The 57671-nt window shown below is 39.5% G+C and carries 31 protein-coding genes (1 of these 31 running past the window's edge); all 31 read left to right on the top strand.

The window, feature by feature from the left end; translation table 11 throughout:
* On the top strand, nucleotides 1-2788 hold the 3' portion of the coding sequence (locus DXC10_RS09275; RefSeq protein WP_117737720.1) for a glycosyl hydrolase family 28-related protein. Its footprint begins 32 nt before the window's first position; only the last 2788 of its 2820 coding nucleotides appear in the window; the start codon falls outside the window, past its left edge; the stop codon is at nucleotides 2786-2788.
* A gap of 11 nt (nucleotides 2789-2799) precedes the next feature.
* The gene (locus DXC10_RS09270) at nucleotides 2800-4467 is read left to right on the top strand and encodes a putative Ig domain-containing protein (protein ID WP_101545059.1); all 1668 of its coding nucleotides are present in this window, start codon (nucleotides 2800-2802) and stop codon (nucleotides 4465-4467) included.
* Between the two features lie 7 nt (nucleotides 4468-4474).
* Nucleotides 4475-6049, top strand: coding sequence for a DUF362 domain-containing protein (locus DXC10_RS09265; protein ID WP_117737719.1), 1575 nt, complete (start codon nucleotides 4475-4477; stop codon nucleotides 6047-6049).
* A gap of 112 nt (nucleotides 6050-6161) precedes the next feature.
* The gene (locus DXC10_RS09260; protein ID WP_101545062.1) at nucleotides 6162-8342 is read left to right on the top strand and encodes a DUF362 domain-containing protein; all 2181 of its coding nucleotides are present in this window, start codon (nucleotides 6162-6164) and stop codon (nucleotides 8340-8342) included.
* Between the two features lie 84 nt (nucleotides 8343-8426).
* Nucleotides 8427-9746, top strand: coding sequence for a glycoside hydrolase family 28 protein (locus DXC10_RS09255; protein WP_370448214.1), 1320 nt, complete (start codon nucleotides 8427-8429; stop codon nucleotides 9744-9746).
* Nucleotides 9747-9752: 6 nt separating this feature from the next.
* Entirely contained in the window at nucleotides 9753-11642 is a 1890-nt protein-coding gene (locus DXC10_RS09250) for a glycoside hydrolase family 97 protein (protein WP_101545064.1), read from the top strand.
* Between the two features lie 23 nt (nucleotides 11643-11665).
* Nucleotides 11666-13612 carry a glycoside hydrolase family 97 protein gene (locus DXC10_RS09245; RefSeq protein WP_101545146.1) on the top strand — a complete coding sequence of 649 codons (1947 nt, stop codon included), beginning with the start codon at nucleotides 11666-11668 and terminating at the stop codon, nucleotides 13610-13612.
* A 391-nt stretch (nucleotides 13613-14003) separates the two neighbouring features.
* A complete protein-coding gene (locus DXC10_RS09240; RefSeq protein ID WP_101545066.1) occupies nucleotides 14004-16148 on the top strand; it encodes a TIM-barrel domain-containing protein in 2145 nt (714 codons plus the stop codon).
* Nucleotides 16149-16284: 136 nt separating this feature from the next.
* Nucleotides 16285-18450 (top strand): alpha-galactosidase, encoded by a 2166-nt coding sequence (locus DXC10_RS09235; RefSeq protein ID WP_101545068.1) that lies wholly within the window; start codon nucleotides 16285-16287, stop codon nucleotides 18448-18450.
* An 11-nt stretch (nucleotides 18451-18461) separates the two neighbouring features.
* Nucleotides 18462-20495, top strand: a complete 2034-nt coding sequence (locus DXC10_RS09230) for a hypothetical protein (RefSeq protein WP_117737718.1) — start codon at nucleotides 18462-18464, stop codon at nucleotides 20493-20495.
* Between the two features lie 141 nt (nucleotides 20496-20636).
* Complete coding sequence (locus tag DXC10_RS09225; protein WP_117737717.1) at nucleotides 20637-24722, top strand: hybrid sensor histidine kinase/response regulator transcription factor; 4086 nt, start codon at nucleotides 20637-20639, stop codon at nucleotides 24720-24722.
* A gap of 237 nt (nucleotides 24723-24959) precedes the next feature.
* The gene (locus tag DXC10_RS09220; protein ID WP_233519909.1) at nucleotides 24960-26669 is read left to right on the top strand and encodes a YVTN family beta-propeller repeat-containing protein; all 1710 of its coding nucleotides are present in this window, start codon (nucleotides 24960-24962) and stop codon (nucleotides 26667-26669) included.
* 29 nt (nucleotides 26670-26698) lie between these two features.
* Entirely contained in the window at nucleotides 26699-27853 is a 1155-nt protein-coding gene (locus tag DXC10_RS09215; RefSeq protein ID WP_233519901.1) for a hypothetical protein, read from the top strand.
* A gap of 25 nt (nucleotides 27854-27878) precedes the next feature.
* Complete coding sequence (locus DXC10_RS09210; protein ID WP_101545077.1) at nucleotides 27879-28559, top strand: hypothetical protein; 681 nt, start codon at nucleotides 27879-27881, stop codon at nucleotides 28557-28559.
* A gap of 18 nt (nucleotides 28560-28577) precedes the next feature.
* A complete protein-coding gene (locus DXC10_RS09205; protein WP_101545079.1) occupies nucleotides 28578-28892 on the top strand; it encodes a VOC family protein in 315 nt (104 codons plus the stop codon).
* A gap of 11 nt (nucleotides 28893-28903) precedes the next feature.
* Nucleotides 28904-29911: a dihydroxyacetone kinase subunit DhaK gene (locus DXC10_RS09200; RefSeq protein WP_101545081.1), complete on the top strand. Its 1008-nt coding sequence runs from the start codon at nucleotides 28904-28906 to the stop codon at nucleotides 29909-29911.
* Between the two features lie 2 nt (nucleotides 29912-29913).
* Nucleotides 29914-30528 (top strand): DAK2 domain-containing protein, encoded by a 615-nt coding sequence (locus tag DXC10_RS09195; protein ID WP_101545082.1) that lies wholly within the window; start codon nucleotides 29914-29916, stop codon nucleotides 30526-30528.
* A gap of 34 nt (nucleotides 30529-30562) precedes the next feature.
* Nucleotides 30563-31438: a 3-hydroxy-5-phosphonooxypentane-2,4-dione thiolase gene (lsrF, locus tag DXC10_RS09190; protein ID WP_101545084.1), complete on the top strand. Its 876-nt coding sequence runs from the start codon at nucleotides 30563-30565 to the stop codon at nucleotides 31436-31438.
* Between the two features lie 20 nt (nucleotides 31439-31458).
* Nucleotides 31459-32358 (top strand): hypothetical protein, encoded by a 900-nt coding sequence (locus tag DXC10_RS09185; RefSeq protein WP_370448209.1) that lies wholly within the window; start codon nucleotides 31459-31461, stop codon nucleotides 32356-32358.
* Nucleotides 32359-32382: 24 nt separating this feature from the next.
* Entirely contained in the window at nucleotides 32383-36369 is a 3987-nt protein-coding gene (locus tag DXC10_RS09180; RefSeq protein WP_101545086.1) for an SUMF1/EgtB/PvdO family nonheme iron enzyme, read from the top strand.
* A 70-nt stretch (nucleotides 36370-36439) separates the two neighbouring features.
* Nucleotides 36440-37198, top strand: a complete 759-nt coding sequence (locus DXC10_RS09175) for a phospho-2-dehydro-3-deoxyheptonate aldolase (RefSeq protein ID WP_101545088.1) — start codon at nucleotides 36440-36442, stop codon at nucleotides 37196-37198.
* Between the two features lies 1 nt (nucleotide 37199).
* Complete coding sequence (ccsA, locus tag DXC10_RS09170; RefSeq protein WP_101545090.1) at nucleotides 37200-39599, top strand: cytochrome c biogenesis protein CcsA; 2400 nt, start codon at nucleotides 37200-37202, stop codon at nucleotides 39597-39599.
* A gap of 140 nt (nucleotides 39600-39739) precedes the next feature.
* Nucleotides 39740-40876, top strand: coding sequence for a glycoside hydrolase family 105 protein (locus tag DXC10_RS09165; RefSeq protein ID WP_101545091.1), 1137 nt, complete (start codon nucleotides 39740-39742; stop codon nucleotides 40874-40876).
* A 100-nt stretch (nucleotides 40877-40976) separates the two neighbouring features.
* Nucleotides 40977-45074 (top strand): hybrid sensor histidine kinase/response regulator transcription factor, encoded by a 4098-nt coding sequence (locus tag DXC10_RS09160; RefSeq protein ID WP_101545093.1) that lies wholly within the window; start codon nucleotides 40977-40979, stop codon nucleotides 45072-45074.
* Between the two features lie 123 nt (nucleotides 45075-45197).
* Nucleotides 45198-46421: a glycoside hydrolase family 88 protein gene (locus DXC10_RS09155; RefSeq protein WP_101545152.1), complete on the top strand. Its 1224-nt coding sequence runs from the start codon at nucleotides 45198-45200 to the stop codon at nucleotides 46419-46421.
* Nucleotides 46422-46439: 18 nt separating this feature from the next.
* Nucleotides 46440-48887: a glycoside hydrolase family 2 TIM barrel-domain containing protein gene (locus DXC10_RS09150; protein ID WP_101545094.1), complete on the top strand. Its 2448-nt coding sequence runs from the start codon at nucleotides 46440-46442 to the stop codon at nucleotides 48885-48887.
* Between the two features lies 1 nt (nucleotide 48888).
* The gene (locus DXC10_RS09145; protein ID WP_117737716.1) at nucleotides 48889-50049 is read left to right on the top strand and encodes an alginate lyase family protein; all 1161 of its coding nucleotides are present in this window, start codon (nucleotides 48889-48891) and stop codon (nucleotides 50047-50049) included.
* 30 nt (nucleotides 50050-50079) lie between these two features.
* Nucleotides 50080-51378 carry a glycoside hydrolase family 105 protein gene (locus DXC10_RS09140; RefSeq protein WP_101545097.1) on the top strand — a complete coding sequence of 433 codons (1299 nt, stop codon included), beginning with the start codon at nucleotides 50080-50082 and terminating at the stop codon, nucleotides 51376-51378.
* Nucleotides 51379-51385: 7 nt separating this feature from the next.
* Nucleotides 51386-53548 (top strand): polysaccharide lyase 8 family protein, encoded by a 2163-nt coding sequence (locus DXC10_RS09135; protein ID WP_101545099.1) that lies wholly within the window; start codon nucleotides 51386-51388, stop codon nucleotides 53546-53548.
* A 111-nt stretch (nucleotides 53549-53659) separates the two neighbouring features.
* A complete protein-coding gene (locus DXC10_RS09130) occupies nucleotides 53660-55936 on the top strand; it encodes a trehalose hydrolase (RefSeq protein WP_117737715.1) in 2277 nt (758 codons plus the stop codon).
* 10 nt (nucleotides 55937-55946) lie between these two features.
* Complete coding sequence (locus tag DXC10_RS09125; protein WP_101545102.1) at nucleotides 55947-57500, top strand: hypothetical protein; 1554 nt, start codon at nucleotides 55947-55949, stop codon at nucleotides 57498-57500.
* Nucleotides 57501-57671 lie beyond the last annotated feature (171 nt).

The following is a 57671-nucleotide window of genomic DNA, read 5'->3' as shown; positions in this document are numbered from 1 at the left end:
ATGTTTACTTTTAGGAGTAACAAATATAAATGGGCGTGCGGAGGAAATATATCCTTGGCAGTTGACATCGGATTCTTTACTATTATTTGAAGGGACAACCTATCGGTATACAGTAGATACACCGGAAAATGAAGGTTTGGTTTCAACTCTTCCTACTGTGATGGAGTTGAAAAAAAAATTGGTTGATGCAGGTGTCGGTACTTTTAATCTATTGGCTGTTGATGGGAAGGAAAAGACATTGGGAATGCCTGAAAACGGTGATTGTTTACTTTCCTATTCAGGAAAGCGTTTACCGATAGGAGTACGTAAAGGGGCGTTGCCTTCTGTTTTGAAAATAGATCGTGACGAGTTCACCATAAAAACTGCAGGTAAGTTGACTTTGGATTTTTATGCAGGTCAACGTAGCCCTATGACTACAGTTATAATCTCTGTACCGGAAGGTATTGATGTCACTCTTGATAACACAAAAGTAAATGTAATAGGGCGTGGTGAGGTACTTTTACGTGATCTTTCCAAACAATCTATAGGACGTACAGGAACTAATTATTCTTATAATAGAGTAGGAGAAGTCGAATTACAAAAGATAGATAAGAAAGGTACTTTGTTGATTTTCAAAGAACTGGATTTTCGCCCATCTAATGGTCCTGATATTCGTCTTTGTATCAATGGAGTTGTTTTACCCTCAAAGGGAACATATACTTTTGGAGCAGAGTACAAGACGTCGAAGCCTGAAATCTTACGTAGTCCGGTTACTACTGTAACATTGAAAGGGGTTACTACGGTGACCGATTTTACACGGAATACTTTGAGAGCCTTTACATATAAAAAGAATTGGGACTTGTCATTCACTTCTTTTCATTGGACTGCTCCTAAAGATGCTAAGTCCGTCAGACTCTTACAATCCGAGGATATGGGGAAAACTTGGGTGCCTGTTAAAACAGAAATATTGCCTGATGATGATTTTGGCGCTGCCTATCGTTTAAAACCTAATCAATTGTATGCTTTTAAACTTAGTGTGGAGGGTGGAGATAATCAGGGTGATTCGAATATAGCCTGGTATTATTCCGGATTATGGGATGTCAAAACCTTAGGAGTAAAGGGTGATGCCATAGCCGATGATACGGATGCGTTGAATAAAGCAATTGAGAAGTTGAACGGTATAGGTGGTGGTATTTTATATTTTCCAGCCGGTACCTATAATGTACGTACCGTACATTTACAGAGTAATGTATGGTTAAGCCTTAGTACGGATGCAGTTATTCAGGCGCTTCCCGGTGCTGATGCACCTGAAGTGACTTGGTTTAGCGATCGTGCCTATCGTTCTGGTCTTTCGCCTACTGATCCTCGTCCTTATGCCGATCCTGAAAATTATTTGACTAAACAGGATGTCGGTCATACCTTTTTTCGTAATGCCATGTTCTCCGGTGAACGTATAGATAATGTTAAAATTGTAGGTACAGGGCGTATTACCGGTAATGGTAATCTTGTAACCACAGACAAGGTTATGAATAATTCTCCGGAAAAACGTGCTGATAAGATGTTTTCTTTGAAACTTTGTACGAATATAGAAATTGGTGGGTGGAATATCAATAAAGATATGTGGTACGATCCTCAGAGAGACGAACCCTGTTATATAGAAAAAGACGGGCAAAAGAATTTTGACGTTAGTAATATGCTGCATATCGATCAGGCCGGTCATTTCGTTCTTTTGGCAACTGGTACGGATGGTATTCATGTGCACGATACTTATTTCGCCAAACACAGTTCAAAAAATGCCCGGGATATCTATGATTTTATGGCATGTAATGATGTAACGGCTATTAATATTTATTCTCGCGTCAGTTCGGATGATATCATAAAACCGGGGTCTGACTGTTCTTTAGGCTTTACTCGTCCTGCGCACGATTACAAGGTTCGTAATATAGTAGGAGATACAAATTGTAACCTGTTCCAGATCGGGTCTGAAACGGCAGATGACATTCAGGACTTATATATTGATAATATTTATGTGTTGGGTGCCAATAAAGCAGGATTTTCTATCTCTACCAATGATGGTGGACATATTAAGAACGTGTATCTTAATAGTGGTAAGACAGGACCGATACATTCTCGTTCCGTGATGCGTCGTACTCGTGCTCCTTTCTTTATTTCTATATCCAACCGTGGCAGAGTATTGGGAGCAAATGTTGCCCCGTTTGTGTTTAAAGAAAATGGAACTATACGTAAAGAATTGTTAGTTACCAATTCCAATATCGGTGAAGTAGAGAACATTATTGTAAAAGGGGTAGATATTGAGGAAGTTTATGGAGGAAGTTCATTTCGCGGTGATCGTTGGAAGGCATACAATGGTTCGCAAAATAAAGCAACTCCTATTATTGCGGGTTTTAAATTACCGGACTCAGAAAATATAGAAGGTGGCTTGACTTTCCGTTTACCCAATGGATTACATACGGGATATATTGAGAATGTACAATTTCATGATGTAAATCTGTTGGTGAAAGGTGGACATCCATCGGAAGATGCTGAGGCTTGCCCTCCTGAAATCGGAGTAGGGCGTTATAATGTCGGTGATTTGAAGATACAACCGGCTTTTGGTTTCTGGGCACGCCATGTCAAAGGATTTGTGTTGGATAATTGTAAGATAAACGCAGAAAATAAAGATGGTCGTTATGCAATAGTTCTGGATGATGTGATAGGCGCTGAAATAAAAAATCTGCAAGTAGAAAAAAATGTTACAGACAAGGAGAACGTGAAAGCTATTCGTAGCCATAACGTAGTTGTCGAATAAAATTAAATATTATGAATAAGTTAATGATTAACGTGGGAGTACTACTCTTTTGTGGAATAGTATCGCTCTCAGCGCAAGTACAGTTTACTGAGAATAATGCATGTCAGGATGATCTCTCTTTGGCTCCTCCTAAGTTTACGGAAACAACTTCTCCGTTAGATACCCTAAGGAAATATATTCTGACTCCTAAAGCTCCTGATACTCCCCGTATCAATGGAGCAAAGATTTTCGGTGTTCGTCCGGGCTCTAAATTCCTCTATACTATTCCGGCTACTGGTATCCGCCCAATGACTTTTGCGGTAGAAAATCTTCCTAAAGGGTTGAAGGTAGATATGGTGACTGGACAAATTACCGGAAGTGTGAAGAAGGCTGGTGAATATATAGTGACCTTTATAGCCCGTAATTCTTTGGGTGAAGCAAGGCGTGATTTCAAAATAGTCGTGGGAGATAAGATAGCGCTTACTCCTCCTATGGGTTGGAACAGTTGGAATTGCTGGGGTAACGCTGTTAGTCAGGAGAAGGTACTTAGTTCAGCTAAAGCGATGGTCGAAAAAGGTCTGATAAACCATGGTTGGCAGTATATCAATATTGATGACGGTTGGCAGGGACTTCGCGGTGGAAAGCATCAGGGTGTAATGACTAACAGTAAATTTCCCGACATGAAAGCTCTTTCCGATGAAATCCATTCTATGGGTTTGAAGATTGGTATTTATTCCGGTCCGTGGGTGGGTACCTATGCAGGGCATTTAGGTTCTTACAGCGACAATTCTGACGGAACTTACGACTGGGTGGAAAAGTATGCCAACGAGCATTACCGTTATGTGGATCCTACCAAACAAACCAAACATGGGGTAAACTATCATCATGGAAAGTTTTCTTTTGTAAAGAACGATGTTCAACAATGGATGGATTGGGAAATGGACTATTTGAAATATGATTGGAATCCGAATGATGTGTATCACGTGAAAGAGATGCATGACGCTTTACGCTCTCATAACCGTGATGTTGTGTTCAGTCTTTCAAATAGTGCTCCTTGGGGAGATGCCGTGCAATGGGAGAAGATGGCAAACTGTTGGCGTACTACCGGTGATATCCGTGATACTTGGGAAAGAATGAGCAGTTTGGGATTTAATCAGACTAAATGGGCTGCTTATACGGGTCCCGGACATTGGCCCGATCCGGATATGTTGGTAGTAGGTATGGTTGGTTGGGGACCAAAACTCCATTATACTCGTCTTACTCCCGATGAACAATATACTCATATCAGCTTGTGGGCATTGTTGTCTTCTCCTTTATTGATAGGTTGTGATATGGCGCAGTTAGATGATTTCACACTGAGTCTTCTGACGAATGATGAGGTCATTGAAGTAAACCAAGACCCTCTTGGTAAACAGGGTACGTTAATTAGTGAGAAAGGTTCTGTTGTAATTTATGCCAAACCTTTGGAAGATGGTTCTATGGCTATAGGCTTTTTTAATCGTGGTAATTCTGTTGCTAAAGCTACACTTACCTGGAAGTCTGTCGGTATTCGTGGAGAACAAACTGTACGTGATTTGTGGCGACAGAAAGACGTGGCAAAATCCGATACGGAATTTGTTACGGATATTGCATCTCATGGTGTGCGGTTAGTGAAATTATATCCCGGAAACAGTAGAGAACAAGCTACCAGCGGTAAATGAGAAGATTATGAAACGGATTTATTTATACTTCAAAGAAAAGACGGAAAGAGGTGAGTTTTCTTCAAGACATATGCGGATGTTTCTCTTTTGGGGATTAGGACTCTCATCAACTTTGTGGTTTCTTATTCGTGTAATTCCCAAACCGTCACGTGCTTATTATCCTTGTATGCAAACTGCTGCTCCAATGATGTCGGCGTTTGTTACCTATTTGCTCTCTTTTACTGTTACATGGTGGAGTGGGCGTAAACTATATAATGCTATTCGTCAACGTAAAGTAGTTGTAGGTATATTTTCTTTTATGTGCCTTTGTCTGTTTGGTACCATGACATTGGTAGAGAATAGTACAGATTTATTGGCACAAGCCATTTTACCGGTTACAGAACCGCGTATGGCATGGGGTAAGAATAATCCGGTAGGAACTCCACGGGGCATATATCCGGGACGTGTGACTTGGGCTCATGCTCCGGGAGCTGCTACCTGGGAGAAAGGAACCGGTTTCTGGTATGAAGATCGCTGGAATAATCAGGAAGATGCTGATTGGTTGATCAATCAATCGTTATTTATGCTGACGGGTGAGAAAAAAGAAAAGGCGGCATGGAATGCTTTGTTTGTTTCTTTCAATCAGCAACATAAAAGAGGGAAGAAAGGTTATAAGAAAGGTGAAAAGATTGCTATTAAAATCAACCAGAACAATACTTTTTCCCATGAAGATTGTGAACAATTGAATGCTTCTCCTCATCTCACACTCGCTTTATTGCGAAGTCTTGTAAATGAGGGGGGAATTCCGCAAGAACAAATTACGGTATTTGATGCAAGTCGTTTTATAACCAATACATTATTCAATAAGTGCCATTCCGAATTTCCTGATATCATCTATTTGGATAATGAGGGTGGAGCAGGCCGTACGAAATCAACTTATACGGCAGATGCTATTCCTTATTCGGAAGATAATGGACGTTTAGCACGTGGGTTGGCTGATTGTGTAATAGAAGCCGATTATTTAATAAATATGTCCTTATTGAAAGGGCATGGCGGACAAGGGGTGACGCTCTGTGCCAAGAATTGGTATGGAGTGACGGATATAGACCGGAATTTCCGAAAGAACCAACATAATAATTTTAACCAGGATCGTGGAGGAAAGCCCCGTTATATGACTTTTACAGATTTTATAGCTCACAAGGATTTGGGACAAAAAACAATGCTTTTCTTGATTGATGGATTATATGGTTCGGAAAAGGTGAATGGGGCACCTTCCGGAAAGTGGAAAATGGTTCCATTTAATAATGATTGGCCTTGTTCGCTTTTTGCATCCCAAGATCCTGTTGCTATTGACGCTGTTGGTATCGATTTTCTAAGTTCAGAGTTCCCGCGTATGGCAGATGTAGATTATTGTGATATGTATTTGGTAGAGGCTGCAATGGCCAATTCTCCATTATCCAATACTTTTTATGATCCGGAACAAGATGGTACCGGAGTTGGAAGTTTGGGAGTATTGGAACACTGGAATAATCCCATTGAAAAAAAATACAGTAGAAATATGGGAAAAGATATAGGAATAGAGTTGGTTTATTCACATAAATGATTTCCTATTTGTACTATGAGACGATTTTTCAAGGATTTGAATGAATTCTTAAAATCGTCTCATTTTTATATCCTTATTTTTGTCTCAGGTTATTAATGTTTAATCTAATGGTATGAAGAATAAAATAAAACAGTGGTTCTTTAAAACATGTCCCAAAAGTGGGCGTATCGTTGGCATTAATAAAAAGAATGTTGCATTGAAGATATGCTTTCCTCTGTTGGGGATAGTGGCTTTGGTATGGTTCTTGATTCGTGTGGTACCCAAGCCCAGTCGCATTGAATATCCTTGCCAACAAATAGCAGCTCCCATAGCTTTTTCTTTTGTGGCATTTATCAGTAGTACACTTGTGGGAGTGGAAACATGGAAGCGCTTCCGTAGTTTATGGTATTCCCGCCGTTTTTATTTAGGATTGTCGGTACTATCGATAGGCGTCCTATTATCAGGAACTTTATATGTGATGTCAGTAGACAACTCTCTGATGGGACAGGTTATTAGGAAACAGATAGATAATGGTACGGACATGGGACATTTTACTCCTATTGATTCTCCTAACACGCCGATGGGGGTTGCAAAAGGTATCCATCCGGGGCGTGTGGCTTGGGCATACGATCCTAAAGCGGCTGCTTGGGATGGTGAGCGGGGGCTTTATTCGGATGCAAATAATAATAGCCAGACGCGTGTCAATGATATGATGGAAGGAGTAATAATTTCATTAACTCGTCAAAATACCATCGATAAGGCATGGGAAGAGCTGTTTCGTACTTTTAATTATAAAAAAGGTAAAGGAGCGGCTCTTTATAAAAAGGGAGAAAAAATAGCTGTTAAAGTCAATCTGAATGATAATGGTGGTTCTAATATAATAGATGCTACTCCGCAATCGGTATATGCCTTATTGCATCAATTGGTAGATATCATGAAGGTCCCGCAGAATTGTATTACGATTTATGATGCACAGCGACGGGGTATTTCTGCTATATACGATTATGTACAGCCGATTTATCCTGATGTAAATTATCAGAACTGGGGTGGTTTTGTTAAAGATGTTATTCATTATTCCAGCGAAATAACAGATACAGGCGCCATGAGTTTGGCACGTGCTGCCTATGAAGCGGATTATATGATTAATATGGCTTTGATGAAACGCCATTCTGAACCGACGGATAAATGGCGCGACAGCGCTGGACAGACAGGTATCACTTCTACTGGTAAGAACCAATTTGGTTCGGTAGGAAATGTACCGCCTCTTCATCTTTCCATTCGTGATTGGTCCTCTTTCCGAGGGATGGGTACTTATAATTGCATAGTCGATTTGATGGCTCATGAACGTATTGGAGGGAATACATTAGTATATATCGTAGACGCAATGTATGTCAATCCCAAACATAATGGTAAAGCTATACGTTTCAAGCGTGCTCCTTTCAATAATGGTTGGACATCCAGCTTTCTGGCATCTAACGACCAAGTAGCCATTGAATCGGTAGTTCTTGACTTTATTTATTCCGAACTCCCTCTTCCAGCAAATGCTGATAATTTTTTGCATGAAGCTGCCAATATAGGCAATCCGCCTTCCGGTATTGCTTATATGGGTAAGGCACAAGGGAGTCTTGGGGTACATGAACACTGGAACAATCCTGACCAGAGATTGTATAGTCGTAATTTAGGAACGGGTAAAGGCATAGAACTGTATAGGGTACCCATGAATGAACAGCGCCCGGCCATTGAATATTTTTATGCTGATGGAACAAACTTATATTATAAGATCTCCAATGCTGATGAGGTAAGATTGAATGGTAAAAGATTAGATAACCTCGAAGGAGTGTTGCCGCTTGATTTGAGAAAAACTACTGGTTATTGCCTGGAAGCTTTGAATAATCATAAAGTTGCTGCTTCACAAAGATTGGTACAACGCTGTTTGAAACCACTTATTACTTGTCAACCTAAGGAAATGGTTTTAAGTGGATCGGCAACACTGAATGAAGACGGCTCTGTAGAATTTAAAGGTGAAAAAGGAAGTTCTAACGGTACCATAGCTTGGAAGGCTGAGGTTCCCCATCAGGGTAAATATTATCTGATGGTTTCTTATACCGGTGGAAATCCTGTACCTTCTTATTTATATAATAATGGAAAGTTGGTTAGTGAAAATATAGGTTATCTGGCAACAATTGGAAATAAGCGTGGACAGTTCGTATTTCCTGTTATGTTGGAAAGAGGAGTAAACGAATTGAGTTTGCAACATCCCGGGCGCCGTAGTAATAAGATATATTCGATTTCTATTGCAAAAGAGATAAGATGAAGACAAACATAAATTAATACTAATATTATGAGAAAAAGAAATTATTGGGGATTATTGCTTTTATTACTGATTGTTCCGTTGGCTATGCAAGCGGGCGAAACTTTCAATGTGAAGAAATATGGCGCTCGGGGAAATGGCAAGAAGATGGATTCTCCTGCCATTCAGAAAGCTATTGATGCCTGTTATCGGGCTGGAGGGGGAACCGTGGTAGTTCCTGCAGGAACTTATCTTTCAGCTACGATTGTCTTGAAAGATAATGTTACTTTACATTTGGAGAAAGATGCACTGATTTTAGGTACTACAGATTATAAAGCGTATGATAACCTGGATCCTTTTACAGAGGGGTTGGGTATAGATGTCGGTTGGGCATTAATGGTTGCGGTAGATGCAAAGAACGTTACGTTGGAAGGAGAAGGTACCATTGACGGGCAAGGTTCTGCATTGAAAGAACGTCATATCAAAACCGATACACGTCCCGAAGGTAAACGTTGGGGATTGCGTCCTTTCCTGCTTCGTTGGGTACGTTGCGAGAATGTGAAGGTAGAAGATGTGACTTTAAAATACGCCGGAGCTTGGACATCCCATTATTTTCAGTGCCGGAATGTCAATATAAATAATGTGACTATCCGTAGTTTTGGAGTGGCACATAACGACGGTATCAATATTGACGGTTGCCAGCATGTACGTATCAGCAATTGTGATATCATTAGTGGTGACGATGCACTCTGTTTCAAAACGACCTCCAGTAAGATGGGATGTGACGATATTATTGTTACTAACATGAAGCTGAAGAGTAATCAGGCAGGCATTAAGATGGGAACGGAATCAATGGCGGGATTTGAGAATATCAAAATCAGTAATTGCCATATCTATGACACTAAAAATGGAGGTATCAAACTCTTTTCTGTCGATGGTGCATGTTTGCGTAATGTAGAAATATCAGATATAACGATGGATGAAGTCCGCACTCCTATGTTGTTCCGTCTAGGTGCCCGTTTGAGCGTTTTCCGTAAGACTCAGGATACGCAGCAGCCCATTGGAGTTTTTGAGAACGTTACTATTCGTAATGTGAAAGCTATTGCTGCCGACAAAGCACAGTTGGATCCACCTTCCGGTATTTTGATTACCGGTATTCCCGGACACTATATCACCAACTTGACATTGGAGAATATTCATATCCGTCTGTTGGGAACAGGTACCAGTGAAGATGCATTGTCTGAGGTTCCCGAGGCTGTTGATAAATATCCCGAAGTGAAAACATTCGGTCCTAAAATCCCGGCTTATGGGGTATGGGCACGTCACGTAAAAGGTTTGAAATTGAAGAATGTTACATTCGAATTGAAGAATTCGGATGCTCGTCCGGAAATAATCTGTGAGGATGGAGATATGCAAATCTACAAATAAATAGTCATGAGAAAGATTATATGTACATTGTTCATGGCATACTGTACTTTTATAAGTATGAATGCCCAGACGTTATCGTCAGTCGCCAGTCCGGATGGTTCCATTGTATTACGAATTGGATTGAAAGATAATGATCTGACTTATGACGTACGTAAATCGGGAAAAACTGTTTTGATGGAAGCTCCTATTCGTATGACGGTAGATGGAGCTGAAATCTGTAATTCTCCCCGATTATTATCTTCCGATAGTTATAAGACGGATGATACCTATCCTATACGTGGTTCTCATTCTATGGCTGTAGATAAAAGTAATGGTTTGTTGCTTAAACTGAAGAACGAACAACTGAAAACAGATTTTATTTTAGAAGCCAGAGCGTATAATGACGGAATAGCTTTTCGCCTGATACTTCCCGGAAAAAATAAGCAAGCAAGAACACCGGATGAACATACGGTGTTTACTCTTCCTGCCGGCAGTCAGGTTTGGTATCATGACATGTATTGCCATTATGAAGGTTTGCACCAAAAGAAAGAAATTTCTGAGATAACGAAAGGAGAGTGGGCTGCTCCTCCTGTAACCGTACAACTTCCCGGAAACTCCGGTTATCTTTGTCTTACAGAATCTGCTTTGATGAATTATGCCGGTATGTCCTTTCAAGCGAATGGAAACAATGGTTTTGAAACCCGATTGGGGCATGCCCAACCTTCAAGTTATGCTTTTGCGCACGATTATAGCTTTGAAGATGCCCGGCGTCTCTCTTTGCCAGCTACAATAATAGGTACCATTACAACACCTTGGCGGGCTGTTGTCATCGTTGATGATTTGAATGGATTGGTTAATACCGATTTGATTACTAATCTGGCACCTGCTCCCGACAAGAAACTTTTTCCTAAAGGTGTAAATACCGAATGGGTGAAACCTGGGCGTTCTGTATGGTGTTGGCTTGATGGTGGCGCCCGTACCGTGGAGGGTATGAAGGAATTCTCCAAGTTAGCGGGAGAATTGGGTTATGAATACAATACGGTCGATGCTTTTTGGTATCGTTGGACGGATGAACAATTGAAAGATCTGGTTGATTATTCGGCCAAATGTGGCGTAAAAGTTTGGTTATGGCGTCATGGACGTGACGTTCGTGATCCGGAGAAGCGCAAAGCATTGTTTGAGAGATGTCATCGTTTGGGTATTGTCGGCTTGAAGCTGGATGCCTTTTCCCACGAATCGAAAGAATTTATTGATTTGTATCAGGCTTGCCTGAAAGAAGCAGCAGAATATAAACTGATGCTCAATATACATGGCAGTAATAAACCGGCGGGAGAAGTACGTACGTGGCCTAATGAGATGAGCCGTGAAGGTATCCGTGGACTGGAATATGGTAAGAAACAGTATGAGTGGTCTACCCATAATACGACTCTTCCTTTTACACGTTTGGTGGTAGGTGCGGGTGATTATACTCCAGTTGTTTTTGGAGAACGTCGTTTGGAAACTTCTTGGACCCATCAGATTGCCACCTCTTTGGTCTTTAATTCTTCGGTGACATTCTTTGGCTCTCATCCTCAGAAGATGCTGGATAGCCCTGCTGTCAAAGTATTGAAGGAAATACCGGCTACTTGGGATGAAACAATCGTTCTGCCGTCCAGTAAGATTGGTGAGGTAGCTGCTTTTGCCCGTAGGAGTGGAAAGATCTGGTTTCTGGCTGTGCTGAATGGTCAGCAGGAACGTATGATACAGTTCCCGTTATCTTTCTTGGGTGATGGATGGTATGAAGGGACTGTACTCAATGACAATCCGTCGAACGCGGCGGCAGTTGCCGTACAACGTGTATTTTGTCGTAATGCAGACTCGCTTACCGGTCACATGCGTTTAGGCGGTGGATATGTAGTTATGTTTACTCCGAAATGAAACAACACTTAAAAACAAATATCATGAATAAACTATGGAATGCAGCAATTCTGCTGGGAGCGGCTTTGATGACCGCCTGTACACCCCCTGACTCATGGGAATTAACTTCAAAGGATAATAATGTCCGTTTTGTATTGGAAAACAAAGAAACGGATGGAGTGAAAGATTTATCTTATTCGGTCTATTACAATGATACGGTAGCTATCGAAAATTCTCTTTTGGGTTTGGTGATGGACACTCAGGAGTGTGGTAAAGACGCTAAATTTGTATCTGTTACTCCGGTGAAAGATATTACCGAAACCTATCAGTTGAAATCCGGTAAAAAGATGAATACGGTGAACGATTGTCGTGAACAAATATTCACATTCCGTACGGAGAAAGGTCTTGACTTCGATTTGATTGTTCGTGTTTATGATAATGGAGTCGCTTTTCGCTACGGATTTCCTGATGCGGATAATAAAACTCATACCATTCAAGCTGAACATACAGAGTTTGCCGTACCGGTAAACGGCAAGGCGTGGATACATCCATACGACTGGAACAGTCGTAAGAAACCCAGTTATGAACAGTATTGTGAAAATGGGATAGATATCCGTTCAGACTGTAAGCATGGCAGAGGCTGGGCTTTTCCCATGTTGTTTCAGACCAACGGTTTGTGGATGATGATAACGGAAGCCCAATTGGATGGTACATATCCGGCTACCCATATCGATAATTCAGGTACTCAAGGTGCCTATAAAATTCGTTTCCCCGAATTGGATGAACCTATTGTGCCGGATGCCGTAGAACCTGTTTCACAGATGCCTTGGTATACTCCATGGCGTGCCATTATCGTAGGGAATAATTTGAATACGATTTTCCAGAACCAGATGGTATCTCATCTGAACCCTTCTTCCGTGGTGGAAGACGAGTCTTGGATAAAGGCCGGACGTGCTTGCTGGAGTTGGTGGTATAATGGTGCTTCCGTACGCGACTTCAAGGAACAGTTGAAGTATGTGGATCTTAGTGCGGAAATGGGTTGGGAATATATGTTGATAGATGCCAGTTGGCAACGTATGGGTAATGGCGGCACTATGGAAGATGTTGTGAAATATGCGCAACCCAAAGGAGTAGGCGTATGGTTGTGGTATCATTCCGGCGCCGGACATGAGAATGACACGATAGCGGCTCGCCGTATTATGTGTGATCCGGAGTTGCGTCGTGCTGAAATGAAACGTATTAGTGATATTGGTGTTAAAGGTATCAAAGTCGACTTTTTCGATTCCGACAAGCAACGTGTTATCCAGTTGTATCCCGCTATTTTGAAAGACGCGGCCGATAATCATCTGTTGGTTGACCTGCATGGTGCTACATTGCCACGTGGCTATGAGCGTACCTATCCGAACTTGATGACTACGGAAGCTATTCGTGGAGGAGAAACGCTTGGACAACAACCCCGTTGTGACCGTGCGGCCGAACATAATGCGACGGTTCCTTTCACCCGTAATGTAGTAGGTTCCATGGACTATACTCCGGTGACTTTCTCCAATAAGATACGTCAGGGAGTACCTGCCATCCGTAAGACTACCGTAGCGCATCAGTTGGCCTTGGCAGTCGTATTTGAGTCGGGGTTCCAGTGCTTTGCCGATAGGGCGGAAGCCTATCTTGCATTGCCGGAACAACCTAAGCAATTTTTGAAAGATGTGCCTGCTGCTTGGGATGAAAGTTGTTTGTTGGCCGGTTATCCGTCGGATTATGTGATTATAGCCCGCCGTTCGGGTAATGATTGGTATATTGGTGGAATTAATGGCAAGAATGAGGACCGCGAACTGGAGTTTACGCTTCCCGCAGCTTGCAAAGATAAATCATTTAAGATGATTACAGATGGAGCGGATAAGGATACGTTCGATTATAGGACAGTAGAAAATACAAATGGAATGGTGAAAGTAAAGCTTCTTCCCAACGGAGGTTTTGCCGGTGTTATCCGGTAGTTGTTATTGATGACACTGTTTCATTCCTTTGATAAGGCATACTCCGATAGGAGATAAAACATGTTTATTTCAAGGAAAAGTTATATCTCGGCTGCCGGGATGTATATCTTAGCAGCCGGGATGTGTATCTTAGCAGTTGAGATGTGCATCTTGGCTGCTGAGATGAAGTTTGTTTCCGGTTTTAAATATCTTCTTCAATAGACAGGGCTTGTTTCAGATATGGACATAGACCTCTTTTCTAATAAGATGAATTATAGTATATTGCAGTGTTTTGGATATATTTGAAAATTTTTGGAACAATATTGCAATACAGATAAGCTATAATTTGGTTTCTTTGTTGAACTATTGCTGATTAGGAAATTAATCTAATATTTAACAGATAATAAAAAACATGAAAAAGAAATTGATTTTAGGAGCACTTGCGGTATTGATGCTGCTTCCGGTAAATGCACAAATAGCCTGGAAACAGATTGAACCTGGAGTTTGGAAAGGTGTGGTTGGTACTCCCGAAGAATATTCGTTGCTGGGTGTGGCGGGGGTTACCCCGTTGAAAGAAGGCTTTGCACGTTTGCCCGAGGTAACCTTACCATCGCTTGCCAATGAGATTGTAGGCGAGGTACAGGATGGCAAGACCAGTCTTCGTATCCCATTGCAGAGAAAAGAACAACTATATGGCTTTGGCTTGAACTTCCAGACTGTACATCAACGTGGTAAGATACTGAATTTGCACGTAGATCACTATGGTGGTAAGGATAATGGCCGTACACATGCACCTGTACCATTTTATATTTCCAGTTTGGGTTATGGTGTCTTTATCAATTCAGCCCGTTATCTTACAGTTTATGCAGGTTATGGTGCTCGCAAGGATAGTCCTAATGCACCGGTTGCCAAAGATCGTAATACGGACAAATCGTGGACTTCCAGCCCGTACTCGGATGCGGTTTCTATTCTTGTTCCTGCTCCCGGCGCCGAAATTTACATCTTTGCCGGGCCTACACCGATGGATGTGGTACGTCGTTATAATCTGCTGTGTGGTGGCGGTACTTTGCCACCGCGTTGGGGATTGGGCTTCACTCAACGTACCAAGAAGCTCTATACAGCAGAAGATGTGAAGAAAGAAGCCGACGAATTTGAACGTCAGGGTTATCCACTCGATTTTATCGGATTGGAACCGGGTTGGCAAAGTAAAGCTTATCCTTGTACGCTCGAATGGGATGGTGGACGTTTTCCCGATCCTGCCGGTTTTGTAAAGGAAATGATGGATAAGGGTGTTCGCATTAATCTGTGGACTAATCCTTATCTGTCACCAGAATCGGATGTGTATAAGGCAATGTATCCTGTCAGCGGTTCGCATACTGTATGGTGTGGCATAGTCCCTGATTTGGCAGGTGAAAAGGCTCGCCAATTGTGGAAAGATAAATTGGAGAAAGAACATATAAGTATTGGGGTCAGTGGTTATAAGATTGACGAAGTAGACGGTTATGACCGTTACGTATGGCCTGATGTGGCGACTTTCCCCAGTGGTAAGTCTGCCGAGCAGATGCGCCAGACATACGGTTTGTGGGTACAACGTACTACAGCAGACCTTTATAAACAACGTAATCAACGTACTTTCGGGTTAGTACGTGCTTCCAACGGTGGTAGCAGCTCATTCCCTTATGTTATTTATAATGATTATTATAGTCATCAGGACTTCATTACTGCTTTGATTAATTCAGGTTTTAGTGGCGTTTTGTGGACTCCTGAAGTGCGTGGCTCCAAAACAGCAGAGGAATGGTTACGTCGTTTTCAGTCTGTTGTTTTCTCGCCGATGGCGATGATCAATGCTTGGGCAAGTGGAACCAAACCCTGGTCTTTCCCCGAAGTGGCCGGACAAATTAAAGAATATGCCACTTTGCGTATGCAGATGATGCCATATTGGTATACGGAATTTGCCCGTTATCATTTTGACGGTATTCCTCCTTTCCGTGCCATGAATCTTGAACCAGGATTCAATCCTGAACAAGCTGTCAGCACAGAAATAAAGAATTCCAATTTGGAAGATAATCCTTATCTGGAAGCTATCTCTAAAGAGATAAAAGACCAATATATGGCAGGTGAATACCTATTGGTTGCTCCTATGTTTGCAGGACAGAAGGAACGTAGTGTCGTATTGCCGCAAGGTGATTGGTATGATTTTTATACTGGTAAATATGTGGGCAATGGTGAGAGAATAAAGGTTGCACCCGGCTTGGATCGTATACCTGTGTACGTGAAGGATGGCGCGGTTATTCCTTTTATGGAAGCTACACTCCATGCACCTAAGGCAGGACAGAAGGTCAATCTTGAAATTCGCCATTATGGTAAGGCGGATGGTTCCTATCGTTTGTATGATGATGACGGTGAAACTTTTGACTATGAAAAGGGAGCATATTCTTGGCGCGATATCAAAGTGACGCGTGATAAGAAAGGACGTTTGAAAGGTACTATTTCTAAAGCAGAGAAAGGAAAACCGGATAATATAGCTACTGTTACTTGGAAATTTATGACTGAATAATAATGTATTTATTTTTAGGTACGGATTATGTAGATTTCGCGGATTAATTAGCTACGCTGTGATTATGCAAAAGATAAAAAATCCGCGAAGTCCGTGTAACTTGTGCCTAAAAGACACATTCAAAAAGCAATAAGAAATGCACAAAATTACAACTTTACTTATATTCCTGTGCTGCACTTGCCTGATGCGTGCGGCAGACAATCCAAATGTAAAGAAAATATTCTCCGTAACTTCTGGTGAACTGAAGCTGACCTTCATGGTTGGTGCGGATAATCGTCTGTATCAATTGGGATTTGGTGATGTAGACGCTAAAATAGAAGTTCCTGCTAAAATGCCTTCACGCGAACGGGAATTTTATCCTCCATATGGTAATGGTGTGTTGACCGAACCGGCTTTACAGGCCACCCATGCCGATGGTAATACTTCTACTGAACTTCATTATACGGGACATCGCATAGAAGATTTGGGTGAAGGTGTCTCTCAAACCATTATTTCTCTGAAAGATCCTGTTTATCCGTTTTCCGTGGATCTTTACATTAAATGTTATGGGGATAACAGCATGATGGAACTGTGGAATACAGTGAGCCATAATGAGAAGGGAAAAGTAGTACTTTATCGTTTTGCTTCTGCAGCTCCGGTAGTGAAGGCAAAAGAGTATTGGCTTACTCAGTTTATGGGTAATTATAAGCGTGAGGCTACTCTTTCTGAGGAACGTTTGTCAGAGGGAGTCAAAATTCTGGACTCTAAATTGGGAGTACGTGCCCATCAGATGCGTATACCTTCTTTTATGCTCTCATTGAATACTCCGGCAGATGAGAATAAAGGAGAAGTATTGGCTGCTTCTTTACGTTGGAGTGGTAGTTTCCAATTTGCATTTGATATGGACTGGAACAAAAATCTCAGATTGCTTACCGGTATGAATCCATTAGGTTCCCAATATTATTTAGAGCGTGGTGGAACGTTCACTACTCCTGCCATTCTTTTTGCATACAGTAAGAAAGGAAAAGGAGAGGCAAGTCGTCGTTATCACCGTTGGGCAATGAAGTACGCTATTCGTGATGCACATAAAGAACGTCCGGTGTTGTTGAATAACTGGGAGGCTACCCATTGTGATTTTAATGAAGAACGTTTGAAAGAACTTTTTAATGGTGCTCGTCAGGTAGGTGCGGAGCTTTTCTTGCTGGACGATGGTTGGTTCGGAAATGGTCCTTATTCCCGCGATGATGATAAGCATGGCTTGGGAGATTGGGAACCCTCTACCAAGAAACTTCCCCGTGGCCTCTCTTATATCGCTAAAGAAGCTCTGAAACGCAAAGTCGGTTTTGGTATCTGGCTGGAACCGGAGATGGTGAATCCGCAAAGTGAACTCTATCGGAAACATCCTGATTGGATAATTACCCAACCCAAACGTGAACCTATATTGGGACGCCATCAGGAAATACTTGACTTGACCCGTCCTGAAGTACAGGCTTATGAGTGGGAAATCATTGATAAGACCTTGCGCCCAAATCCTGATATTACATATGTTAAATGGGATTGTAACCGTTATGTCACTCAACCCGGGTCTGGTTATCTGCAACCTGCGGAGCAGAGTCATCTTTGGATTGATTATAATTGGGCGCTCTATCGCCTGATGAACCGTTTTTCCAAAGAATTCCCAAATGTGATGGCGATGCTTTGTGCCGGTGGATCGGGTCGTGTGGACTATGGAGCTTTGCCTTATTTCCATAGTTTCTGGCCCAGTGACAATACTGATCCTCTGGGACGTATCAAGATACAGTGGGGATTTTCTCATTTCTTCCCGGCAAGTACAATCTCCGCTCATGTTACCCGCATGGGTAAGCGTCATCTCAAGTTAGCGATAGATGTGGCATTGAGTGGCGCTTTCGGTATCGACCTTGCATTGGATAAAGCTACGGCCGAAGAACGTGCACAAATTGCGGATGCGGTTAAGTTATATAAGGAAAGTATCCGTCCGCTGGTGATGCAAGGAGAGTTGTACCGTCTGGTATCCCCTTATGAGCATCCGTTGGCATCGTTGAGCTATGTTTCTGCCGATAAACAGAATGCGGTGGTCTATCTTTATCAAACCAAAGATGGTAATGTGCCTCGGGTGGTACTTGGAGGACTGGATGCTGATAAGAGGTATCTGGTAGAAGAAGTCGGACTTCCCAAAGGAGCCGTTTCCCGTTTTTCTGCCAGTGGTAGGACCTTCACGGGTGCTGAACTTATGAATACCGGATTGTCTAATCCTCTGAACACCCAGTTTGAGAGTGCTGTAATTTTATTGAAAATACAATAATATAATAATGTATGAAGCGAATACTTCTATTATTTGCGTTACTTCTTACTGCATCAGTAGTAGTTTGTGCCCAAACCGGAGATCGTTGGACCATCCAGGATGACGGTTCTATCCGTTGGGATATTTCAGGGAGTAAACTCCCTCACGAAGATCATGTCGAAATGAGTGGACAGATGCTTTCTGTCGTGCTCCGTTATGGGGTGGATGCCCAGCAGCGTTTTCATGTGAATCGCAGTTTGGTATTTCCTATGTTGCGTATGAAGCCGAACAAGACACAGAATAATTTGAAACAACGTTTTGATGTCAATATACCTGCTATGGTGACTGTAGACGATCAGACACTTTTGAATGAAAAGGTCAGTGATATTACTTTTAACGGTTTGATGCGCGTAGAAAGTGACTACGGATATATTTATCGTCGTAAGGAACTGAAGAAGGCGGTTCACGTAACGCGTTTGCTCTATCCCTCACCCAAGGATGCCCGCTATTGTGAAGAATATACTTTCAAGAATAACAGTGGTAACACGATAACCTTGCGTGTACCCGATTGGCATGTAACTTATACTACTCCGGAGGAAGCTGGTGTGTATGGAGCTTATCGTATCCAAGCGTCTCTTTCCAAAACAGGAACTTTCGTGTTGAAGCCGGGAGAGAAACTGGAGTTCTTCGCCGTATTCTCCGGTCATAAGGTTTCGGATGGTACGGATAATACCGCTGTTTCCGGTTTCAATATTGAAGATGAGCGTAACGGGCGTCAGGTTTTGATCAATCAATGGTGGGGAAATCTTGTTCTTGATACCCCCGATCCTGTATTGAACCGTATGTTTGCCTTTGCCAAATTGCGCGGAGCCGAGAGTATTTACCGTACCAAAGGCGGTTTGATGCATGGTCCTGGTGGAGAGGCTTATTATGCTGCTGTATGGGCAAATGACCAGGCAGAATATATTAATCCTTTCTTCCCTTTTCTTGGATATGAAGTTGGTAACCAATCGGCTTTGAATGCTTTCAGACATTTCGCCCGTTATATGAATTCGGAATATAAGCCTATTCCAAGTTCTATAATATCCGAAGGTGTCAGCTTCTGGCATGGGGCTAAAGATCGTGGAGATGGAGCGATGATAGCCTACGGGGCTGCCCGCTATGCCCTGGCTCGTGGGGATAAGGAAGAAGCGCGTGAACTTTGGCCGCTTATAGAATGGTGTCTGGAGTATTGTAAACGTAAACTTACTCCTGACGGGGTGGTTGCTTCCAATTCCGATGAGCTGGAAAATCGTTTTCCTGCCGGTGATGCCAATCTCTGTACTTCTACCTTATATTATGATGCTTTGCGTTCTGCCGCCTTGCTGGGACGCGAATTGGGTGTTCCGGCTAAACTGCTTTCTGCCTATACGGCGCAAGCCAAGGCATTGGAACGTGCCATTGAAGCTCACTTTGGTTACGAAATAGAAGGATTTCATAGCTATCGCTATTATAAGGGGAATGATATTTTACGTTCCTGGATTTGTATGCCGCTTGTAATGGGCATTTATACTCGTGCGCAAGGTACGATAGACGCTTTGTTTTCACCGCGTTTGTGGACGAATGACGGTTTGTTGACGCAGGCAGGTACAGAGACTTTCTGGGATCGTTCTACCCTCTATGCTCTTCGTGGTACCATTGCCGCGGGTGAAGTGGAGAAGGGTATGGACTTTCTGAAAAAGTACTCTCATCGCCGTCTTTTAGGAGACCATGTGCCTTATGCCATTGAAGCATGGCCCGAAGGAGATCAACGCCATTTGTCTGCTGAAAGTGGGTTGTATTGTAGAATTTACACAGAAGGACTTTTCGGTATCCGTCCTGTAGGACTCAATAGCTTTGAAATGACACCTCGTTTGCCGCAGGAATGGGAATACATGAATTTGAATAGAATACGTGCTTTCAATTCGGACTTTGATATCCGTGTTTCCCGTGCCGGAAAGAAACTGCATGTAGAAGTTGTAAAGGCTGGAAAGATTATTGTAAAGAAGAATATAGAGGAAGGAACGACTCTTAAAGTACGGGTATAAATAAGATTTGAGACTTTTTTGTCTGTCTCAATTCCTATTTTATCCGTCTCTTTTTAGTTTATCTATTATAAAATGTGGCAAGCTATTATGGCTTGTCACATACATTCTTTATATTTGTACGGTAAATAATCTAATACCGTAATGAAACGTAAATTTCTATTCGTCCTTATAATTTTCTGGGTTGCTTTTTCCGTACAGGCAGACCATTTTAAATATTCTTTTTTTTATAGTGCGGGGATGAATGAAGGTATATCGCAATTATCCGTAATGGCGATGTGTCAGGATACTCGCGGATATCTTTGGTTGGGTACACGTAATGGCCTGAACCGTTATAATGGCAGTACATATACTGTATATACTCATCACTCGGGCGATTCTTTAAGTCTGGCAGATAATGAGATTTCAAGTTTGGCAGAACAAGGTGAACGATATTTGTGGATAGGAACAAGCCATGGAGTCAGCCGCTTATCTTTGGAGACAGATAGTATACGTAACTATTATACAAAAGACGGGCTTTCTTCAGAAAGTATACTTACTGTTTATGTAGACCGCCATCAGCAAGTATGGGTGGGCAGTTATTCGGGACTTTGCCGTTATATTCCGGAAAAAGACTGTTTTGAAAAAGTCTCTTTTACAAAAGGCAATCCATCCGTGACGGCTATGATGGAGGACAGTACGGGGAAGTTTTGGATAGGGACTGGGCAAAACGGAGTTTTTCTTTGTAGCAGTAAGATGCAATTTATAAAGCATTTCTGTGAAAAAGACGGCTCTCTTGTTGGGCGTCGGGTTACATCTTTGTACGAGGATGCCTATCATCGTGTATGGGCGGGTACGAATCCCGGTGGAGTTACACGGATAGACCCTCATACGTATACCGCCGTATGCTATACGAGTAAGAACAGTGGATTGAAAAATAATTATGTTCGCTGTATGGCTGAATGGAATGGGGAATTGCTGATGGGAACCTATGACGGTATATATTCTTTTAATCAGTTTGATAATAAGATTACTAAGGTCGGTGGATATGGCGACTGGACTAAGCCGCTGGGACACTATTCTATCTATTCTTTCTGTCTCGACCGTATGGGTACGCTCTGGATTGGTACTTATGCCGGAGGCGTATCCCGATTGAGTACTTTTTCATCACGTTTTGTACGTCATGCACCTGGGGATTGGAATAATATACAAACAGGAATTTATGGTACGGCTTGTTACGACCGGGATAATAATCTGTGGGTAGCAACAGAAGGTTATGGTTTGTTGAATTATGATATTTCTACCGGGGAAACTCATTTTTATCTGATTGATTCTTCGGCATACTCCGTTTATAATGCCAATGTGATAAAATCGGTCTTTGCAGAGAAAGACTGTATTTGGTGTGGTACTACTAAAGGCGAGATCTATCGTTTTGATCTGAAAACGCGCACTTTTAAGCTATTCTACCGTTTTTCTTCACCTTTGTCAGTTTATTCTATAATACGTGATTTCTCCGGTAATTTGTGGGTAGGTGCTTCCAGTGGAAAGTATTCTTTGGTATGTTTTACTCCCTCGGGTGAGTTGATCGAGAAGTGGGTGGATCCTTCGGGAAAGGAGTTACCTGTGTATTCGGTAAGATACCTGTTTGAAGAGCGTCCGGGGGTATTATTGATTGGAACCCGGGGGCGTGGACTTTTACGTATGGAGATAGGTACAGTGGATGAGAAAAATAAGAAGATGGTTGGTTCCCTGGTTTCTTACACTATGGGAAACACTGATATTCGACATCGGTTGAACAGTAATTATATTTCTTCTATATTGCGTACACGGAGTAATGAATTGTGGATTTCTACCTATGGAGGTGGATTGTATCGTATGGATGACGATGGGAATATTGAAAAGACCGTAACGGGTGAGGATGGATTAATGAGTAATACTATCTGTAATCTGGTAGAAGGCGCAGATAATACGTTATGGATGAGCACGGATAAAGGTATAACAGGTTATTCTTTGGAAGATGGCAATATAAGGAATTATCCATTCTCTAATGGTATTCAAATACGTGAATTTACTTTGCATGGTGGGGTGGCTCTGCCTGATGGTACTGTTTGCTTGACGGGGAATGATGGATTTATTACATTCTATACACCCGAAATGCCTGCAAATTCATTTGTACCACCTGTTGTACTGGAGGATTTCCAGGTTAATAACCGTATGGTGTCCGTAGGGGATGAAACTGGCATTCTGAACTGTGTATTAGATTATACGAAAGAGGTTCGTTTGAGTTATGATCAGAATAATATAGCGATAGGATACCGTGCGTTGAACTTTATTAATTCTTCCATGAACAGATATGCGTATCGATTGGAAGGATATGATAAAGGTTGGAATGAAGTAGAAGGACGTACTACTGCTTATTATACCAAATTACCCTCCGGAACTTATACATTCCATGTGAAAGCATCTAATAATGATGGTGTTTGGAATGAAGAAGGGCGTACATTAAAAATCATTATTGCTCCACCTTTGTGGGCAACATGGTATGCGTATATGCTGTATGGCTTATTAGTGATCGCAATAATATTTGTAATATTTTATTATTATAATATGCGTCGTATCTGGCGTGAAAAGCTTCGTGTTGAGCAACGAGAAAAACAACAGCAGGAAGAATTTCATCAGGCAAAAATGCGTTTGTTTACCAATCTTGCTCATGAATTACGTACGCCATTGACACTGATTATTACACCTTTCGAAGAGTTGGTGAGACGAGTGGATATTGGTGCGAGTCTGCATTCCCAATTGATGGTGATTTATAAGAATGCCCAACGTTTGTTGTTGCTTGTCAACCAATTGATGGATTTGCAGAAGAACCAGAGTGGGTCAATGGAGTTGCGAGTGAGTAAAGGAAATGTGTGTGAGTTTATTCGTGAAATTTATTATGCTTTTAAACAGATCGCTCAGACTAACGAAGTAAACTTTACTTTAAAATGCAATCCTGACTCGTTTGTAGCATGGTATGATAAGACTTTGTTGGAAAAAGTGGTGTTTAATCTACTTTCTAATGCTTTTAAGTACACACCTGCAGGGAAAAATATCCACATGGAAGTGGAATATGATCAAGAACGTGGCCGTATTATATTGCGTGTGGAAGATTCAGGATGTGGAATTCCTAAGGAAGAGCGTGAGAAGATATTTACTCCTTTCTATCAGGTACCTGAAACTTCCGGCGTGAATATTTCCGGAACGGGTATCGGATTGAGTCTGGTGTATTCTATTGTAGAACTTCATAAAGGAAGTATTAAGATTGAAGATCGTGCAAATGGTGAGGATGGTACGGTGTTTATTGTGGAATTGCCAGCTACGGCAGATGCCTTTACTGAAAAGGAAAAGGATGTGATGCCGATGGAAACGATTGGTGATACGGCCTTGGCACAACCGGTAGAGGTGAAACCTGCACCGCGATTACCGGGAGATATCCAAAAAAAGCCTGTTATCCTTATAGTAGAAGATGATAAGGGTGTACGTGATTATTTGCATCAGTCTTTGGAAGCTGATTATGAGATATTGGAGGCTTCTAATGGCCTGAAGGGGTATGAACGTGCAGTTCAGGATTTTCCTGACCTGATATTGAGCGATATAATGATGCCTAAGCGAAACGGTCTGGAACTCTGTGCAATGGTGAAAGAAGATGTAAGAATTGGACATATTCCTGTGATACTAATGACGGCACGTTCTATGGTGGTACATATCAAAGAAGGTTTTCAAGCAGGCGCTGACGATTATATTATCAAACCTTTCAGTATGGATATACTTCGTATTCGTATACATAGTTTGTTGCAGTCACGCCAGCAACTGAAGAAGCTTTATGGGCGACACTTCTCTCCTGAGGTTGTAGGTACCGCAATGGTCTCTGCTGATGAACGTTTTTCACAGAAATTGTATGAGGTGATAGAGAAACATATTTCTGATCCTGAACTATCCATTGAGATACTTTGTCAGGAAATAGGTATCAGTCGTGCAAACCTGTATCGTAAGATAAAGGCGATATCTGAATTGTCACCGACCGAACTGATACGTAATAAACGATTGGAAGTGGCGATGAAATATTTGAAAGAAACGGATATGACTATCTCGGACATCGCTGCTGCTTTGGGATTTAGTAGCCATTCTTATTTTTCTAATTCTTTCAAAGCTTTATATGGTATGTCGCCATCAGAATTTATGCAGACTAATATCAAGTCGAAAAAATAAAATGACCTGTCTCAAAAAACTATATTCATTGTCTTAAATGAATAAGGAAGAAGTTTTTTGTACATTATTGCAAGTCGATGAGACGTTATTATAAGCTCTGTATACTGTTTTGTGTTATTTTTGCGTGTGATTAAAAAGCTTAATTTGATAACTATGAAATATAGAAACTGTAAATTAACAAAAATTGTTTTGCCTATCGTTTTAGTGGTAGTTGCGTTTGCTTTTACTACTCATACAATGGAACAGCCTGAAGGTGATCCATTGTTTATAACAAGTATAGTTCCATATAAATCAGGAATGGTTGTTACACAAAAGGGTAATAAGAAAGTGACGATTTACTCGTCTGATTATAAGGAACGTTTGCAGGAATGGAGTTTGGATGAAATACCTACAGGTGTTGCTATAGATGGTGAACGGATTATCGTAACGGTGGCGGGTGAAAATAAAAATGGGGTTTATTTCCTTTCAACTTCTGATCCGTTGGATAAAAGTTTTATAGCGACAGCCTCAGGTGCATGTGCACCGTTGTTGGATGCGCAAACAGGAAATTTGTATGTCTGTAATCAGTTTGCAGGAACAGTTTCTGAGATAGATAAAAATGAAAAGAAGATATTGAGAACGGTACATGTTCTGCGTGAGCCTAAATCTATAGTTTCAGATGCTAAAGGTAAGCATTTGTTTGTCGCGAATTTTCTTCCGGCACAGCGTGCGGATGTAGATACTGTAGCGGCTTGTGTATCGGTAATCGATAAGGATAATTTTCAAAAGATAAAAGATATACAATTGGCGAATGGAAGTAATGCTCTGCGGGGAATGACTATTTCGCCTGACGGACGTTATTTGTTGATTACTCATAATTTGGGACGTTTTCAAGTACCTACTTCGCAGTTACAGCAAGGATGGATGAATACGAGTGCTATGAGTGTTGTGAATTTGGAGACACTGAATTTTGAAGGTCCTGTATTGCTGGACGAACCCGAACGTGGTGCTGCCGGTATCTGGGATGTGAAATGTACGGATGACAAAATTGTAGTCAGCCATTCGGGAACACATGAAATTAGTGTGATAGATTATCCGGCATTCGTACAAAAATTTGAGCAGTATCCACAGAAAGATGCTTTGGCTTATGATTTACGTTTTTTGTATGGTATGCGTCAAAGAATTGCATTGGTCGGTAACGGTCCAAGATGTTTTATGATTAAGGATGGGAATGCTGTGGTGCCTACTTATTTTTCTGATACTTTGAATGTAGTAAATTTGAATTCTGCTTCTGTTCAACCGATTGCTATGGTGAAGAATAGAGTGGAAAGCCGTATACATAAAGGAGAAAAGTATTTTAATGATGCTGAATATTGTTTTCAGAATTGGCAATCTTGTAATGGTTGTCATCCCGGTGATGCCCGTATGGATGCTATGAATTGGGATTTGATGAATGATGGTATCGGTAATTCAAAGAACTGCAAGAGTTTACTACTTTCTCATGTTACTCCTCCGGCTATGATTTCTGGAATACGCGCTTCTTCTTATGTAGCTGTACGTACTGGGTATAAATTTATTCAGTTTATAGATCTGCCTGAAGAATATGCCACTTGCGTAGATGAATATCTTTTGTCCTTAAAGCCGCTCCCAAGTCCTTATTTAGTGAATGGGGAATTATCAGAGAAAGCAAAACGGGGACGTAAGGTCTTTGAAAAATTTAAATGTGACGAATGTCATTCCGGACCTTATTATACGGATATGAAGATGCATCGTATAGGTGAGGATGTTGAGTTTGAGCAAGGTTGGGATACTCCTACTTTAAGAGAAGTGTGGCGCACTGCTCCTTACTTATTTGATGGAAGAGCGGCTACGATGAAAGAAGTTTTTGAAGTATACAAACATGGTATAGACAAGAAAATATCATCGAAAGAAGCTGATGAACTTGCTGAATATGTGAATTCACTCTGATGATATGTACTGTATACAGAAAGAAAACTATGATTGCTAAAGAAGAAAATATAGAGATAATACATCGTTTTTTTCAGACGGAAAAAGCACCTTTGGGTGAAATGGTAGCTAAGTTGTTGGAACAGTATGTCGCAATTTATTTGCCTGTACGTATGGTCTTCTTTGGGGCATCTACGGACAATGAAGAGTATGTTTCCCAATTTGCTTTTTTGAAGGAGGCTGTAGCAAGAGTATTCCCTGCAGAAAGACCTTTGGTAAGTTATGTTGCCCAACCTGTCGATACGGAAGGTATCGCTATGGAAGTGCATGAAGTGGTGTTGACTGGACTGGATGTGGTTTCTTATCGGAATTATACTGATATACCTTATATAATAGTAGAACGTGAAGGCTGTAAACGGTTGTTTCTGGGTGGAGTGATAGCTGATGTGCTGCATCAAAGTATTCGTGAGCAGTCCGATGATGTCTTTGCACATATTAACCGGGTGTTACAAAAGGAACAAATGCCGGTTTCTGCTATTGTTCGTCAATGGAATTATATTGAGAAGATTACGGAATATGATGTTTCTGGGCATCAGCATTATCAAGATTTCAATGATGCGCGTTCTTTGTTCTATGAAAATGTAGAATGGAAAACAGGTTACCCAGCAGCAACGGGGATAGGTACTCAATGGGGAGGTATTATGATAGATATGGATGTGCTTCTTTGTGAGGATGAAACAGTACTGGTAGTAGGAGTGGATAATCCATTACAGGTAGCTGCACATGCTTATTCTCAGAATGTGTTATTGGGAGAAACGGTATTGCAACAGAAGACAACTCCTAAGTTTGAACGTGCTAAAGCTGTATGGAAAGAGGATCATGGTTTTATCTATATATCAGGAACAGCAGCCATCCGTGGAGAACTTAGCTTGGATGGGGTTGGTATAGAAGAACAAACATTGACAACTTTGGAAAATATCGAATACCTGGTTTCTGCAGAGAATTTGAAACATACTGGTGTTCCGGTTACTATGGATAGTGAGTTGATAAATTTTCGTGTATATGTAAAACATTGGGAGGATTTGGAAAAAGCCAGAAAAGTAGTGGAAATGAGATATCCTAATTTACCTGTTATCTATACATTAACAGATGTATGCCGTTCGGAGTTGCTGATAGAAATAGAAGGAATGGGAATACTTCAATAGAAAAACCAATATAAATAAAAATAATATGAAAGTAAAGAAAGTATTAACGTTGGCATTAATTGCCGTTTGCGGTATGGGAATGGTTGCTTGTACGGCAGAAACTAAAAAAACAGAACAAGTTATGACACAGGAAAAAGCTACGTATCAGAAGAAGTACACGAATGCTGACTTCTACAAAGATGGTAAGTTTGATCAAGAAGCTGCTAAAAAAGCTTTTCTTGATATGTTTGATTTCTATGGATATCCTTTCACTCCATTGATGGAAAAAGATATCTGGTTTACAGATTTTGGTTTGGGTGATTTTGAACATGTAGGTATGGGTGGTATTTTCTGGATTAATGATCCTGAATATGGATATTTTGCTCATAATATCTATTTGTTACCTGGACAAATGATACCGGAACATGCGCACGTAAAAACGAAATTCCCGGCGAAGCATGAATCTTGGATGGTAAATCATGGTTGGGTTTATAATTTCTCTGAGATAGGTGATGAAACCCCGAATGCTCCTGAAATCCCGGTAGGTCATGGTCCTATCAAGAGTAAGAATTTTGTTGTTCAGAAAGTGGGAGATGTTCTCCGTCTGAAGCAATTGGAAACTTATCATTTCATGATGGCAGGTCCTGAGGGTGCTATTGTTGAAGAATGGGCATGCTACCATGACAATGATGGCTTACGCTTTACAAATACAAAAGCTGCATTGTAATTTATAAAACATAATACCATGAGAAAGATAAATCATATTGGAATACCTGTTCAACAACCGGTACCGGGTGAAGTTTATAATGAGGGAATGAAGGTTTACCTGACTGATTTTGCCCAAAGTCCAAATAAGATAGAATTTCTTCGTTTTGATAAAGATAGCTGGATGCCTGAAAAAATTCAGAAATTGGCTCATATTGCATACGAAGTTGACGATCTAGATAAAGAGTTGGAAAATGCGAAAGTTTTACTTCCCAAGACAGTTGTTAATGAAAGTTTGACCATTGCATTCATTGAAGAAGAGGGTATTGCTTTGGAATTGATGCAGTTTAATTAAATAAAAAAAATATGATACATAAATTTATAAATGACCCGGATAATCTGACTTCTGAATTATTGGAAGGTTATGTGATGGCATATAGTGATCAAGTAGCTATTGGAGGAGAAAATATCATTGTACGTGCACATGCCAAGTCAGAAGATAAAGTGGCTGTTATTACTTTGGGTGGTTCGGGACACGAACCTGCATTAAGTGGTTTTGTAGGAGAAGGTATGTTGGATTGTTCGGTAGTGGGAGATATTTTTGCTGCTCCGGGTGCCCAACGTGTTTTTCAGGCTTTACAGTTATTCAAGCGTGAGGCTGGTATTTTGTTAGTGGTATTGAACCACTCAGGTGACGTGATGAGTGCAAATATGGCATGTCAGTTGGCGGAACGTGTAGGTATCAAGGTGAAGACAATTCTTACCCATGATGATATCAGTGCCGGACTTGATGCTCCCGATGACGATCGTCGTGGATTGGCGGGTTGTGTTCCTTTGATTAAGATTGTGGGAGCTGCTGCAGAAGAAGGAAAATCTTTGGATGAGATTATTGAGATTGGCGAGCGTTTCAACAAAAAGGTTGCAACTTTAGCAGTTGCTATGAAGTCTTGTACACATCCACAAAATGGAATGATGATTTCAGAACTTCCTGACGGGGAGATAGAAATCGGTATGGGGCAACATGGTGAAGGTGGCGGCGGACGTAAAAAATTGGTTTCAGCGAATGAAACAGCAGAAGAAATGATTGGTCTGTTGATGAAGAAATTGCAGCCTAAAGCTGGTGACAAAGCATTGTTGATAATCAATGGTGTAGGTGCTACTACTCACATGGAAATGAATATCGTATATCGCAAGGCACATCAGGTTTTGGAGAATGCCGGTCTTGAGGTAGCAGCAAGCCGTATCGGTGAATTGCTGACAGTTCAGGAACAAGCAGGTTTCCAGATGATCCTTGGTTTGTTGGATGCCGATCATGTTGATTATCTGAATAATAAAATGTCGAATGCTCCATATTGGACGACTATTGGAAAGTAAACATGAATAAACTGACAGTAGAAGATTTTAAAAAAATGCTCCGTAATGCATTGGCTTGCATTACGGAGCGTGCTGATGAGTTCTCCAAATTAGATGCGGTGTTGGGTGACGGTGATCATGGTACAGCTATTGTACAAGCGATGACTGCCATTGTGGATACTGCTGAAAAAGGGACAGAATTCAAGACGATGCTGAACGATATGGGATTTAACGTGATGTTGCAGATTAGTGGTTCTACCAGTACCTTGTTAGGAGGCTTTTTCCTGGGAATGAGCGATCACGTGGAAGGTATGGAGCTGGATGCAATAGCTGTGAAAGCAATGTTTGCTGGTGGGCTTGCCGGCGTAAAAAAACAGACGAAGGCGCAACGTGGTGATAAAACTATGATGGATGCCTTGATCCCGGCTGTAGAAGCAATGCAGAGTATTGATTCAAGTGATATTAAAACAATTTTGGAAGCTGGTGCAGCAGCAGCTTTACAGGGAGCTGAAGCAACTAAAAACATGAAAGCAAACTTTGGACGTGCCCGTAACTATGGCGAACGTTCTATTGGTTATGCTGATTCGGGTGCTTCTTCGTGGTCTTGTATGTTTGATGCGTTTGCAAAAGCGTTATAAGTAAACTTAAAGATAGATAGAAAGAAATTAAGATATGGCTGATTTAGATGATTTGAGAGAAGGCTGTAATTTTGGTTTAGGAGTTGCTTCTGCCAATCAGAGCTTTCATGTAAAAGGGGCGGAAAATCTTCCATGGGGAATGAAAGACCGTTTGTCTCGTATATTTAACCCTAGAACTGGTAAGACGGTGATGCTTGCTTGTGATCATGGTTTTATCATGGGACCTACTTCCGGTTTGGAACGTATTGATTTGAATATTGTTCCGCTGATTGAATATGCTGATTGCTTGATGTGTACTCGTGGTATTCTTCGTTCTGTAATACCACCTACTACCAATAAACCTATTTGTTTGCGTTCTGATGCTGGTACTTCTATTCTGACATCATTGAATGATAATGTATTGATTGATGTTGAAGATGCTATTCGTATGAATGTATCTGCAATGGCAGTGATGTTGTCTATTGGAGATGCAGAACATGAGGCTACAACGGTGGCAAACTTGTATAAGGCGGTGGATAAGGGTACTCGTTATGGTATACCGGTAATGGGAGTAACGGCTGTTGGTAAAGATATGGCACGCGATGCTCGTTATTTTGGTTTGGCTTCTCGTATTGCAGCCGAAAATGGCGCGAATATCGTGAAGACTTATTATTGTGATGGCTTTGAAAAGGTGGTTGCTGCATGTCCGGTACCTGTAGTGATTGCAGGTGGTAAGAAGTTACCTGAGTTGGAAGCACTTGAACTATGCTATAAAGCTATTAATGAAGGTGCGGCCGGTGTTGATATGGGACGTAATGTATTCCAGTCAGAAGCTCCTGCAGCAATGATACAGGCAGTTAGTGCAGTAGTACATGACAATATGAAACCAACACAGGCATTAGAACTGTTCAATGAATTGAAAAATAAGTAACAACGACTGCAAAATAAAACATGATGAGGTTTTATATATTTGTTATAACTATTTTTTTATGTGGTTTTCGGGCGGCAGCACAGGATAAGATCCTGGTTGCCGGTTCCGGGAATCCATTTATCCTGCTTGTAGATAAACAGACTGGAAAGGTAGAATGGAAACATTCATTAGAGAAAGGGGAAGAATGTAATACGGTAGCTTTGACTAAAGATGGTAACGTTTTATATTCTTATAAGAAAGGTGCAAAGGTGGTGACATGGGATCATCAAGTAGTATGGGATTTTCCTGCACCGGATAAGACAGAACTCCAGTCAGCCACTATATTGCGTAATGGTGGATTTTTATTGGGAATCTGTGGAAATCCTGCACGTTTTATTGAGCTGGATAAAAAGGGGAGAAAGGTGAATGAGACTACATTTGATTTGGGTATAGAAAAGCCTCATAGTCAATTTAGGCAGGTATTTCAGTTGAAAAATAAAAATTATTTGATACCGGTTATGGCTAAACGTAAGGTTATAGAAATAAGCCGGAAAGGTAAATTGATTGCTGAACATAAGATAGATGGAGGAGCTTTTTCTTCACTGGAACTGTCGGATGGTAATTTGTTGTTACCTTGTGGAGATGTTCACTATTATATTGTTATAGATCGCAATACAGGTAAGGAACTAAAACGAGTAACTTCTCAAGAAGTAAAAGGGGCCGCTTTATGGTTTGTAGCCCAAATTTTGGAGTTGAGTAATAAAAATTTGTTGATTTGTAATTGGTGCGGACATACGAGAGGAACAGTTGTAGACGTACCACAATTAATTGAGCTAGATAGAGAAGGTAAAGCCGTATGGACTTTGAATGACAAGCAGAATATTGGTTTGGTTTCTGCAGCCTGTTATCTGAAGAATTTTCGGTTACCGGATTTGAAATAGAGATATTAACTTTAAAAAGGTAGTATGAGTAAAAAACTGATAGTAATGTCTGTATGCATTGCTTTAGTATTTCCGACTATGGCACAGCGGAAAGCAAAAGTAAATGCGCCTGTTACGTGGGCGGAGAGTATTGCCGTAGCTAAAAATCAGGCTAATGCTGAAATGCAGAAGACTTGTTTGCCAGTTGCATCAAAAATTATAAAAGCTAAGGCTGCTGCAGAGCCTTTTTCTGCGGATGTGACAGGACTTGATGAAATGGTGTTGTACACATGGGGAACAGTAGACGGAACCAGTGATGATCAGGCAATATGGGCGAATGCCAAACTTATTGCAGCAGATGGTTCTTCTGTTTGGTTGAATGATTTGAAGGATACTTTTAAAAAAACAGGTAGCGGTAGTTTGCGCATGAAGGGAAATGCCAAAGGTGAACCAGTTATCATGAAAGGTAAACGTTATGATCGTACGATTATGGCTAATGCCAATGCACAGATTGTGGTTCCTTTGGATAAGAAATATGTACGTTTTGAAGCGGAAATCGGTTTAGAGAACCGTTCTTCGTCGGGTACGGTTATTTTCCGTTTACAAGGTATTACTGGTGCAGAAGCCGCAGCAGATATCGTGAAAAAATATCCGACAGAATCTACCTGGTTCTTGCCTTTTGCCGGTAGTGATATGAAAGCTTTGGTTACAACATATGATGCTTCTATTGAGAAACACATAGTAACTTCTGTTGTAAACTTGCTGAAAGATAAGTCTTATTTTAATGCGCAAATTGCGCAGATTTCTTCCAAATCTTCATTGGATGAACAGGTTATTGGTTATTTGAATTTGGCACAAGATGCCATGAAAGTATATCAGTTGCAGAGTTCTTTGAGTTGGATCAATTTGCGCGCCATTGAGGATGCTTACAATGATATGGTTAAAATTTCTGGTTTTGATGCAAATATTAACCAGACTAAACTAGTTCAGTTGAAACAACTTTGTGGAAAAGGATTTGCTGGTATCTATAAAAATGATGTTGTTGCCATACAGGATGCAAAGAAAGCTTTAGATCTGAAACGTGAGATCCTTTTAGCAAATCCGACGTTGGACGTGGATAAAATTATTGTAGGTCGTTATAAGATAGGTACTAGTGCACGTCAGATAAACCCTCGTGCTTTGGGTACTCAAAATAACAACTGGTCTAACCAGACCTCTGCTCCTCGTGGAGGATTTAATGCTGAAATTGTAGAACTGTCTGATTTGCGTGGAGATGTTAAGGTTCGTACTATTTTTAAGCCTACTAATGGTTCCTCGGTTCCTGATTTGAAATTGCATTGGGATGCTGAACGTTTGATGTTTTCTATGGTAGATACGGACAAACGATGGCAGGTATTCGAGGTGAGATTGGATGGTACAGGCTTGAAGAAACTGATAGAGACTCCTGAAAAAGATTTGGAATTCTTTGATGCTACTTATCTACCTTCCGGTAAGCTTATTGCAGTGTCCAATATTGGATATAATGGTGTACCTTGTGTAAATGGTAATGATGAAGTAGGTAATATGTGCCTTTATGATCCGAAAGACCGTTCTTTGCGTCGACTGACTTTTGATCAGGATGCAAACTGGGCTCCTACAGTTATGAATAATGGCCGTATCATGTATACTCGTTGGGAATATACGGATTTGACACATTATTTTTCTCGCTTTGTAATGCACATGAATCCTGATGGTACAGAGCAGAAGTCTTTGTATGGTAGTGGCTCTTATTTCCCGAATAGTATTTTTGATGCAAAACCTCTTCCGGGGCATGCTTCTCAGTTTATAGGTGTTATTTCTGGCCATCATGGTGTGGCACGTTCAGGACGTCTGATGTTGTTTGATCCATCAAAAAGTCGTAAATCAGAAAAGGGAATGTTGCAGGAACTGCCTTTTCGGGATCGTAAAATTGAACCGATTGTAAAAGACCGTTTGGTGGATGGTGTATGGCCACAATTTATCAAACCTTATCCTTTGACGGATAAATATTTTTTGGTTACTGCCAAACTAGATGAAAATTCACTTTGGGGTATTTACTTGATTGATATTTATGATAATCTGACCTTGATTGCAGAGTTTGAAGGTGAAGGTTTGATTTGCCCTATTCCTGTAAAGAAGACTCCAGTACCTCCTGTAATACCTGATAAGATTGTTCCGGGAGACAAAGAAGCTACCGTATTTATTCAGGATATTTATGAAGGTGAGGGTCTGAAAGGAGTACCTCGTGGTACAGTGAAATCATTCCGTGTATTAGCTTATGAATATGCCTATAATAAGACTCCGTCTGATCATTGGGCACAAGGAGTACAGAGTGGTTGGGATATCAAACGTCTTTTAGGTACTGTACCTGTAGAAGAAGATGGTTCTGCTATCTTTAAGATTCCTGCTAATACTCCGATCGCATTACAACCATTGGATTCTGAAGGACGTGCAGTACAGTGGATGCGTAGCTGGTTGACTGGTATGCCGGGTGAAACTGTATCCTGTGTAGGTTGTCATGAAGATCAAAATCAATTACCTATTCCGAAACGAGTAAAGGCATCTACCATTCCTCCTCATAAGATTACTATACCCGAGGGAGGACAGCGCTCTTTTACATTTGATCTTGAAGTACAGCCTATTTTGGATCGTGCTTGTGTTTCTTGTCATGACGGTTCCAATAAATTGGCTGATTTTAGAGGAGGACGTATTGATGAATTCTCTGGATTTGGTGAAAGTTATCTGAATTTGCATCCATATGTCTATCGTCAAGGACCGGAGGCAGAAATTGAAGTTCTAAATCCATATGAATATCATGCTTCTGCCAGCCAACTTGTCAAAATATTAAGAACTGGACATCATGGTGTGGAATTGACTGATAAGGAATGGAAAACGATCTATAACTGGATTGATTTTAATGCTCCTTATCATGGTAAGTTTAAAGCTAATATCTTTAAAGGGGTTGAACAGATCAGTCGTCGTAAAGAGTTAGCTGATAAATATGCAAATGCTGGTGTAGACTGGCAGGCTGAAATCCGTTCGTATGCTCAATATCTGGAATCGCGAGAGAAACCGACTCCTGTGAAACCTGAAAAGAAAGAGTATAAGGATAAGGAAGTGAAAGTAAAAGGATGGCCTTTTGATAAGATCATGGCTCAGACAATGATTAGTAAAGAAGGTGATTCGAAGATGAGTATTGAGTTGGCTCCGGGTATAAAAATGAACTTTGTTCGTATTCCTGCCGGTTCATTCGTGATGGGTAGTAATCGTGGACATTCAGATTATTCACCAGCTAATAAACAAGTGGTGAAGAAAGCATTCTGGATGGGGGAAATAGAAGTCAGTAACGAGCAATTCCGTACTATTTTCCCAGAGCATAATAGCCGTTTCGACAGACAGTTGTGGAAAGACCATGTGCATCAGGGATATCCAGCTAACCAACCGGAGCAACCTGCTATTCGTGTCAGTTGGGAAGAGGCCATGGCTTTCTGCCAGAAGTTAAGTGAGAAGACTGGTAAGAATATCACATTGCCAACAGAAGTACAGTGGGAGTGGGCATGTCGTGCCGGTAGTGACGATGCTTTCTGGTATGGTTCATTGAATACGGATTTTGCTAAATTTGAAAATATGGCAGATAAGCAGTTGAATAAGATGGCTGTTCGTGGAGTAAATCCACAACCAATGAAAGAAACTGATTCGTGGTATAAGTATTATACTTTCCAACCTAAGGAAAATGGTGTAGATGATGGTAACATGTTGCAAGTGAAGGGAGGCGGTTATCAAGCTAATCCATTTGGATTGTACGATATGCAGGGGAATGTTTCTGAATGGACGCGTTCTGACTATTTACCTTATCCATATAGTGAGAAAAATCAGGGAAGTGGTACGGAGAAAGTGGTACGTGGCGGTTCTTGGACAGATCACCCAAAAACATGTACAGCTTATTACCGTAGATCATATTTGCCTTGGCAGAAAGTATATAACGTCGGTTTCCGTGTGATTATAGAAGATTAATAAGTGATTGATAGACCGGCGCTTGTATCCTTAATAAAAGGATAGTGCGCCGGTTTCTTTTTAGACTAAAATGATGAAGGAGCAGAATAAAATAGGATTAGTGGCCGGCCCATGTAGCGCAGAAAATCGTATGCAGATGTTGGAAACGGCAAGAGGATTAAAAAATATAGGAGTTAATATCTTGCGTGCCGGTTTATGGAAACCCCGTTCTAGATATGGTACATTTGAGGGAGTGGGTGAACGCGGATTAGTATGGCTGAATGAGATACAACAGGAGTTGGGAATGAAAGTTATGACTGAGGTTGCATTGCCTGCCCATGTAGAGGTTGCTATGAAAGCGGGAGTAGATATGGTATGGATTGGTGCACGAACAACTGTAAATCCATTTATGATGCACGAGTTGGCGGAAGCATTACGCGGTTTTAATATTCCTGTTTGGATAAAGAACCCGGTATCTCCGGATATTGAACTTTGGCTTGGAGCAGTTGAACGGCTTCAACATTCAGATGTGCAAGATATTCGTGTGATCCATCGTGGCTTTTGTACAATAGATAGTGCTCCTTATCGAAATGCTCCTCTTTGGGAGTGTTTGGATGGATTTCGTGCGCATTTTCCCAATATACCTTTTTATTGTGATCCGAGTCATATTGCTGGAAAACGTGAATTATTGGCTTCAGTTTGCAAGAAAGCATTATCTTTGCATGTGGATGGTTTGTTTATTGAATCGCACTGTTGTCCACAGAAAGCTTTATCGGATTCTGCTCAGCAGCTTACTCCTGATGGTTTGGCTGAGTTGCTGCATACTTTGAATGTGTCTATAGAACAATAATATGAAGAAATTTCTTTCCTCTGTAAAGAATATGTTTATATCTTGGCGATTTGCCTTGATACTGTTGGTGATATATGCTATTGTATTAGCAGTGGCAACTTTTATAGAGAAAGTTCAGGGTACCTCTGTTGCCAGAAAACTGATTTATAACCAACCCATATTTTATTTGCTTCAGTTGCTAATGGTAATGCAATTTATTGTAATTGGTATTCGTATGCAACTTTGGAAACAACGTAAGTATGGCATATGTCTGTTCCATGTTTCTTTTATCGTCATTTTGACAGGAGCTTTGGTTACAAATTTGTTTGGTTTTGAGGGGATCGTACATATTCGGGAGGGAGAAACAACTTCTCAGTTGCATCTTACGGATGGAACACATGAATTGCCTTTTACGATTCACCTAGACGATTTTAAATTATTGCGTTATCCGGGATCGCACAGTCCGTCTTCTTTTGAGAGTTTTCTTACGATTTCTTCTGATAGTGATACACGTGCTGAACATATTTATATGAACAAGGTGATATATGAACAAGGATATCGTATCTATCAATCTTCTTACGATTCGGATGAGCAAGGGACTGTTTTGTCTGTAAATCATGATGGTTGGGGTACAGGTATTACTTATATAGGATATTTGTTGCTTCTTGTGGGGATGTTGTTGACTGTGGTAGACCCAAAATCTCGTTTTCGCCAATTAGCCAGACAATTAAAAAAGGCTGTACCGGTATTGTTGTTATGCTGTTTTCCATCCTGTCTGTCTGCTCAGGAAGTAATCTCTAATCAATTAGAAAAAAATACTATTCCTGCCGCACAAGCAGAGGAATGGGGGCGCATGCAGATACAATGTCCTACGGGACGTATTGAACCTATAAATACCTATACATCTAAACTGCTGCGTAAACTTTACCGAAGTGAAACTTTCGAGGGATTACGTTCAGAACAGGTTATTTTCGGTTTTCTTATAAATCCTTCTTATTGGAGTAATATACCTTTTATTCGTCAATCCAACAAAGAAATGGCTCGAGAATTAAAGTTACCTTCAGATAAATATATTCGTTTTTCTGATTTATTTGATGAAGAAGGACGTTATGTTATTGCTGATGCCGTAGAACGTGCATATTCTCGTCCTGTGTCAGAACGTTCACGGATAGAAAAGGATTTATTGAAATTGGATGAAAAGGCAAATATCCTTTATTCTTTGCAGCAAGGTCAGATGTTAGCTTTTTTCCCTTTACCGGAAGATGTGGATGGTAAGTGGTATTCACCAGGTGATGATTTGAAAGAATTCTCGGGTAGAGACTCTATGTTTGTTTCTAAAATATTCCCTTGGTATTTGGCGGAGTCTTACAATGCTCTGCGTACAGGTGACTGGTCGGCATCAAATGAAGTATTATCTATGATGAATGTGTATCAGCAAAAACGAACTACAACAGGTTTATTGACAGATAAACAAATTTCATGGGAATTGTTTTATAATCGTGCTGAATTATTCTTTTGGTCGGCTGTGGGATATATGACCGTAGGTTTATTGCTTCTTTTAGTTTCTGTCTGGTTTTTGTTGAAATCCAAACGTTGGCTTCGGGTAGTTACCATTGTGTTAATGGTAGGTGTAGTAGTTTTATTCCTATTGCAAACTTTTGGTATTGGTATACGTTGGTATATTTCTGGTCGGGCTCCTTGGGCTAACGCTTATGAATCGATGGTTTATGTGGCGTGGGCTACAGTCTTGGCAGGACTTTTGTTTATCCGTCGTTCATCAATGACTTTGGCATTGGCTGCTTTCTTTGCTGGTATTATTCTGTTTGTTGCTAATCTCAATTTTATGGATCCTGAGATAACTCCTTTAGTACCTGTACTGAAATCATATTGGTTAATGATACATGTAGCGGTCATTACTGCAAGTTATGGTTTCTTCGGCATGAGTTTCCTGTTAGGTCTGCTTTCATTGGGGTTTATGGCGTCAGACAAGAAGTCGGTGTTGTTGAACCCTCATATTCGTGAATTGCGGATTATTAATGAAATTTCTCTTAATATTGGTCTGTATTTATTGACTGCTGGTATCTTTTTGGGTGCCGTATGGGCGAATGAATCATGGGGGCGTTATTGGGGATGGGATCCTAAAGAAACCTGGGCTCTTATTACAATGATTGTTTATGCCTTTGTTCTGCATGCCCGTTTTATTTCTTATCTGCGTTCAGATTATGCCTTTAGTGTGATGTCTGTTTTTGCGTTAGCATCAGTATTAATGACTTATTTTGGAGTAAACTATTACCTTTCCGGTTTGCATTCTTATGGTAGTGGTGATACACCACCGGGGTTACATGCAGTTCTCATTGTGTTTGGCTTGGCTTTGGTACTGGCTTTGTATGTAGGAGAAAAACAGCGTAAACGTTTGTTATAGTGAATTTTATTACTAAGTAGTATTGAATTATTTAGTAGGTTCAAAATTTATAATATTTGGTACAATATTGCAAAAAAGATTGGAGAAATGCCGTTATCTTTGTTTTTGTAATATAAATCTTATTTTAAAGTAATACTGTGATGAAACAATGTAAAATATTCGTTTGGGCTGTGGGGATACTTATGGTGTGTAATCCAATGAATGCTCAAGATGTTCTTTCCAAGAAACGTATAAAAGAGGCTGACCCTAAAGTTATAGGTACACGTGTTGTAAATAAGTTTATTATAACTCCACATACTCGGTTTGGAAATCCTCGTGCAGAAAAAGCTCCTAATTATATTACTTATCCTGATGCTTGTGCGTGGTTGGGAGCATTGTGGTTTAGTAAAGCTATCAAAGATAAGGATATGCAACAACGTCTGAAGGATCGTTTCGAACCTTTATTTACTACTGAAAAAAGCATGTTGCCCAAAATGGTACATGTAGACTATAATGTCTTTGGTTCTGTACCTTTGGAAATTTATATGCAGAAATTGGGAGATTATAAGTATTTTGATTTAGGTATGAAATATGCTGATACTCAATGGGAAGTGCCAGCTGATGCTAAACCTGAACAGAAAGCGTATGCAGATCAGGGATTTTCTTGGCAAACTCGTGTTTGGATTGATGATATGTTTATGATTACTACTATTCAGTCACAAGCCTATCTTGCTACAGGTGATCGTAAATATATAAATCGTGCTGCTGCTGAAATGGTAATGTATCTGCAAAAAATACAACGTCCTAATGGGCTTTTCTATCATGCTCCTACGGCTCCTTTCTTTTGGGCACGTGGAAATGGCTGGATGGCGGCAGGAATGTCACGTCTTCTCGCTGTTTTACCAAAAGATAATCCCAACCGTACTGTTATCATGGAAGCTTATAAAAAGATGATGGCAACTTTATTGGAGAATCAGGATCCAGATGGCATGTGGCATCAATTAATAGACGAGCCGGCATCCTATAAAGAAACTTCGGGTACAGCTATGTTTACCTATGCTATGTTGGTGGGAGTAAAACATGGTTGGTTAGATAAAAAAACTTATGAGTCTGCTGCATTGAAAGGTTGGTTAGCATTGGTTTCTTATCTGAATGCCGATGATGAATTGACAAATGTTTGTGAAGGTACCAATATAAAGAATGATAAGAATCATTATATGACTCGTAAACAGATTACGGGAGATTTACATGCACATGCTCCTTTATTATGGTGTGCTACGGAGCTTTTAACTAAATAAGAAGTTAATATCGCTCTAAAAAAAACTATATAATCTTTGCATAATGAAAAAATAGCGTACTTTTGTGTCACAATAATACGTTGAAAACACAAACTACTACATGAAGAAATTTGTTCTATTGCTATTTTCATTATTAACTATTTTGCAAATATTTGCTCAGAATGATAATGAGACATTCTATTTTTCAAATTTGAATTTGAAAGATGGTTTGTCTCAAATTTCTGTTATTAAAATATTACAAGATTCTAAAGGTTTTATGTGGTTTGCTACACGTAATGGTTTGAACCGTTATGATGGTAGTGAATTTATTGTATACAAGCATGTGCCAGGAGATTCATTGACATTGAGTGATAATAATATAATATCTCTGGTAGAAGATAAGAATCGGAATTTATGGGTGGGTACGGCACGTGGATTGAATAAGTTGGATTTGAAAACCAATCACATCAAGCGGTATTCTGATAAGAAACATGGTGCACTTGCGAAAGTAGATATACGTAGCCTGTTTGTTGATAGCCGTAATAGATTGTGGGTAGGTACTTCCAGAGGATTGTATCTTTATGTACGTGAGATGGATATGTTTCAGCGGTTGGACTTGAATGGTAAAATCAAGGATGAGTATATTTCAGTTATTCATGAAACAAAGGAACATCAGATACTGATTGGGACTGCTACTAAGGGATTATTTGTCTGTGATATGAATATGAAAGAGCAAAAGCATTTTACTATGGATACTCCTAATTTGCGTTTGCCCGATAATTATGTTGGTACACTTTATGAAGACTTGGAAGGACATATCTGGGGAGGAAGTAATGCCGGCGGATTGTTTCGAATAGATATTGAAAAAGAGAATATTATAACTTATCATAAAGGAAATAGCATATTAACGACGAATAGCATCCGTTGTATTGCTGAATCTCATGATAGGCTACTGATTGGAACTTTTGACGGGCTTTATTCAATGAATCTTTCTGATAATTCTTTTTGGAAGCATACGGATGCATCATTGGAACGAGGTAATTTAAGCCATTTTTCTATTTATTCTTTATTTGTAGACAGTAGCCAGACAATATGGGTCGGAACTTATGCTGGTGGTGTCAGTTATTCAAGCCGATTTAATAATCGTTTTGATTTTCATGATCCTACTTCTGTGTTTGATGCTTTGTTTGGTATTTACGGGAGTATGGTTTGTACTGAGGGTGGGTGTTTATATATGGCTACTGAAGGGCGTGGTTTGCTTGATTATAATTTGAATAATAGTAAATATTATTATTATCCGATAGATAATTCATCCCGGTTGCAATACAGTCAAAATATAATCAAAGGTTTGTTGTTGGATGGAAATACTCTTTGGTGTGGTACGAATAAAGGAACTATTTATCAGTTTGATACCCGTACGAAACAATATAAGTTGTATTATCAGTTACCGAAGGAAATGTCTATTTATGCCATGACTCCCGCTCATGATGGAGGACTATGGATCGTAGGTTCTGATCCGAAAACAGGATTGATACATTTGTCAGCGAAAAAAATATTTTTGGATAAGTTCCCTCTTCATGATGGGAAGGATTCTTGTCAGATAGCAAGTTCTCGTTGTATTCTTAAATTGAGGGATGGAGTTTTATTAATAGGAACGCGTAATAATGGATTGGTCAAGTATGATGCTAATAAGCAGGAGATTACTTATTATAATACGGATGCCAAGAAACCATTCAGTTTGTTGAATAATTATGTGACAAGTATTATTCGTGATGCTTCCGATCGTATTTGGATTGGTACTTTTGGAGGTGGAATTTCTCTATATGATGAATACAAAGGAGTTCTTAAGACTATTACTCGGGAACAGGGATTGATAGATAATGATGTTTGTGCCATCGTTGAAGATAGAGATCATAAACTTTGGATTAGTACAAGTAACGGAATATCTGAATTTGACCAGGAAAAGGAACAATTCATAAATTATAATTCTCTGAATGGAATTGGAGTTTATGAGTTTACTCCTCATAGTGGTATGCTTTTGCCTAATGGTGAGGTTTGTTTTAGTGGAAATAATGGATTTGTGACTTTTAATCCACAGGAACTACAATTGAATTCTTTTGTCCCTCCTTTGGTATTTACGCGGTTAGTGGTGAATAACGAGGTTATTGAAGTCGGAGATGAAACGGGAATATTGTCTTCTGTCTTGGATGATGTAAAGGAGATAGATTTGGATTATAGCCAGAATAATATATCTATTGGTTATTGTGCCTTGAATTTTGTATTTGCTCGTCAAAATCAATATGCTATTTTTTTGGAAGGCTATGATAAAGATTGGAATTATATTGGTAACCGTCGGGAGGCTTATTATACAAATTTGAGTCCAGGAACTTATGAATTTAAGGTGAAAGCATCTAATAATGATGGAGTATGGAGTCAAGAGACTCGTAAAATAAGGATTGTTGTTCATCCTCCTATTTGGGAAACATGGTATGCTTATCTGTTTTATGTTGTTACTTTTGTGTCTGTACTGGTGTTAATCATGTACTATATCTTCAAGAAACAGAAGTTGGAACGTGAGCTACAATTCCAGCAAAAAGAACAGCAGCAATTGGAAGAATTTCATCAGGCCAAAATTCGTATGTTTACTAATTTTTCGCATGAACTTCGTACCCCGTTGACCCTGATTATTGCTCCATTACAAGAGTTGGTAGCTATGCCAGAATTTTCTTCAGTAGTAAAGAATAAACTCGGTTTGATATTCAGTAATGCCCAGCGCTTGTTGTTATTGGTAAATCAGTTGATGGATTTACGTAAGAATCAAGAGGGTAAACTGAAATTGCGTATTATTAAAAGTGATATGTATCTTTTTTTATTGGAGATATATTATGCATTTAACCATTTGGCTGCGAAAAAATCCATAAATTTTACATTCGAGAGGAAAGTAGAACAATTAATGGCATGGTTTGATAAAACATTAATTGAAAAAGTAGTATTTAATTTATTATCCAATGCTATGAAATTTACGCCGAATGGTGGTAAAGTGGTATTCTCTTTATCCCAAATATCCTCTTCTGCTTTGCCTGCCGAATATCAGTCGGAATTAAGTAAGTTGCCTGTCAATACGGAATTTGTATGTTTGTCTGTAGCAGATTCTGGTAAGGGAATTCCTGATGAGGAGATAAAAAATATATTTGCTCCTTTTTATCAGGGAGAAGATGATAATAAGGAAAATGTAGGTACAGGTATTGGTCTGAGTTTGACGAGATCCATCGTACATTTGCATCATGGAATTATCACAGTCTCCAAAAATCAACCAACAGGTACTGTCTTTAATGTTTATATTCCCATTAGTAGTTTTGTTTATGAAGAAGATCAATTGGTGAAGGAGGAGACAGTAGAGGACGTGATACCCGTGGATAAAGCTATGCATTTTGATATTGAAAAGAAATGGACTATCCTTTTGGCTGAAGATAACGATGAGGTGAGAAGGTATGTCAAAGAGTGTCTTGAACCCTATTTTTACATATTGGACGTCGATAATGGAAAAGATGCTTTGGAGCTGAGTCTTGAAAAGTATCCGGATCTGATACTTAGCGATATTATGATGCCTAAAATGGATGGATTAGAGTTATGTTCACGCGTGAAGCAGGATTTACAATTGGGGCATATACCTGTTATTTTGATGACAGCAAAATCTATGGTGGTTCATATCAAAGAAGGTTTTTCAGTGGGAGCCGATGATTATATAGTAAAGCCATTTTGTATGGATGTGCTTATATGTCGTATTAACAATATATTGGAGTCTCGAGAAAAGCTGAAAAAGCTTTATGGTAAAAAGTTCTCTCCTGAGGCTATGGGGATTGAAATTGTATCGGGGGATGATCGGTTTACACAGAGTTTCTTTGAACTTATAGAGAAGAATATATCCAATCCTGAATTGGGTATTGATTTATTGAGTCAGGAATTAGGCTTGAGTCGTGCTAATTTATATCGGAAATTGAAAGCTGTAACAGAACTTTCACCGACAGAACTTATTCGTAATAAACGTTTGGAGGTAGCAGCTAAATTATTGTTAGAATCAGACTATACAGTTTCAGAAGTGGCTGTTTATACAGGTTTTAATAGTCACGCATATTTTACGAATTGCTTTAAGTCATTTTATGGATATTCTCCTTCTGAATGGGTACAAAGACATCATGAGAATAATGAAAATGTCTGATAATTATAGTCTCTTGCTGCTTTTGGAATAGAATTTCAAGCGAATAAGACAATATTTAAAATTACGCTGGGATAAATCGCCTATCTTAGTGCCCTAGAATATAAACATTAAAAATAAAGTATGATGAAGTTTAAGACAGGATTAGTTTCTTTATTGGTAGTTTGTGGAGCTTGTAGCCAAACACCTCAAAAAGTAGATGTTATAAAGGATAGTTTTGATTTTGCCGGTCAGCAGTTGAAGTATGCGTTTACACAGATTGACTCTGTGAATGCTGCTGTGTCAGAAGAGGCGCCGAAAAAGAAATTGGTGTCTCCACGTACTATAGCTGATGACGGCTCTTTTAAGATGGTAGCGTCTAGAGATTGGACTAGTGGATTCTTCCCGGGAGAGTTGTGGTATATGTATGAGTATACGCAAGATGATTATTGGAAACAGAAAGCGGAAGATTTTACAGCGCCAATTGAGGATCAAAAGACTAATGGTGGTACCCATGATATGGGATTTAAGATGTATTGTAGTTTTGGTAATGGTTATCGTTTGACAAAAGACGCTGCTTATAAGGATATTTTATTGGAATCGGCGGCAACTTTGATTACACGTTATAAACCGACGATTGGTTGTATTCGTTCTTGGGATCACAGTCGTGACAAATGGGAATGTCCGGTTATTATAGACAATATGATGAATTTGGAACTGTTATATTGGGCATTTAAGGAAACTGGAGATTCTGTTTATTATAATATTGCTACCAATCATGCACGTACAACTATGAAAAATCATTTCCGTGATAATTACAGTTCTTATCATGTGATAGATTATGATACGATTACAGGTAATGTCCTCCATAAACATACTCATCAGGGATATAATCACGAATCTGCTTGGTCAAGAGGTCAGGCTTGGGGATTATATGGTTATACGATGTGTTATCGTGAAACAAAACTTCCTGAGTTTTTGACTCAGGCAGAGAATATTGCCAATTATATTTTTACTAATCCCACTATGCCTGATGATATGATAGCTTATTGGGATTTTGATGCCCCAGAAATTCCGAATGAACCGCGTGATGCATCTGCAGCTGCTGTAATGGCATGTGCAATGTATGAACTCTCTATGTATAATGCAGAAAAAGGGGAACAGTACAAAAAGTGGGCAGATACGATTGTGGAAAGTTTAAGCAATAATTATCGTGCAAAGTTGAATGGTGATTATGGATTTTTATTACTTCATAGTACAGGAGCACGTAATTTTGAACGAGATGTACCTTTGGTGTATGCTGATTATTATTTTTTGGAGGCATTGTTGAAGAAGGCAAAATTAGAGAAGGAAGGTACAGCTATTTTGTAAATTTAGATTTCAATAGGTATGAAGCGTTTTATATTATTGTTGGTGATATGTTGTTATGTTGTGGGGGACTTTTATGCAAAAGTGCCCACAACATACAATAAAATTCGTTTGACGGATAATTGGGAATTTCTTCGGCAAGATGTTGGAAATATATGGGAGTTGGTGCGTCCGGTAAAGAAAGGACAACCAGAAGAACAACCGATATGGACGAAGGTAACGTTACCCCATTGTTTTAATGCTGAGGATGCTGTTGATCCAGATGTGAATTATTATCAAGGGCCGGGGTGGTATAAAACCCGTTTGAAGTTAAATAACCCTTATCCGAATGGAAGAATTGTTTTGGAATTTGAAGGAGCCGGACAAAAAACGGATGTATATATTTATATGACAAAAGTCGGTAGCCATGTAGGTGGTTATGATAGTTGGAATATTGATATAACAGATGCTGTTCAAGCTTTTTTGGCGAGTAAAGAGGCTGATCGGTTTAAGGGAGAAATTCCTTTGAGTATTCGTTGTGATAATACGCGGGATGCAGAAATGATCCCGTCTGATTTATCGGATTTTAATGTGTATGGTGGTATTTATCGCTATTTAAATCTTGTATATTTACCTGAGGTTTCGTTTTCTTCTTTGAAGATAGTACCGACACTGGATGCCAAGATGAAGAAAGCTAATCTTTCTATATCTGGAATGTTGTATAACCCAGTAGATGTCCGTAAAGCATCTGTAGAGATTGCGATAAAAAATCCTAAAGGGGAGATTGTAACCACTCGTCGGTTGGAGGATATTACTCCGTTGGGAAATTTGGATTTGATGAATATACAGCTGGATAAGCCACAGCTTTGGGATGTGAACTCTCCTCTTTTATACACCTGTGAAGCTACAATAACGGCTAATGGGCAGAAGATGATTGCTAGCGAGCGTTTTGGCTTTCGTTCTTTTGAATTTGTAGAGAAAGGCCCCTTTCTTTTGAATGGCAGACGTCTTTTATTAAGAGGTACTCATCGTCATGAAGATCATGCAGGTGTGGGAGCGGCTATGACTGAAGAACAAATGATACAGGAAATGAAGATGATGAAAGAAATGGGCGTTAATTTTATACGCCTTGGGCATTATCAGCAATCTGAAATCATTCTCAATCTTTGTGACGAATTAGGAATTCTTGTTTGGGAAGAAATACCTTGGTGCCGTGGTGGAGTCGGTAATGAAACTTATCGTAATCAGGCTAAACGTATGTTGAATAATATGATTACTCAACACTATAATCATCCTGCTGTTATTATTTGGGGATTGGGTAATGAAAATGATTGGCCTAATGATTTCCCGGAATATAAACAAAGCGAGATACGTAGTTTGATGAGTGAATTGAATACGATTGCTCATCATATGGATGGAAGTCGTAAGACAGCTATTCGTCGTTGCGCTTTTTGTAGTGATATTGTAGACGTATATTCTCCGTCAATCTGGGCGGGATGGTATCGTGGTAATTATAAGGATTACCAGAATTTTTCCAAGGATGAAATGGAGAAAGTAAAACATTTCTTACATGTAGAGTGGGGAGGAGATAGCCATGCCGGACGTCATGCAGAGGCTGTAGCTCCTTTACGCAAAGAGGGAGAAGCAGAAGGTGATGTGGCTTTGAATGGTTCAGCATTAGTTTTGGAGAAAGGTGATTGGTCGGAAACTTATATTGTGAAGCTGATTGATTGGCATTTGAAAGAGCAGGAAAATATGTCATGGTTGACGGGTGCTGCTTATTGGCCTTTTAAAGACTTTTCTACTCCCGTTCGTCCGGAAAATCCAGTACCATATGTCAATCAAAAAGGTGTAATAGAACGTGATTTTACTAAGAAAGAAAGTTACTATGTTTTTCAATCCTATTGGACCGAGAAACCTATGTTGCATATTTATGGTCATGGTTGGCCGGTGAGATGGGGAAAAGATGGTGAGGAGAAAGAAGTGTTAGTTTACTCTAATTGCCAGGTTGTTGAATTGTTTCTAAATGGACAAAGTTTAGGTGTTCGTAGACGTAACAGTCAAGATTTTCCTGCTGCCGGATTACGTTGGAATGTAAGGTTTAAAAAAGGAGAAAATACACTTCGGGCGGTTGTTGTAGAAGGAAAGGAAACCTTGAATGATGAATTGGTTTTTGAATATCAAACTGAAAAATGGGGGAAAGAAACTGCATTTAAAGTGAAAAATACCCCTGTGGGTGATGGTGTAGTCGAAGTAGAAGCCCAATTAGTAGATGAAAAAGGAACAAGATGTCTTGATTCAAGAATATTTGTCTATTTTGATATAGCTGGTGATGGAGAACTGATTCAAAATCAAGGAACAGTGACAGGTTCACGGAAAGTACAAGCTAGAAATGGACGGGCTCAAATTAGAGTCCGTACTAATCAGGGGACTTCGTGTGTAGCTGTAAAAGCAGATCATGTTCAAACTTCTTTTGTAACGATAAAATAATATGCGACAAACAATTATATTTATATCTGTTCTGTGTGTATTCTTTTCTTGTACTTCACAGAAAAACGATAAAGAGTATGTAGAGGATGTACTGAAACGAGGTATTTTAGAGCGTGCTACTTTAAATATTCAGGAAGAACCGGTAACAATTACCTCTTTTATTGCGGAACGTAGCGCAGGTGATGTTCATGATTTTTACTCGGAGGGTGATTATTGGTGGCCTGACTCTTTGAATTTGGATGGTCCGTATATACGTCGTGATGGTGAAACGAATCCTGATAATTTTGTAGCTCATCGTCATGCAATGATACGTTTTAGTTCTATTGTTGGAAATTTGACTTCTGCATATCTTTTAACTAAAGATAAAAAATATGTGGAAGCAGTCATGAAACACGTGCGCGCCTGGTTTATCAATGAGGAGACATTGATGCGTCCCAGCTTGCAATATGCTCAGGCTATAAAAGGTATTGCTACAGGACGTGGTATTGGGATCATTGATACAGTACACCTTATGGAAGTGGCTCAGTCATTACTACAGTTGGAGAAAGCTGGAGTACTTTCAGAGGAAGACATTAATGGTTCTAAAAAATGGTTCTCTGACTATTTGAAGTGGATGTCTACTCATCCTTATGGAATTGATGAAATGAATGCCAAAAATAATCATGGAACTTGTTGGGTGATGCAAGCTGCCGTTTTTGCACGTTACGTTGATAATAAGGATATGATTAGGTTCTGTAGCGATCGTTATAAAGAAGTACTTCTTCCGAACCAGATGGCTGAGGATGGTAGTTTTCCGCGTGAAACGGCACGTACTAAACCCTATGGATATTCTTTGTTTAATTTAGATGCGATGGCTACAATTTGTCAGACTCTTTCTACTACAACGGATAATCTTTGGATTTTTTCTGTAGATAATACTAAGAATATGTTGAAAGGAATTGATTTTATTTTTCCATATGTTGTTGATAAGACCTCGTGGCCTTTTGTACACGATGTCATGTATTGGGATGAATGGCCTGTGGCTCATCCTTTCTTGATTTTTGGAGCATTACAAACAGGAAATAAGGAATGGCTTTCTGCATGGAGCGAATTGGAACATTTTCCAGAAACAGATGAAGTAATTCGTAATCTGCCGGTACGTAATCCTTTGCTGTGGATCTGAATTTGTAATACTGTATAAATTTAGAATACTATGAAACTGATCAAGAGTATAGGAATAGGAGTTTGTATTTTAAGTATGACATTCTCTGTAAGTGCTCAAAACAGGGTTGTTACTCAGCATACAACAGGGACTGTTGTTGAAGGTGAGGTAACAATGCTGGTCAGTCAGGATATAACGATAAAATATCGTCGTACTACTTCCCAAGGTGTTGCTGATGCAAGGTTAAATTATCAGTCGGGTATGGAACTTCCTTTCTTGGCTTTACCTTTATCAGAAACAGTAATGGTACGTTATCCCGATTATCGTATGGCTTATTGGAAAGATTACACTTACGTTCAGGGGTATATGTTTGAAGCTATGGATCGTTTGGGACAACTTACGAGAGATGATAAATATTTGAAATATATTAAGAAGTATATAGATCATTTCCTGGATGAAGAAGGTAATTATAAAGGAGGTGGTTTAACTAACTTAGATAATTTCATGACAGGTTCTGCTTTCTGTACTTTGTATGGACGTACTGGTGAAGAAAAATATAAGAAGGCGGCATTACAGATATTGAAAGCAGTGGATTTATATCCAAGTTCCGATGGACAGTTTTGGCATGGAAACCGTAGTCCGAATATGTGGATTGATGGCGTTTTTATGATGCAAATGTTTTTAATTCGTTGTGCTCAATTTGTAGGAGAAGCAGATTATTGTTATGATATAGCATGTCGTAACATCATTGCAGCAGCCCGGCATTTACAACGACCAGATGGTTTGGTGCTTCATGCTTGGACTACAGAACCAGAAAAAGCTGTTTGGGCTGATAAGACGACCGGACTTTCGCCTGAAGTTTGGAGTGAAGGAATGGGGTGGTATACATTGGTTGTACCTGAATTATTAGCAATATTACCTCGATCGCATCCGAATTACAAAGAAGTTCTTGATATCTATTTGAAGATGTGTAAAGGACTGAAAAATGTTCAAGATGAAAAAACAGGGGGGTGGTTTATGGTTGTTGATAAAGGCGATAACCCTTTAAATTTTATAGATCCTTCAGGTTCTGCGATGTTTACTTATTCTATTCAGCGTGGTATACAACTAGGACTATTAAAAGCTAAAGATTATATGTCAGTTGCTCAAAGAGGATATCATAGTTTGTTTCCTTTTGTGCAAGTAAATGAGCGAGGATTGTTGGATGTAATAGGAGCGTGTGATGGTGTAACAATTAAAAAGAATTTTGTAGAATACGTTACTGTACCCAAGATACTGAATGCCAAAGAGGCTGTTGCTGGTATATTATGGGCTGCTGTTATTATGGAAACCGATCAATTGAAAAAATAATTTAATTATGAATATACGTAAAATAATGGTAAGTATAGTGCTACTTCTGTCGTCTTTGACGGTAGGAGCAGTTTCTCATGATGAATTGCTGCGTATTAAGCAGAACTTTTCAGATATGCTGATACCGTCAGATGAGGATCCTTTTCATTTAAAATCAATTCTTATTTCCATTCCTCCCGAAGAGGAAATTTCAGATCAGGCTGTTGTAGAACTTCATCAAAGATATCCTTTGAGTATGGATAGGATGAAGTTGTATATATCTTCCTTATCTGAGGACGGAAGATGGCCAGATATTAATTATGAAGATAAAAAACGTTCAGGATGGGAGCCTAAAATACATGCGGAACGCATTTTAGAATTAGTAAAACTATATTATTCCCAGCAGACTCCATATTATCAGTCTTCAAATGTAGAGGCTGTGATCCATAAAGCATTAGGTTATTGGTTTCGGGTTAAACCGGTTTGTCTTAACTGGTGGTATAATCAAATTGGTATTCCTAAAACGTTAGGTACTGCATTTATTTTATTTGAACAGAAGCTGACTCCAGAAGAGAAAAAAGCTGCCATATCTGTAATGGAGAATGCAAAATTTGGTATGACCGGACAAAATAAAGTATGGCTTGCAGGAAATGTAATGATGCGTGCATTACTACAAAATGACGTTGCTTTGACAAAAGAGGCACGTGATATCATTGCATCTGAAATTGTGACTGGTGGTGCTGAGGGGATTAAGGATGACTGGTGTTTCCATCAACATGGTTCACAGCAACAGTTTGGTAATTATGGACTTTCTTTTGTGTCAGGAATGAGTTTCTTTTCCGGAGTATTTGCTGGTACTTCTTTAGCGTTTGATGAACAGCAATTAGGAATTATCAGTGCTTTGATAGATAAAGGTTATCGTTGGGTATTGTGGAAGGGAAAAATGGACGTTAGTGCTTTGGGACGTCAATTATTCCATCATGCACAGATACATAAAGCTTTAAGTCTTGCTTTTGCCGCTTCAGAATTAGGTGGTGGAAAATCAGAACAATGCTCAATAGTTGCTAAGACTTTATTAGATGAAAATTATAGTTCCAGACAGGTAAACTCATTAATCGGTCATAAGCATTTCTGGCAATCAGATTATACCATTCATCGTCGTCCTCAATGGATGGCTTCTGTAAAAATGGCATCCAAACGTGTAGTAGGTGTTGAAATGATGAATGGTGATAATATGCAGGGATATTATATGGCAGATGGTGCTACGTATATATATAAAAATGGTGAAGAGTATTTGGATATCTTTCCTTTGTGGGATTGGCGGAAGATACCAGGGGTAACAGCTTTTGAGGCAGACGCGCCTATGCCTTTAATTAAGAGTTATCAGCCTCGTAATCAATCTTCTTTTGTAGGAGGAATTTCTGATGGTAAACAGGGAATGGCATCAATGGAAATAAACCGTGCAGGTATAAAAGCTTATAAGTCATGGGTATTTACAGATGATTTTGTGCTCTGTCTTGGTGCAGGTATTAAGGCTGATAGTAATTTAGTTGTAACTACTTCTATTGAACAATGTCATAAAAAGGGAGAGTTAACTATATTGCAAGAAGGAAAATGGAGAAGTGTTGGTGATAAGCAGACATATTCAGGTGAAGAACAACGTTTCTTCCATAATCAAATGGGATATATTTTATGGAATAATCCTAAAAATTGTGTTGCTGAGGTCAACCATCGTACAGGTCAATGGCATGATGTAATGCAAATGTATCGCCCTAAAGATGTGGAAGGTGATATTGTTTCAATTTATTTAGAACATGGCGTTTCTCCACAGAAAAGTACGTATCAGTATTTGATGCTTCCGACTACAAATCAGGAGAAGACTAAGTTGTTTGATTTATCTGCTATTCAGTTGATACGTAATGATGAAGTTGCGCAAGCTGTTTATACAAAGAAAAATTCAACCTGGTGGATAACGGCTTATCGACCTTTGAAAATAACATTGACTTCTGGGTGTCCTTTGGAAATTTTAACTCCGGGTATTTATATGCTCCAAGAAACAAAAGGTAAATATAAGCTGAATTGTGCCGATCCGACTCATTTGCAAGAAATAATCAAATTGAAATTTAAGAATAAAGATATTATTGTTCCTTTATTAGAAGAGAAAGGACAAACAGTTTCTGTAAATCTTTGAATTTAAATATTTTTCTATATTTGAGTTATTTCTTCAAACGAATGAAATAATAATGCAAGCCTTATTGGTAGGAACAGTCTACTTTTGTTTGTGTAAAACAAGCATGAGACTATGAATACACGTAAGGCTTTCTTTTTGGTTTTAATATTTCTATTGAGTATTACTTATACTCAAGGTCAGCAGTCTATAGATTGTTATAAAGCAATATTTACTGTTCCTCCTCAAAATGTACCAACAATAAAGACCCCGGATGCACCTTTAGCGGGAAATGGAGATATTGGTATCACGATGGGAGGTACACCGGATAATCTTTGTTTTTATATCGGTAAAAATGATTTTTGGAGAGCATATCCGGTATATCCAGGAGGTATTGCACTTCCCGGTGGCTTGGATATTGCTATTGAAGGATTGCGTAATGCTTCCTATTATGCAGAACAGTTGCCAGAAAGTGCTGAAATTTCTGCACTCTTTTCGACAAGTGATTGTAAGGTAAATTTATCGGCATGGGTAGCAGCCACAGAAAATAAAGTAATTATTGAATTACAATCTGATAAGGAACAGACTGTCCGTCTGCGTTTGTGGGCAGCCGAAGGTAATACATCTGTAAATGCACAAGGAATAGAACCTGTTACATGGGTAAGTCGTTCTTTTGAAAATTCAGACTTATTGCATTGGCCTACTCATATAATATTGGCAATGAATACTACAAGCAAGACATTACAACTGAAACCTAATAAAAAGGAAAGGTTGGTAATTGCTGTTTATACTAACCATGATACTCCAGACTGGAAAGAGAAGGCTATTACAGAGGCAAAACAAGTAACAGATGATACTATAGAATTACTGAAAAATAATCATCGAATTTGGTGGCAGAATTTTTGGAAGCAATCATATATTAATATTGGAGATCGCTATTTTGAAAAGTATTATTATCAGTCGCAATATTTATTTGCTTGTTCCTCACGTGAAGGGAAATTTGCACCGGGGATTTGGGGACCATTTATTACTAGAGATGAAGCAGCCTGGGGTGGAGATTATCATTTGAATTATAATTATCAGGCACCATATTGGGCTTCATTCTCATCCAATCATATTAGTTTAACGGATAATTTTGACCAACCTTTATTAGATTATATGAAGGCTGGACAGATGCATGCCCGAAATTTATTGAACTGTAGGGGTATTTATTATCCGGTTGGAATTGGACCGAAAGGTTTGTGTACGTCAATGTGGCCATTGACACCAGATGAAATGCAGGAAAAATATGCAACTCGTGAAAATACGATCGATGACGGTTATAAATTTCTGGGGCAAAAGATAAATGCAGTTTTCAGTGTTGGTAACATGCTGATGCGGTATTATAGCACTTATGATAGAGATTATGCTCAAAAAGTATACCCTTACTTATTGGCATGTGCTGATTTTTGGGAAGATTATTTGTCAATGGAAAATGGACGTTATGTTATTCGTATGGATCACTTTAACGAAGTAATGCCTAATAAACGTAATGGGGGAATTTGGCGCGATAAACTGGGCGATTTTAATTCTACACTTTCATTAGGGCTTGTACGGATGTTATTTAAGGGGATATTAGATATGAGTGACTTTTTGATGGTAGACAGAAAACGTCAGGTACATTGGAAAAATATATTGGATAACTTAAGTGAATATCCTGTGGGCATATTAAAAGATGGACGTAAAAGTTTGAAAAATATGGAAAGAGGACCGAAGGATAGGGAGGTTCAACCTTCAGGGCTTAATCGGGTTTCTATCCATGGACTTATTTTGCCAGGAGGAGTTGCCGGACCTATAACAGATTCTATCTTTAATCATATTTTATTAAATGATGTGGAACACTGGACACAAAAACAACGTATAGCAGATGATTGGGGAAACACATCGAATAATGGTATTGAGACTTGTTATCCTGGAGCTGTTCGTGTTGGTTATCCTGGAGATAAAATTCTCGCCAATATGAAGAAACGAATAGAGATGAATGTATATCCTAATTGTTGGATTGTACAAGGAGGTGGAGGTATTGAAACCTTTGCTGCTGTTCCATTGACTATCAATGAAATGTTACTTCAAAGTTATGAGGGTATTATACGTGTTTTTCCGAATTGGAATAGGAGAAGAAATGCTACGTTTACAAATTTAAGAGCGTATGGGGCATTTCTGGTGACGTCATCTTTAAAAAATGGTAAGGTACAAGAAGTCAAACTTTTTAGTGAAAAAGGTCGGCCTTGTAAAATTGAAAATCCTTGGACAAACAAACCTGTGCAACTAAGCCGTAATGGAAAGAAAGTTGATGTTTTATATGGTCGATATTTACAAATACATACTTCTGTCGGTGAAAAAATAGATTTGCAATTATATACTAATCATTAATAAAAATAGGATGAAACACATGAATAAGTTGTTAAGTGGAGTTTTGGCAATTATGTTTTGTATTGGAACTTCTGCACAGACTAAGTTACCTCCGGCATGGCAATCAAGCTTCGTAAAAATTACTTCAGAAGGTAAATTGGTTTATTATCCGGATAAACAAGGGAATACTATTCCGGATTTTAGTCGGGTAGGTTATCATCATAGCGATAAATCTATTCCTTATTATTCAATAACTAAGGTCGTTTATCCGATAGCGAATACTGATAATCGGCAGAATATTCAGAAGGCAATTGATGAAGTGTCTAGGATGAAGCCGGATGAAAATGGACATCGAGGAACTGTTTTGTTAAAACGGGGAGTATATCCCATTCATGGAAGTATTCATATTAATACAAGTGGTGTGATTTTGATGGGAGAAGGTGAAAATATAAATGAAACTAGACTACTGGCTGTTGGGAAAGAACGCTTTTCTTTAATTCAAGTAAATGGTAAAGGGAGAATAGAAGAAATTTCTGGTACCCGTACTAAGATTACAGATAGTTTTGTACCAGTAGGTTCTCATTCTTTTAATGTTTCTTCATCTACTAATTACAAAGTTGGTGATCGTATAATTGTTTATCGTCCTGGTACACAAAAGTGGATACACGATTTAAAAATGGATCAGATTGTAGAACGTAAGGGTACTCGTCAATGGACAGCGCAAGAGTACAATCTTTCTTTTGAACGTGAAATTGTGAAGATTGAAGGTAATCGGGTCTATATCGATAACCCGATTGTAATGCAAATGGAAGATAAATATGGGGGTGGTGAGATTTTCAAATATAGTTTTGAAGGTAGAATTAGCGAGGTTGGTGTGAGTAATATGTGTTTGGAATCAGAATTCGAGCATTATGAAGATAATCAACACGGTTGGATAGGGGTACAGTTTGATAAGGTTGAAAATTGTTGGGCACGAAATCTGACTTGTCGTTATATGGGATATTCTGCAGTAAGTTGTGAACGTTTTGCGAAGAATGTTACTGTTATAGATTGTCGGTCTCTTGAAGCTAAATCTGTGATAACAGGTGGTTTGCGCTATTCTTTTAATAACTGGGGACAGCAAAATCTTTTTATGAACTGCCAAAGTACAGAGGGACGGCACGATTATGTAACGGGTGCTCGTGTATGTGGACCTAATGTATTCTATAATTGTACTGCTTACCAAACTTATGCGGATATTGGTCCCCACCATCGTTGGGCGGTAGGTACTCTATATGATAATGTAATGACCGATGGAGAAATCAATGTTCAAGATCGTGGTCAGATGGGAAGTGGCCATGGCTGGGCAGGGGTAACACAAGTTTTGTGGAATTGTCGTACAAAACGAGCAGCTGTTCAAAATCCATGGGTTTCAGGTAATAATTATAATATAGGTATGAAAGGACAAAAATATCCGGGACATTTTACTGATCGTCTTGACGGAATTTGGGAAGGCCAAAACGAGATAAACCTTTTTCCTCGTTCCTTGTATATAGCACAATTAATGGCACGACATAATATGGATTTGCGTATATTGACGAAATAAATCGGGAAATTGTTAAATATAAATCGTTGAATGTCAATAGTAATGTACGATTTGAGATATTTTTGATAGTATTTGATACAATCTTTAAATTCCTTTTGAGAAAATTCTTGTTTGTTTGCAAATAGAAGATAACACAATGTTTAACTTTAAAAATAACGTATTGATATTATG

Origin of the sequence: Bacteroides sp. OM08-11, from assembly GCF_003438665.1 — a bacterium.
GTDB lineage: Bacteria > Bacteroidota > Bacteroidia > Bacteroidales > Bacteroidaceae > Bacteroides > Bacteroides cutis.
The sequence above is the reverse complement of the archived record's forward strand: the minus strand, read 5'-3'. Positions and strand labels throughout refer to the sequence as shown.

What these genes read in the sequence shown, in the direction of transcription:
- DXC10_RS09145 (WP_117737716.1), top strand. Translation starts at nt 48,889, where the DNA reads ATGCGACAAACAATTATATTTATATCTGTTCTGTGTGTATTCTTTTCT.
- DXC10_RS09230 (WP_117737718.1), top strand. Translation starts at nt 18,462, where the DNA reads ATGAAGCGAATACTTCTATTATTTGCGTTACTTCTTACTGCATCAGTA.
- ccsA (WP_101545090.1), top strand. Translation starts at nt 37,200, where the DNA reads ATGAAGAAATTTCTTTCCTCTGTAAAGAATATGTTTATATCTTGGCGA.
- DXC10_RS09155 (WP_101545152.1), top strand. Translation starts at nt 45,198, where the DNA reads ATGAAGTTTAAGACAGGATTAGTTTCTTTATTGGTAGTTTGTGGAGCT.
- DXC10_RS09235 (WP_101545068.1), top strand. Translation starts at nt 16,285, where the DNA reads ATGCACAAAATTACAACTTTACTTATATTCCTGTGCTGCACTTGCCTG.
- DXC10_RS09220 (WP_233519909.1), top strand. Translation starts at nt 24,960, where the DNA reads ATGGAACAGCCTGAAGGTGATCCATTGTTTATAACAAGTATAGTTCCA.
- DXC10_RS09225 (WP_117737717.1), top strand. Translation starts at nt 20,637, where the DNA reads ATGAAACGTAAATTTCTATTCGTCCTTATAATTTTCTGGGTTGCTTTT.
- DXC10_RS09240 (WP_101545066.1), top strand. Translation starts at nt 14,004, where the DNA reads ATGAAAAAGAAATTGATTTTAGGAGCACTTGCGGTATTGATGCTGCTT.
- DXC10_RS09160 (WP_101545093.1), top strand. Translation starts at nt 40,977, where the DNA reads ATGAAGAAATTTGTTCTATTGCTATTTTCATTATTAACTATTTTGCAA.
- DXC10_RS09140 (WP_101545097.1), top strand. Translation starts at nt 50,080, where the DNA reads ATGAAACTGATCAAGAGTATAGGAATAGGAGTTTGTATTTTAAGTATG.
- DXC10_RS09210 (WP_101545077.1), top strand. Translation starts at nt 27,879, where the DNA reads ATGAAAGTAAAGAAAGTATTAACGTTGGCATTAATTGCCGTTTGCGGT.
- DXC10_RS09265 (WP_117737719.1), top strand. Translation starts at nt 4,475, where the DNA reads ATGAAACGGATTTATTTATACTTCAAAGAAAAGACGGAAAGAGGTGAG.
- DXC10_RS09165 (WP_101545091.1), top strand. Translation starts at nt 39,740, where the DNA reads ATGAAACAATGTAAAATATTCGTTTGGGCTGTGGGGATACTTATGGTG.
- DXC10_RS09200 (WP_101545081.1), top strand. Translation starts at nt 28,904, where the DNA reads ATGATACATAAATTTATAAATGACCCGGATAATCTGACTTCTGAATTA.
- lsrF (WP_101545084.1), top strand. Translation starts at nt 30,563, where the DNA reads ATGGCTGATTTAGATGATTTGAGAGAAGGCTGTAATTTTGGTTTAGGA.
- DXC10_RS09250 (WP_101545064.1), top strand. Translation starts at nt 9,753, where the DNA reads ATGAGAAAGATTATATGTACATTGTTCATGGCATACTGTACTTTTATA.
- DXC10_RS09185 (WP_370448209.1), top strand. Translation starts at nt 31,459, where the DNA reads ATGATGAGGTTTTATATATTTGTTATAACTATTTTTTTATGTGGTTTT.
- DXC10_RS09260 (WP_101545062.1), top strand. Translation starts at nt 6,162, where the DNA reads ATGAAGAATAAAATAAAACAGTGGTTCTTTAAAACATGTCCCAAAAGT.
- DXC10_RS09135 (WP_101545099.1), top strand. Translation starts at nt 51,386, where the DNA reads ATGAATATACGTAAAATAATGGTAAGTATAGTGCTACTTCTGTCGTCT.
- DXC10_RS09180 (WP_101545086.1), top strand. Translation starts at nt 32,383, where the DNA reads ATGAGTAAAAAACTGATAGTAATGTCTGTATGCATTGCTTTAGTATTT.
- DXC10_RS09270 (WP_101545059.1), top strand. Translation starts at nt 2,800, where the DNA reads ATGAATAAGTTAATGATTAACGTGGGAGTACTACTCTTTTGTGGAATA.
- DXC10_RS09215 (WP_233519901.1), top strand. Translation starts at nt 26,699, where the DNA reads ATGATTGCTAAAGAAGAAAATATAGAGATAATACATCGTTTTTTTCAG.
- DXC10_RS09255 (WP_370448214.1), top strand. Translation starts at nt 8,427, where the DNA reads ATGCAAGCGGGCGAAACTTTCAATGTGAAGAAATATGGCGCTCGGGGA.
- DXC10_RS09130 (WP_117737715.1), top strand. Translation starts at nt 53,660, where the DNA reads ATGAATACACGTAAGGCTTTCTTTTTGGTTTTAATATTTCTATTGAGT.
- DXC10_RS09125 (WP_101545102.1), top strand. Translation starts at nt 55,947, where the DNA reads ATGAAACACATGAATAAGTTGTTAAGTGGAGTTTTGGCAATTATGTTT.
- DXC10_RS09245 (WP_101545146.1), top strand. Translation starts at nt 11,666, where the DNA reads ATGAATAAACTATGGAATGCAGCAATTCTGCTGGGAGCGGCTTTGATG.
- DXC10_RS09195 (WP_101545082.1), top strand. Translation starts at nt 29,914, where the DNA reads ATGAATAAACTGACAGTAGAAGATTTTAAAAAAATGCTCCGTAATGCA.
- DXC10_RS09175 (WP_101545088.1), top strand. Translation starts at nt 36,440, where the DNA reads ATGATGAAGGAGCAGAATAAAATAGGATTAGTGGCCGGCCCATGTAGC.
- DXC10_RS09205 (WP_101545079.1), top strand. Translation starts at nt 28,578, where the DNA reads ATGAGAAAGATAAATCATATTGGAATACCTGTTCAACAACCGGTACCG.
- DXC10_RS09150 (WP_101545094.1), top strand. Translation starts at nt 46,440, where the DNA reads ATGAAGCGTTTTATATTATTGTTGGTGATATGTTGTTATGTTGTGGGG.